This is a genomic window from Rhodococcus sp. AW25M09 (assembly GCF_000333955.1).
Lineage (GTDB): Bacteria > Actinomycetota > Actinomycetes > Mycobacteriales > Mycobacteriaceae > Rhodococcoides.
Map to the genome: position 1 here is coordinate 1 of NZ_CAPS01000009.1, position 57,671 is coordinate 57,671.

The following is a 57,671-nucleotide window of genomic DNA, read 5'->3' on the forward strand; positions in this document are numbered from 1 at the left end:
TCCCCGGCCGGGTGCCCGTGTAGATGCCCGGAATCCGAAAGCGTAGTGGCGATTCTTCGTATTCCTCGAGGGCATGTGCGGTCCACCCGACCATGCGTGCGAATGCGAACAGCATTTCCGGCGTATCCGGCCTGAGCCCGTAGGCACAGGTGAACGTGGCGAGAGCGAAATCCGAGTTGGGAAACGTATCGAATCGATCGCTCACCTCCTCGATGACGACATCTGCAGCCGCGATCACGGCGGTTTGCGCACCGTGAGCGGGGTCGCGGAGCACCCGAAGTAGTTCCTCGGCGCGGGGGTCTCGATCCGTGTACACGACGTGCCCAAAGCCGGGGACTCCCGTTCCTGACCTCAATTGTGTTGCAATAGCGGCTATCGGATCGTCGATCGCCGTCATCAAGAACCGATAGACGGGATCGGCAGCCGAACCGTGCAGGGGCCCGTCGATGCATCCGAGCCCCGCTGCGAGAACCGAATAGAGATTGGCCCGGGTACTCGCAGCCACCCGGACTCCGAGCGTCGACGCAGCAAGTCCGTGATCGGCCATCAACACCAGCGCAACCTGCAGTGGCGCGAGGCCGCGCGGGTCGGACTCTTCGGATTTTATTGCTGCCCAGATAGATTCGGCCACGGACTGTTGCGGGGCCACGCCAACGAGGGCCGCTGCCACTGTTGCCAGCAGGTGGCCCGCCTCGCGGACGACCGACGTGTACCCGGTGTCGAAACGCAGTGGGCGGTAGGTGGACGCGATGTCGACGGCGATACGTATCCGGTCCATCGACCGAGAATCCGGTGCCATGAGTCCTACGGCTTCTCGACACCGTTGCACCACAACGGGATCAGCGTCGAACTGCACGTCGTCGAGCAGTTCGCCGGTCCAGACGAAGTGCGCGACCGACTCGAACGGGTGCGAGCTCAGTTCGACCGCGTCACGGCCACGAAAGTAGAGATGCCCGTCGTCGAGCAACGTGATCTGGGTCCGAATACGTTCCACTGCACCGATGTCGGTGCGGCGGGCCGTGTCGCGGCCGGCGAGCGCTTCCACCTCGTCGACGTCGAACACGCTCCCGCGCACTCCGGACAATCGGCTGCTGGTCAACAATCCGCGGCTGACGTAGGCGTACACGGTCTCCGGTTTGACGCCCAGCCGCGCCGCGGCCTGGGAGGTGGTGAGCAGATTTCGTCCGTCGGAGGGTGCCATCTTCACACTTTCACATTGACTCGATCAACATTGACAACAATCAACATTAACGCGGATCGTGGGGGTTGACCAGCGCAAAGGAGATCAGTCATGACCGTTCTCGAAGCCCCGCGAGGGCTCCACAACGTCGTCGTCACCACCACGTCGATCGGCGACGTGCGGGGGGACGAGGGTTTCTATCATTACCGCCAGTACTCGGCGATCGACATCGCGCGCACTCTGACATTCGAGGACGCATGGTTCCTCATGGTCGAGGGTCGGTTGCCGGACGATTCCGAGCGAGTCGAGTTTCTGCGTGCGGTGGCACCACTGCGAAAGCTACCGGACGACGTCGCCGCGGCCGTGAAGACTGTGGCGCGATCAGGCCCCGAGCAGCCACTTCTCGCGTTACGGACGGTGTTGTCGGGGATGGCAGGTGCGATACCGCTCTACGAATCGTCGGAGTCGGACAAGCGCGCGACCGCACAGCGCCTGTGCGCGATGACTCCGACCATTTTGGCTGCGGTGCACAGGATTCGGTCCGGTAAGGAACCCATCGAGCCGCGCGAGGATCTGACGACGGCTCAGAATTGGTTGTTCATGATCACCGGAGATGTGCCCGCTACCGATCGTGCCCGAGCCGTCGATCGCTACCTGACCGCCACGATCGATCACGGATTCAACGCATCGACGTTCACTGCGCGAGTCGTGGCGTCCACAGGCTCGGATATCGCCTCGGCCGTGTGTGCTGCCATCGGCGCCTTTGCCGGACCACTCCACGGGGGCGCTCCCGATCGCGCCCTGGACGGACTGGACGAGATTGCCGATGTCGAGTCGGCCGATGCGTGGGCACGCTCGAAAATCACGGCCGGCGAACGCATCATGGGGTTCGGGCATCCGGTGTACAGGACCGATGATCCCCGGTCGGTGATGCTCCGCGAGACGGCGCAGGAGATGGGCGGTGAGTTGATCGACAAGGCCGTGCAGGTCGAGAAGGTCATCATCGCTGCGCTCGCAGATCTGAAGCCGGATCGGAAGCTGTACGCCAATGTCGAGTACTACGCAGGCGTCGTGATGGAACTGTGCGGAATCCCTCGCTCGATGTTCACCCCCACCTTCGCGTGCAGTCGAATGATCGGGTGGTGCGCCAACATCGTCGAGCAGTCCCACGACAACAAGATCATCCGCCCGATCGCCCGCTACGACGGTCCAGTGCCTTCGGCAGTGGCACGGTTGAGTTCCACCCAGGGCTCTTGAGCACGCCACTGCGGCGCAGCCGCAATTCGGTATGCAATCATGGATGTGCGCCTCGGCGCGCAGCGGCGGTGGGGCTCGCCGTAACCGAACCTCGGCCTTCGAGCCGACAACAGTCCCTGTCTCGGCAGTCGCATGTCCGCAGATAGGGAGCAGGTAAATGAACGATTTCGACGAGATGCACGGCGGTGCCGCCGACCGATCCGTGCCAGTTGACCCGGACAGCCCGACACCATCGCGTCCACTACATATCCAGCCCGCTGCGATCGCCGCGGTAGCACTCGGCGGTCTGGTGGGCACCGGCATTCGCTACGGGGCGGAGTCGGCGTTCCCAACCGGCTCCGGCTCGTTCCCGTTCACCACCCTCCTCATCAATCTCACCGGAGCCTTCGTCCTGGGGATGTTGTTGGAACGGCTCGTGCTGTCCGGTCCCGATGACGGCTGGCGACGTCGAATCCGGCTGTGCGTCGGCACCGGGGTACTCGGCTCGTACACCACCTACAGTTCGTTCGCCCTCGAGACCGTGGAGTTGCTGCGAGACCATCGAGTGGTGGCGGCCGGGGTGTACATGGCCGTCAGCGTGATCATCGGCACGATCGCTGCCGGAGCGGGCATCGTTCTCGCACAACGAATCGGGTCCCGGGCGGAGGAGCAGCGATGATCGCACTGTGGGTTGTTCTCGCCGGAAGTGCTGGGGCAGTGAGCAGATTCGTGCTCGACGGCGTCATCCGATCGCGACTGAAGACCGACTTTCCCTTCGCCACAGTGTTGATCAACGTGACAGGGTCGGCGATCCTCGGTGTGGTGGCGGGGTTGGTGGCGTTTCGTTCGGCACCGGAGCAGGTACAGGCGATCGTCGGCGTCGGATTCTGTGGCGGCTTCACCACTTTCAGTACCGCGAGCGTGGAGACAGTTCGACTGCTCGAACGACGCCTCTACAGACCCGCGGCATACAACGCCATCGGTACGGCACTAGCTACCACCGCAGTGGCCGGCGCGGCAATGGTTGCAGCGGCGTACATCTGAGGGCGATGTCGAGCACAGTGGCCCCGAGGGTCGTGCGGACACCGCGACCCTGCCGGAGCCACAGAATCATCGGGTTTCGAGAAGATCCTTCTTGGTGATCTTTCCGACGGAGTTCTTGGGCAGCGCGTCGTGGACGTCGATACGAGCAGGCCGTTTGTACTTGGCAAGATTCATTTCACAATGCGCAGCCAACAACTCGACCGAGATTGCTCGGCCGGTTCGTGCCACTACGTGCGCGACCGGAACCTCCCCGTAGATGGCGTGCGGTTCGCCGACGACCGCGGCCTCGAGAACGTCCGGGTGGGTTTGAAGGACATGCTCGATCTCGCTGGGCGCGATGTTCTCTCCACCTCGGATGATCATGTCTTTGAGCCGATCGACAAGTGTGAGATAGCCGTCGCCGTCGAGGTATCCGATGTCGCCGGTGTGCAGCCAACCATCGCGGATGGTGTTTTCGGTGATCTCGGGTAGGCCGAGATACCCGCGCATGACCGTTGCTCCGCGCACGAGCACTTCTCCCGTGTGCCCGGGGTTGTCGTTCGGCCCGTCCGGTGTATCGATAGCGATGGCGATACCTGGAAGCGCGATTCCCACGGTGCCGGGCTTCCGTGGTCCAGCTGGCGGATTGATGGTCGCTGCGACCGTGCATTCGGACAATCCATACCCTTCCACGACGGGGATGCCGAACGTCGACTCGACCGAGGCGATCAAGCCGGCCGGCATCGGGGCAGCGCCGCAAATAGCAAAACGCAGCGACGAAAGATCGTGCTCGGTGCGCCCTCGGTCCGCCAGAAGCGAGTACATGGTCGGTACTGCGGAAAAATAGGTGGGTTTGACGTGTTCGATGTTGCCCCAGAACGAATCCGGGGAGAATCGATCGGCAACGTGAACGTTGCCGCCTGCACGCAACGGAGCCACGGTGCCGACGACGAGTCCGTTGCAGTGGAACAGAGGCAATATCAACAGGCTGGTGTCCTGCTCGCTCAAGTCGCAGGCCGAAACGATTGCGGCACTCATGGAGTCGATGTTGCTGTGGGTCAGGACGCATCCTTTCGGGCGACCTGTCGTTCCTGAGGTGTAGACGATCAACGCGGGGTCCTCGGCGGTGACGGCCGCTGCTCGGGTATCCGACGCGGGCTGGGGAGTGTCACCTTCCGCGTCGACGTCGAAGTGTCCTATTCGGAGTTCGGAGGCAAGAGAGTGTGCACGCCGTTCGCCGACGATCACTCGCGCATCCGAGTCCGCGAGCTGGTAGCGAACCTCCTCGTCGGTCAGCGCCGGGTTGATCGGTGTCATCGTCGCCCCCGCCGCCCAGCTGGCGTACATGGCGACGATCACGTCGATTCGGTTCGGGAGCAGAACCGCCACCACGTCTCCGGGCTCGACCCCCAATCCGACGAGACGGCGGGCCGCACCGGCGACCGCGATACCGAATTCTTCGTTGGTCATTCGCCCATCGGAATCGGACAGGCATTGTCCATCCGGGTCGTGCTCGATGCGGGCGTACAGCGAATCCAGCACAGGCACGGAGGTGGCTAGAGGTGACAGCATGTGACGTAGGTTACCGGTACGGTTTCATTGAATCTTCGTTCCCGCAGCACAAAATGCTCGTTGCACCTTGTTTCCTCGAATCATGAAGGATCACCATGATCGCACCGACCGACCCCTCTCCCGACGCCTCGAACACGGTGCGCGCACATGTGGCCGCAGTTGCAGCCATGCTGAACGCCGACCTGTCTACGTTGGTCGGCGAGATGCGAGCATCACTGGCCAGCGAGATCGCGGAGTTGAACAGCGAACCGTCGCTGATCGACCTATTGGGTTCGAGCATCGAAGGAAATGTCGACACCATCCTGCATGCTCTGCAGTACAACATCGGCGAAGACGGCTTCGAGCCACCGGCAGCAGCCTTCGAATACGCGAGACGGCTGGCCCAGTGGGGTGTCTCGGTCAACGCTCTCGTGCGCGCCTATCGGCTGGGTCAACAATTTCTGATCGGTCGAGCGTTCGAAACGTCACTGGCAATCGACACATCGGACAGTATTCGGGTCCGCGCTCATGACCTGATCGTGGATTCGGTGTTCGACTACATCGACTGGATCTCCCAGCGCGTGGTCGTGGTCTACGAAACCGAGCGGGAATCGTGGCTTGCGGACCGCGAGAACGCCAGACTCGATGCAGTACTCGATCTCCTCGGCGGCACCGGTTCGGTCAAGTCCGTAGAGCGGGTGACCGGCTACCGTCTCCACGGTCGCCACCTGGCGGTGGTGGCGTGGACGGATGGAGCGACCATCCGTGACGACCGGCTCCGCCGCTTCACCACCTCTATTCGCAGCTTGGCCGGCGAACTGGGCAGCCCTGTGCCACCGCTGGTCGTCGGCCGTGACGGCGCGACCGCGTGGGGTTGGATCCAGATCACCGACGGCGACGCCGTGGCAGTGTTCGACCGACTCAATTCCCGTCCGAGGACGGCAGATGCACCTCTTCTCGCAGCCGGCACAGTTGCCACCGGCGCTGACGGTTTCGTCCATTCCCATCAGCAGGCGCAGCGCGCGCACCACGTCGCGGTGTTGGGTCGCCGCGGCAGGTCCATCGAACGATACGACGACCCCGGTCTGGCCGTGGTGGATCTGTGCGCGCACGATCCGTCGGCGCTGCAGGCCTGGGTCCTCGACGTTCTGGGGCCCGAGTTGGCCGCCGACACCGATCAATCCGAACGTCTGCGCACGACCTTGCGGGTCTATCTCGCCTGCGAACGCAGCCTGACCGCCGCAGCCTCCGTCATGACCATGCACAAGAACTCGATTCGATACCGCGTCGACAATGCCGAGAAGCTCTTGCCTACACCCATCTCCGGTAACCGGCTCGCGGTCGAGGTCGCGCTCACCGCCTGTCATTGGCTCGGTGCCCGCGTTCTGACTGATGACCAATTGGTTCCCCAGCACAAATTGTGACGCGAGCCTCAGTCTCGTGAGCCATTGGGGTGGCCGATGAGATGGCCGTAGCTTTCTGTGGTGCAGGACACACAGTTCGTCGATCGGCACCTACGCGGTGTGTATCACTCGACGAGTGGGGCTGGCTCCTGCTTCTCCTTCGTCCGCGCTTGCGCACAGAAAGCTCACACATGGGATTCAAGAACGGTCAGTTCCCACCTGTCGACCTCGAGACATTTCTCGATCGACCGCTGCTGGAACGAGTCAAGGCCTTGGCACTGCACTGGGTAGATCACGGATTCGGTTCACCGAAAGTGATTCCGACGACATACGTGGTCAAACTCGTCGTGCTCTATCTGGGAGTCGGCTTGACCTTGGTCACGTTGACCTCCGACGTGGGGTTGCCCTGGCAGGTCGGTCAGTGGTGGAACGAGATCATCGTTTATCAGAAGCTGGTCTTCTGGACGATGCTTCTCGAAACCATCGGTGTCGCGGGTTCATGGGGCCCTATCGCGGGCAAGTTCAAGCCGATGACCGGTGGCGTGCTGTTCTGGGCGAAACCTGCCACCGTCCGCATGCCGCCGTGGCCGGGCAAGGTGCCCTTCACTTCCGGAGATGCCCGCACGCCTCTCGATGTCGTGCTCTACCTTGTTCTGTTGATCAGCTTGGCGATCCCTGTGGTCGCTCCCGGCGCGGCGTCGAGTGCACTCGCCTCGCTACTCCCCGACTCGACGGGCACCCTGGTCGACCCGCGCTTGGCGATCGCGCCGATTCTGCTGACAATCGTGCTGGGTCTTCGCGACAAGACCATCTTCATTGCCGCGCGCGCCGAGCAGTACGGTCCCCCCATCGTCCTGTTCGCCTTGGTCGGAGCCCTCGGGAACAACGCGATCGTAGATCTCGTCGTCGGGCTCAAGCTGGTGATCTTTTCGGTGTGGGTCTGCGCCGGAGTGTCCAAGTTCGGAGCGCACTTCGCCAACGTCGTCCCGCCCATGGTCTCCAACAGCCCCTGCATTCCCACCCGATGGGCCCGCCGCAAGCACTACCGAGATTTCCCGGTCGACATCCGGCCGTCGGCAGCCGCCAAAACCATCGCGCACGTCTTGGGAACTACCGTCGAGATCGCGGTGCCGATCGTTCTGCTCTTCACCACCAACACCGCGATCGCCCTTGCCGGCGCACTGTTGATGGTCACATTCCACTTGTTCATCGTCTCGACGTTCCCGCTGGCCGTGCCGCTGGAGTGGAATCTGCTGTTCGCGTACGGGGCCGTCTTCCTGTTCGTCGGTTTCCCTGCAGGACAGGGCTTCTCGGTGTTCGACGCGTCGCCGTGGTTTGTTGCCGCAGCTCTGTTCTGCCTGTTCTTCTTCCCCGTCCTGGGCAATCTCCGACCCGACCTCGTGGCCTTCACCCCCTCGATGCGCCAGTATGCAGGCAACTGGGCGTCCGGGCTGTGGGCGTTCGCCCCTGGTACCGAGGACAAGCTCGATCAGATCGTGCGCCCGACTCGTAATCAGGTCCGCCAGCTCGAGGCCATGGGGTACCCGCCGGTGGTTGCAGAGATAACGATGCAGCAGACCGTCGCGTGGCGTTCGATGCACAGTCAGGGCCGCGGACTGCTGTCGCTGCTCATCGACAACATCCCGGACATCGATCGGTTCACCGTGCGTGAAGGCGAATTCGCCTGCAACTCCATCATCGGATTCAACTTCGGCGACGGGCATCTCCACGACGCTTCGCTCATCGAGGCGATCCAACGGCGCTGCAACTTCGCACCCGGAGAACTCGTGGTCGCCTGGGTCGAGTCCCAGCCCATCCACCGAAAGACTCAGTCCTACAAGCTCATCGATGCTGCACTCGGGGTGATAGAAACGGGCACCTGGAACGTGGACGATGCAGTCTCGACGCAGCCCTGGCTACCCGACGGCCCCATTCCCATGAATGTCACGTGGCGTCGTCGGTCCGGCTCCGCACCGTCCCGCCACTCCACCGATGCCCCAGCGGCACCGTCGGCTGCCCCTATGCCGAACACGATGCCGCGCCGAACGGCTGCGACCGCAGGGGATTCGACGCTGTGAGTCGAACGGCTACCGTCGTCGGCAGCGGGCCGAACGGGCTCGCTGCCGCCCTGGCCCTGGCAAGGGCCGGCCTGGAAGTCACTGTCCTCGAGGCCGCTGACGAGATCGGCGGCGGGACAAGAAGTCACCGTCCGTTCACCTCCGCCGATCTTCTGGTCGATCACTGCGCAGGCTTCCACCCGATGGCAGTGGGATCGCCTGCTCTGGGCGACCTGCAGAACTACGGCTTGAAATGGGTGTGGCCCGAGATCGATTGCGCTCATCCACTTGTCGATGATGCGGCGGGGTTGCTGCATCGTTCGGTCGAGAAAACGGCCACCGGGTTGGGTTCGGACGGACGGCGATGGAAAAGGGTGTTCGGGTATCCCTCCTCGAGGTACGGCAAACTCTCTACCGACCTGCTGGGCCCCGTCGTTCACGTTCCTCGTCATCCCTGGCTGTTGGCCCGCTTCGGCGCACCGACGGCACTGCCGGCGGCCACCCTGGCGCGCCTGTTCACCACGCCTCAGGCACGGGCATTGTGGATCGGTGCGGCGGCGCACGCAATGAGGCCACTGACCGAGGTGTTCTCCTCGGCCATCGGCGCTGGCATCCTCACCGCCGGCCATCACAACGGGTGGCCGGTGGCCGAGGGTGGAACGTCGGCGATCTCCCAGGCAATGCACCACGCACTCCTCGATCATGGGGCATCGGTGCAGACCGGGACCACCGTGACCTCCCGAGCGGATCTACCCACTGCCGACGTCACCCTGTTCGATACCAGCCCTACGGCGGTGACATCGATACTGGGCGAAGCCCTGCCGAGCGCGACTCGACGTTCGTACGGTCGGTTCCAGTACGGGCCGGCGGCATTCAAGGTAGACATCGCCGTCCGAGGCGGCGTCCCGTGGAGCGATCCTCGGGTTGCGAAGGCCGGGACGGTCCACGTCGGGGGAAGCGCCGACGAGATCGTCACCGCCGAAGCGGATGTGGCCGCAGGGCGGATGCCGGACCGTCCCTTCGTACTCGTCGGTCAGCAGTACGTGGCCGACCCTCAGCGTGCAGATGGCGATGTCGTCCCCGTCTACGCCTACGCGCACGTCCCTGCCGGCCTGGACATCGATATCACCGAAGCGGTGATCGAACGAATGGAACAATTCGCACCCGGTCTCCGATCACGAGTCATCGAAACCGTCACCACTACCCCGAACAGCTTCTCCGCCGGCAACGCCAACTTCGTCGACGGCGACATCCTGTGCGGCGCATCGTCGCCGACACAACTGCTGCTCGGCCCGAGGCCGGGGCGCGATCCCTACCGCACCGGCACCCCCGGGCACTACCTGTGCTCGGCGGCGGCACCCCCTGGCCCTGGAGCGCATGGCATGGCCGGTCTGAACGCCGCCCGCAGAGCCTTGCACGACCTGAACCGACACTGACCGAGCGATCACGTTCACCATCAACTCATTTCCACCCCGAACTCGAAGGATTACGACATGACCGAACTGGACGGCAAACGTTTCTTCATCACCGGATCCGCAGCCGGAATTGGCAGGGGCATAGCAGAACTCGCTATCAGCCGCGGTGCCCGCGTCGTTATCAGTGACATCGACGCCGACGCCGCCGAACGTACAGCCCACGACATCGGCGCAGCCGGAGTGGCCAACTGCGACGTCACCGACGAAGCCAGCGTGGTCGAAGCCATCGCCGCAGCCGAGGGCCTGCTCGGGGGAATCGACGTCCTGGTCAACAATGCCGGTATCGAGGTCGCAGCGCCCTTGGCGGAGCAGTCGACCGAGAGCTTCGACCGAATCTTCGCCGTCAACGTCCGCGGACCGTTCGTCGCGACGAAGGCCGCTGTTCCCGCCCTGAAGCGCAGTGGTGGCAACATCGTCAACATTGCATCGATCGCGGGTACTGGAGGCAGCCCGTTGTTGGGCTCGTACTGTGCCACCAAAGCTGCACTGATTCAGCTCACCCGCGTCGCCGCAGTCGAACTCAGGGCTTCGGGCATCCGCGTGAACGCAGTCTGCCCTGGGTTCGCCGACACCACGATGGTCGATCGCCTTCGACCCGAGTTCGAGGCAGCAACAGCGGTTCCGTTCGGTGATCTCGTTGCAGCACAACAAGGCAGACTCGGCACCGCGAAGGACATTGCAGAGGTCGCCTGCTTCCTCGCCTCCGACCGGGCAAGCTGGGTGACCGGAAGCCACTACGTCCTCGACGGTGGCCTGACCGCCTCGCTGATCTGATACCGCACCCTCGAACAGCAAGGAAACGCCTCTGGTGCTGAGGAAGTCGACGCAGTCGTTGCCTTCTCCGCCTTAGCGTAGTCATCGTGGTGTATGGGCAGCAGCCCCATATTCGGCGGCCGTCTCGTCGCGTCTTTGCTGTAGATCACAACTTCTGTCATCGATCGACACCACACGCGTATGCGTTCCACCCACATATACGACGGATTCTGTCGTGCGCTCACAAGGCCTTCATCTTGGCAAAGGGATAGCCACCGATGACCACGACGACGAATACATAGCCTGTCAGACAGAGCAATTCCCACGTCGTTCTGTCACGCTGAAATTCCAGAAATATCCAAATGAGAGGAGCCAGAAGCAAAATGGCAGCGGCGATGCCGCAGACCGCGAATGACTTGTTCGCCACAGCGCGTAGGTGCGGCGTGGTCTTCACTCGGTCCGATACTTCGCCGCCGTAGTAGTCGGAATGGAGCACCTTCCCTCGCAACCCCACTGCTGCCCCGTAGCTGAACGCGACGATGCCCACCATCAGTCCTAGAGCAAGTGCAGTGTTCACGGCTACAGGATTCCCTCGGCTGAACCGGGCAACCTGAACGACCGGTGCATCTGGATTCCTGCCTGCACGACGACGATCAGCGCGGGACGATCGAGTTCGATCGATGGTGTGTCCATGCCATCCAGGCTATCTACGATCAGTCTCCGAGACCACAATGCCGGGTGGCCCCTTGCCCACCCTCGTTACCGTTCGACCAGCACACGGTGATGTGATGTGCGCGGTATGCCGTACTGCGTGAATTGTACTGAGCTGCACTGTTACCGGGCGAATACCCGGAACGCTGCTCACCACGCAGGGAGAGGGCCGGAAGACCGCCGACCCACGGCACGTGCTCGCTTCGAACGAAAACTACCCACTACCCGGCATATTGCTTACTCCTCGATCAGGTCGAACTCCCAGTTGACTCGTTGGATTTCCAGGTCCACCAGACGGATTCGTTTGGCAATATCGTCTGCAGTGGAACGTAATTCGGAGACCGGTAGTGCCGCTACGTAGACCAACTCCGATCGCAGTTGCCGCGGCCCGTAGCGGCGGTCCTGATCACGTCCCGATGCCGCATCCGCGGCCGCAGAGATCGCCTTGTGGCGCATACGCAGCACGTCACGAGACGCGAGTGCGTCGGTGATGGTTCCATCTCGCACCGTGGCGGCACTGTTGGTCCGGTTTATCCGGCGAATGAGCACTTCGAGTCGATCGAGTCCGATGGTGTACTCCGACAGCAGAGCTGATGCATCCTCGGCCGGTGATTCACCGTCCTGATGACGTGCGTTCGCCAGAATCCGAACCTTCAGGTGTTCGGAGCGCTTGATCAATTCCCCTCGTTCGGCGAGGGCCTCTGCAAGTTTCATGATCTGCACCTCGGACCAGTGGACCCGAAGGTGGTCTGAATGCGGGCGCTCATGCGCCTTTCGACGTGTCGAATCTGTTCATGGATCTACAAGTACCACAGTTCTTCGAACTACGAAAGAGCCTGTGCGAGCCACTGATCGCCGCGCCACTACCGAAGATCAAGAAGTAGTCGCTTCAACAAGCCGGCGAGTTGGGCTCGTTCGTCCGGATTCAGAGACCCCAGCAGAGCCTCCTCGTTGGCCACGTGCGCGGGCAGTGCGGCATCCACTGCAGCAATCCCGGCCGGAGTCAGTTGCACGATGACCACCCGCCGATTGGTCGGATCGATTTCGCGTTCGATCAACCCCTTGTCGGTCAGACGGTTCAACCGGTGCGTGACGGCGCCCGAGGTCACCATCGCACTGTCCAGCAACTGACCCACCGTGAGACGATGCGGAGACCCAGCGCGTCGGAGCGTAGCAATGAGGTCGAATTCCCCTGGCTGCAAACCGAATTCAGCCAAAACGGCCTGTGTTCGTTTGTCCAGAACGGACGCCGCTCGGCTTATCCTGCCGATCACAGCCATCGGACTCACGTCCACATCGGGCCGCTCGGCGCGCCACTGCTGCACAATCCGGTCCACTGCGTCGACAATGTCGTCCGCCATCGGTCAACCACCCTTCAATACTTCAGCGCTTAATTGTTTGACATTCTCGCACGCCGGTCCTAGCGTTCAACGTTAGATAGTTCAACGTTAAGATATTGCCGAAACCCATCCTGGAGATGAGCCCACGATGCAGACACCTCACCAGCAGGCGCAACCAACCGATGCTCGACGCCTCATCCCGCCGCAGGTCACACCGTCGGCTCTCGCATTCACTGCCACTGCGGCACTAGCTCCCATCCTGTGGGGAACGACCTACCTGGTGACCACCGAACTCCTTCCGCCGGATCGGCCCATGACCGCCGGCGCTCTGCGAGCAGTTCCCGCCGGGCTACTTCTGCTGCTCATAGCACCGGGCATTCCGGCGAAGGGCTGGCGACTGAAGACCGCGACCCTCGGCGTGCTGAACATCGGATTGTTCTTCCCCATGCTGTTCGTGGCGGCCTACCGACTGCCCGGAGGCATCGCCGCCGTCGTCGGGTCTGTTCAGCCGCTCGTCATCATCGCGATATCGGCCGCCGTCGGTTGGGGACGAACCCGTCCTGTGCAGATCGGATGTGCGGGGGTCGCTGTCGCAGGGGTTGCCTTGACTGCAGCGGCGGGCACCGTCCGGCTCGACGGGATCGGACTCGCCGCGGCAGTAGTTGGGACGGTAAGCATGGCAACGGGTATCACCCTCACCAAACGGTGGGGCGTGGCTCCGAACACCAACCCGCTCAATTCCACTGCGTGGCAACTACTCGTCGGCGGGATTGTCATCGGCCCGTTGATTCCGATCGTCGACGACGGCCCGTGGGCCATCGATGGAAAGGCTGTTGTCGGCTACACCTGGCTGGCGGTAGTTGGCGGGGCTGTGGCCTACTCGCTCTGGTTTCGCGGTGCACGCCATCTTCCGTCCACCAACATCGCACTCCTCGGCGTGTTGAGCCCGCTGACGGCGGCCGTACTCGGATGGATCGTGCTGGGACAGGACATGACCGGACTGCAGTGCACGGGTTTCGGTATCGCTCTCATCGGGTCGATAGCCGGCCAGCTCGTCGCGACCGGCCGACGTGATCGGTCGGGAAACGGGAGATGACAAGAGTGCGTCGTCTTCCCTCTTCGATCTTTGTCGACTGCGGTACGCGAATCATGCTGATTGCGAACAACATTTCTTCTTTCGGGCAAAGACCAGGTAGGGCATCCGATTCGTGCTCTCGTTTCAGGGACGGCGGTATCCACGCGCAAGGGACCGAAGTACAAAACGACCGGTTCGTCCGTGTCGTACACCTGGACGCAACAACAACGATCTATCGTGACCCCTATGACCTCGTCCAGGTACATGCCGCCACGAACCGAACCTGGATCGCGTAGGCCTGTCGAGCAAGGGTCGATCGCCGGAGATTCGCACGCTCAGGTCGGCCCGCGCTCTTCTGCGCGGACGGCACAGAAGCGCCGACTCGGTCGACGTTGGCTGGCGGGATCGGTGTTCGCTGCGTGCATCGCCCTTGCAGCGCACGCGTTCTTCCTGGGATGGGCGGGCCCGTTCGGACTTTTCGGTAACGGTATCGATTCCATCGTCTACCGACACGGTGGCGAGGTAATCCTGCACGGTGAGCCGTTGTACGACTTCGCCCTGTTCGACATCGGATTGCCGTTCACCTATCCACCTTTCGCGGGGTTGATGTTCACTCCGCTTGCGCTTGTCACTGTGGCGAGCGCCGTGACACTGCTGCAAGTGATCAATGTGTTGTTGGTCTACGCGGCGGTGGTGCTGAGCTGGCGCGCTCTCGGACACCGCAGCGGTATGACGTATCTCGTCAGCGCGGGGATGGCGATCGCGTTCACCTGGCTCGAGCCGGTGCGCATGACCATCTGGCTCGGCCAGATCAACCTGCTGCTACTCGTCTTGGTCTTGTTCGATCTGAGCCGAGGCGAGGGCAGCCGCCTGCGCGGCGTCGGCGTGGGAATTGCCGCGGGACTGAAGCTGACCCCCGCATTCTTCGTCCTCTACCTGCTGGCCATCAAGCAGTGGCGTTCGGCGACCATCGCGTGCGCCGCGTTCGCAGTCACAGTCGCCGCCGGATTCCTGTTCATCCCCGGCGATTCCTGGAAATTCTGGACCACGACGATGGTCGACTCCGAACGGATCGGAGCGCTCGCATCACCGGCGAATCAGTCGATCCACGGCGCTCTGGCCCGCCTGTGGCCGGGCCACACGCCGCCGTTCCTGGTCTGGTTTCTCCTCGCCGCCGCCGTTGCCGTCCTTGCTCTATGGACGGCTGTGCGCGCTCACAAAGCAGGGAAGGCGTTGCTGGCCTTGGTAATCACCGGACTCGCGACACCGATGGTTTCTCCGTTCGCATGGGGCCACCACTGGGTGTGGTGCATACCGTTGACCATCGTCGCTCTCGATTATGCGAATGGACGCCGCACCTGGTGGAGCTGGCTGGCACCGCTCGCGGTGACCGCACCCATGATCGCCTGGTACTTCACCGACTACCGCGGCATCGAGGCGATCGGCATCTTCATGTTCGAGGGATCGCCAGCATTCGAGTTCGCGGTTCAATTCACCTATCCGGCGGTGTTTCTGGCAGTCCTCGCCGCAACACTCGTCTCCTCGTTTCGGCAATCGAGCCCGGCCACCGTCTGAGTTGCCGGTTAACGGCGACGACAGAATCGTGTGCAGTCGACCGCGCGCAGCGCGGCTGGCTGCACCGGATTTGGTCGACGGTGGCGATGATGTGGGCAACAACCTGCTCGATTCGCTCGGTCAGGTCCAACCAGGTGTACCGAAGGATCGGCCAGCTCTGCGACAGGGCATTCTGCCGAACCCGATCACGTTGAAATGCGTCGCGATCGTTGTGAAATACCCAGCCGTCGATCTCGATCGACACCATGTCCGCCAGCAACGCGATGTCGAGTTCGTACCCGCAACTATCGAAATCGCCGACATCCCGCTACTATCCTCGGTACATCAGACCGGATGGTCTCGAACGTGGAGGACTCGAAATGCCGTACTTCGGTGTGTTGGTGATGTTGCTGTGGGTGTTCTGCCTGATCGACGTGATCACCGCCGACGATGGTGGCGTGCGGTATCTCCCGAAAATTGTGTGGCTGCTGCTCGTGGTGTTTCTTCCCTTGGCGGGATCGCTCGCCTGGCTGTTCGCAGGACGCCCGATAGGCGGCGGGATCTGGGGAGGCCCTGGCGGCGGGTCCCACTACCAGCGAGCGGGCAACTCCGCGTTTCCGGAATACGAGACCCGTCCGGGCCGTCAAGCCGCGCAGAACTCTGAAGCAGACGCCGAGTTTCTGCGCCGCTGTCGGGCTCGGGCAGAGGAGCAACGCCTACTCGAACGCGAGCGACGCAAGCGCGATCTCGGGCTCTGACTCAGCGCTGCTGAATCGACGGCGAATCGATCGTTCCCCACCGGGAGGGCGGCAACACGATCAGGCGCGCCTTTCCGATCACATCGTCCACCGGAACCGTCCCACCCAGTTCGTCACTGGCATGAGCTCTGGAATCGGCTGAGCCGCTTCGGTTGTCGCCCATCACCCACAGATTGCCGGACGGAACGGTCACCGGCCCGAAGCAGCGACCGGATTGCGGCGCGGTCTGGCACGTGAGCGCGTCGTCGACAAACGGGAAGTCCATGACGACATACGGCTCTTCGAGTGGGCGACCGTCGACCTCGACGCGACCCTGCGAGTCGCAGCATTGCACGGTCTGCCCTGCGACAGCGACGATTCGTTTCACGAGATCGTTCTCGTCGGGCGCGACCAGCCCCGCCCATGAACCGGCATCCTGCAGCGCCTTCGCAATCGCGTTGGTCGACCTCGTCGAGCTGTAGCCGATGTTCCATGATGAGGTCGGTGCCCGGAACACCACGACATCACCGGGGTGCGGATCACCGAAGCGGAATGCCATCTTGTCCACTGCGATTCGATCACCGACAAGAAGCGTTGGTTCCATCGACCCGGACGGAATGTAGTACACCCGTCCGACGAAAGTCTGCAACAGAACACTGAGAACCAACGCCACAACGACGAGGACGGCGGTCTCTCGCAGCCAGGTCGGGATTCTGCGTCGAGGCGCGTTGTCGATGTCGTGGTTGTCGGCAATCACCATCCTGACAGCTTAGAGCCCGACTGTTGCGTATCGTACTGAGCATGCTGTTTCTGGGCGTCGTACTGGCTGCGGTGGGAGCGTTCATGATAACCATCGCAACCAGGCAACTGTCACGCGTGAACGAGGGCCACCATCTGCCGATGATCATCGGCCGTTTCGCAGTCCCTTCCCCCTCGAAGGTCACCGCTCTTCGGGTGGGCGCGCAAGCCGTCACTGCAGTCGCTGCGTGGATCGTCCTCGGGGCGACGTGGGATTACCTGGCACCCTGGCCGTCCCTCATCGGAACCGCGATGACTCTCGTTGCAGCAGTTGTGATTCCAGTCGTCGCCATAACCTCAGCGCACAATCGACGTCTAAGGACCCCAGCCGGATAGTTCGGCGACACTCGCGTCCCAATCCTGTCCTGCTCGCGAACGAGGAGAAATCTCAGATGAAGTGGTTCGTATCGGCCCGCAGTGCAGAGACCACCAGCAGCACAATTCGCACGGGCGAGGCGACGGGGTGGGACGAGGCCGTTGCGCAGGCGATACAGACCGGTCGCGAATTGACGCACGCGGACGACGGCTCGCAGCTCGGCCTCGCGAGAAACTATCGAATCGGCGACGGCGAGGGGGTGTCGACCGACAACGGTAGCCACACCGCGAGCGAGGACGACCTACGACGCCGCATTCAACTGCAAACCGAGTACGACGCCGGAACGGTGAACCCAGCTCCACCTCAGGCCGCATCCATGACTCCAGCGAGATCGGTTGTCGAACAATGGAACCGAGTTACCCAGTGGCTCGCGGACAACCTCTCGTCCGTCCCGATCGTCGGTGCCACCGACGAACAGATCACGGACGCAATGCGCGCAACCGGTGGCCTGTGGCCCGAGGAATTGACTTCGCTGTTCAGTCTGGTCAACGGCTTTCCCCGCGAAAGCTGGGTATCGATCTTTCCCGGGCACGAGTTGTTCGACCTCGACCGCGCTGTCAGCGAGCGTCAGCTCGAGCTCGACATCTGGAGTGAAATAGACGCCGAGATGGGTGCCGAACCTCAGACCGATTCGCCCGCTGGCGACTACCTCGGGACCTACTCGCCCTACTTCATTCCGTTCGCGGGAGCAGACGGGTACCTGCTGTTCGTCGACGCTCGCCCGGGGCCCCTGCATGGGTGCGTCCTAGAATTCGAGAAAGTCGACGCCGACGGCGCAGGCCCCAAGTGGCCATCGTTGAGCGCCATGTTGACGGACTTGGCCGACAGCTTCCAGACCGGCAGAGCCTTCGACGGTCGGACTCCTGCCGTCGTCGACGGCCAATTACGTTGGCAATAAGCAGTAATGGCGTGAGTATCGGTGCACACCGAGTTGCTGGGAAGGCGACCCCGACGAACCACCGATCGAATCACTCTGGGATCTCAGATCTGTAGGAGCCGTCGACCCTTCCGCGGATGCGTCGCAGTGCCTTCCACCCTGCGGGTGTCACTACTGTGCTGACGATTACTCCGAGCATGACGCCCTGCGACAGCGCCGACCATTGACCCGGACTGTCTCCGAACAGCGGCCACTTGTACACAACGCCCAGTACTACGAAGAAGATCACCCCACGCACTGCTTCACCACCTCGTCGTAATGGAGGAATTCGACCGATCGGTATATTGTCGCAGTACCGACTGCACCACAGAAGGATCGACGTGTCGAACCAGCGATCGTTTCGCAAGTACGTGACGGCCGTCCCGTTGAACAAGAAAGACGGCGCGACTCGCAGCGACTACCGCAACGCGATCGTGTTGGCTCCCACGGTCGGAATCGGTTTCTTCCTGGCTCAACTTGTTGTGCAGTCCGATTCGAAGCCGCTCGACATCGCTGTCGGATGCGTGGGTGGCGCAATCACCGGATTCCTGTACCTCTATCTCGCATACCGGGTCGACAGTCGGCCGACCTAGGCGCACCGAACTCGACGGCGCGCGCCGGCGCGAGGGCGTAAGCGAACATGTAGCTCACTGCACCGAGCACCCCCAGCACAATTAGTGAATCCGGAACGCCGGATGCCCCGGCCGACGCGGCCACCAACCAGGCGAACACGCCACCCACCAGCAACACCACCGACGCAGCAGAGCAGAGCGCGAATCGATGTCTCCACCTGTTTCGGCTGCGAGGTGGCCAGTGCACCGCGGTGCGTATTGCGTAGCTCCCACCCGCGACCGCAACAAGGCCCACTATCAGCCCACAGAGCCCGCCGATGATGACGGGGAGAGTCAGATTCCACCATCGGCCGTCGACGACGATCGGCAGCATCATCACCGCGGCCGTACAGCCACCGCAGACTGCGGCCACGCACAGCTCCTTGGCGATCCATTCCATGGACTGACTCAAACATACGACGGGTGCTCGATCGAATCGCCCGCACCCCGCCGCCGCAAACGCGCGCGCATTCGCTGAACGCTCCCGAAATCGCCACCCATTCGGGCCTATTCCCCGCGCACCTGACAAACGCGCGCGCATTCGCGAACTGCCGACCCCACTCACGCCCCCAACCTATCCGCCCGCACCCCGCCCGCACCCGCCCGCACCCCCGCCGCCGTAAACGCGCGCGCATTCGCCGAACGCTCCCGAAATCGCCACCCATTCAGCCCTATTCCCCGCGCACCTGACAAACGCGCGCGCATTCGCAAATTGCCGACCCCCCGAACACCACCCGGACGGATCAGGCTCGCTTCGACGAGTACATTCGCGCGTCGGCCATTTTCAGTAGCCTGTCGGGGTTGACGGTCGGTTCCCAACTCCATCCGACGCTCACGGTCACCGGGATCTCTGTGCCATCGATCTCGTAGGGGCCGGCGAGCAGGCCGACGACTCGGCCGGCCAGATGTTCGACGCCATCGAGTGAGCGGGCGCTGCGCAGTAGGACGACGAATTCGTCTCCGCCGATGCGGCAGGCGACGTCGTCGGCGCGGACGTTGTCCATGATGCGGCGGCCGATCGCCTGCAGAACCAGATCGCCCACCGAGTGCCCGAACCGATCGTTGATGGATTTGAACGCGTCGACGTCCACGAAGAGAACTCCAACCGAAGTACCCTCGGCCGTGTCTCGCAGTGACTGCAGCTCTGCCATCAGTCGTCGTCGATTGCCCAGTGAGGTGAGATCGTCGAGCAGCAGTTGGCGTTCGAGTGCTGCCTCGGCGGCTTTGCGCGCGGTGATGTCCTGGATCTGAGCAATCACCACGTCCCCCGCGGCGTCGTCGCGGACCACTGTGGCGTTGCGCTGCACCCAGATCGTCGCGCCGTCCTTGCGGATGTAGCGCTTCTCCGAGGCGACGCTCGTCAGTGTGCCCTCGGCCAGTCCTTTGAGGTGTTCGTCTGCGATGACGACGTCTTCGGGATGGGTGAGGTCTCGAAAAGTTCTCTGCTGCAATTCTTCCGCGGTGTAGCCGAGCAGCGTGCACAGAGCCTTGTTCACCTCGAGCAAACGGCCGTCCACCGTGAGGATCGCTTTGCCGATCGGGGCGTGCTCCATCGCGATCCGAAAGAGCCGGATCGCTCGGTCCCGCTGACGCTCGACTTCGACTCGTCCACTGACATCGACGACCATCACCGTGAATCCGACGACAGCGTCGTCGACGATATCGGGAACGTAGGTGGCCGCAGTGGTGCGCACGGCACCGTGGACGTCGATGAGGGTGCGATCGAACTGCTGCTCACCCCCGGCGAGAACACCGGATATGTGCGGCAGATTCAATTCGTACAGCGTCTCACCGAGGAGATCACTGAGGTGCATACCGACCATCTGCGCGGGCTCGATACCGAAATATTCGGCATAAACCTTGTTGGCGAATACGTTCCGGAGCGAGCTGTCCCAATATCCGATCATCGACGGTAATTGGTCGACGGCTCGCGAGACACCCTCGGTCGCGGGCATACACGGATCGGCCATTAACCACCCCTGGATGCTCGACGTGATCGACAGGAATCACGTTACCGCAGGTAGGGCGGTCTGGCAGCGGATCGGACAAAGCTGTACGTGCGCACTTGCGCACATATGTGTACGTTGAAGCCATGCTTTTCGCCAATCTCGCGTTCCGACGCCTCTTCACGGCTCAGGTTGTCGCGCTGGTGGGTACCGGACTGTTGACGGTTGCATTGGGGCTCCTCGCCTACGACATCGCCGGGAGTTCCGCTGGAGCCGTACTGGGTACCGCACTGGCGATCAAGATGATCGCGTATGTGTTTGTCGCTCCGATCGTTTCGTCTCTGACGAACTCACTACCCCGCAAGCTGGTTCTGGTCACTGCAGACACCGTCAGGGCGCTAACGGCCTTGGCGTTGCCCTTCGTCGATCAGGTGTGGCAGATCTACGTTTTGATCTTCGTTCTGCAGGCGGCGTCGGCAACCTTCACGCCCACCTTCCAGGCCGTCATCCCGTCGGTGGTGCCCGACGAAAAGCAGTACACCCGCGCCCTGACGCTCTCTCGCCTCGCCTACGACCTCGAATCTCTGGTGAGCCCGCTGATCGCCGCGGCGTTGTTGACGGTCATCGGATTCCACACGCTCTTCGTCGGCACCGCGGCAGGGTTCGTCGTCTCCGCAGTGATGGTGCTCGGCACCGCACTGCCGAAACATACTGCAGTGCACCGTGAACGGCCGACCACCGGCATCGTCACCTTCACCAAGAACCACGAGCTGCAAGGACTGCTCGCGCTGAACACCGTGGTCGCCGCAGCAACGGCACTGGTCATGGTCAACTCCGTGGTCTACGTTCGCGACCTGTTCGGCGGCGGGTCCAGCCAACTGGCCATCGCACTCGGCTTCTACGGCGCAGGCTCGATGGCGGCGGCACTGCTGATTCCCAGGGCCCTCGAACGCATCTCCGACCACACCCTCATGCTCGCCGGGGCCGCAGTAGCCGTCGCCGGCGCCGCGGCAGCAACTGCAGTGGCAACCCTGCACGGAGGATCGGCAGCCTGGTTCGCGCTGGCGACAACCTGGTTGCTACTGGGCATCGGCACCTCGATGATCAACACCCCGTCGGCCAGGATTCTGCGTCGTGAATCGAACGAGAGAACTCGGACGTCGATCTTCACCGCGCAGTTCTCACTGTCACACGCTGCGTTTCTGGTCACCTATCCGGTGGCCGGCTGGGTCGGCGCGCAATTCGGACAGTTCACTGCGGCGGCGGTGCTCACGGCCTTGGCTACACTTGCGGCATTGTCCGCAGCACGCCTGTGGAGTCGCTCCCGTGATCCGGTCGTCGCCTCCGCGTAGGGAGAAGACAGTAGATGCCACCGAAGAAGGAACCGCGCATCAGTCTCGATCATGCTGTCCAACCGGACTCCGACCGCTTGGCGACGGCCAGCGACACCTTTCGGATGCTGTCCGATCCCACCCGACTGCACATCCTCTGGCTACTCGACCGCGGCCCCGCAGACGTCAGCGCACTGACCACAGCCACCGGAACGTCGCGTACTGCCGTCAGCCAGCACCTGGCCAAGCTTCGATTCACCGGACTGGTCGAGACCCGTCGGGACGGCCGCAACGTCATCTACCGCCTGTCCGACGGTCACCTCGCTCGTCTCGTGCGTGAAGGCCTCAACTTCGCCGACCACAAGGTGACCGGCGAGCCCCCACACCAATAGCCCTGCACCACAACCAGAAAGCACCCGATGAAGCGCCTGGCCGCGATCACCGCCATCACTCTCGCCGCGACGGCACTGTCGATAGCCCCGGCGTCTGCACACGCATCGCTGCAGTCGAGCAATCCGGCCGAGAACGCGGTGCTCGACGCCGCTCCGGACGAGGTGACCCTGACGTTCAGTCAGGACCTGCAGTCCACGTTCGCGACGGTCACCGTCGTCGGATCCGATCGAAGCCAATGGGGAGCATCGGAACCCGTCGTGGACGGCAACACTGTGACCGTCGATCTCGACGGCCTCGGTGACGCGGGCGAGTACACCATCGGCTACCGAGTGGTCTCCGGCGACGGGCATCCCATCACCGGTGCCATCCCGTTCCAACTCACCCAGGCGTCCCCGGTGCCGGTAGCACCGCCGGCCACCGACCTGTCCTTCACCAACGAGGCCGCACCGGCCGCGGCCGAGGACACCGACAGCGGCTTTCCGCTATGGGTCATCGCGGTGGTCGTCGTCGCGGTTGGGGCGTCGGGCGTGCTGTTCGCGCTGCGCAAACGTACGCACTGACGGTCCTCTCGGGCGCGGACGTGAGAACATGCAGCCATGAGCGACGGTGGGTCACACCCCAAGTCCGATGGCCGCAAGCGGCGTTGGGAACAGCACAACACCGATCGCCGACGTCATATCATCGAGGCCGCCATGACGGTGCTGGCCCGCGATATCGCCCCCGGTGAGCGGCTCACCACCGCTCAGATCTCGGCGGAAGCAGATGTGCATCGCACCGGGCTCTACCGTCATTTCAAGGATCGCACCGATCTCGATACGGCCATCCAGCGAGCCATCTGCGAGCAGCTGTCCGCGGCCCTGGTCACCTCGTTCGCGTTGACCGGCACTCCTCGCGATGTGGTGCATCGGGTGGTGAGCACCTATGTGCGCTGGGTTGCCGAGCATCCCGCCTGGACGCGTTTCGTCGAGCAGGATGTCAGCGCCGAATCACCGACGCCGCTCGAACAGACCAACGCTCTGCTGGCCGAGCAGCTGGAAGTGAGCGTCGCGGCATTCCTTGCGCTCGTGCACGCGGATCTGTCGACAGATGATTGGTCGTTGGTGCGGCCGTGGGTGGCGGGCCTGGTCTCCGGATGCATGGGCGCAGTGCGCAGTTGGAGTGCACAGGCCGAATCACGCACCGGCCTGGACCATTTCGCGACGTTCCTGGCCGACACCATCTGGCTTCAGGTCAAGGGCCTAGGGGCTTCCCGAGGCATCGCCATCCCCCAGATTCCGCTCGAAACCGTCCCTCTCGACACGGTTCCGAGCGAGACAGCGACTCAGCCGAACGACGGCTCACTGCGGTAGCGCGACGGCCGTCCGTCGATACCGAGTGCGCGCCAGACGCGTCGGGACACGCGGTTCATCAGGCCCAGTTCGTCGGCGAGCATCCGCACGTCACCGAATGTGTCGCGCAATGTCTTTCGTGACGAGTCACTGTTCCACCAGACGGCGTCGACGACGTCGTCGGGAATGGCGAGTTCGCGTCGCATCCGCTTGCTCGGCTTCATGATCATGTCGCACAGCAGTCGCATGATGACCGGCGTCAGAACCGAGATCGCACTCTTCTGGACCGGTCCGAGCCGCGGGGCCTTGTGCTTCAAGTACTGATGCGCGAAGCCGATGTGGCGCGCTTCCTCGGCGATGTGAATCTGCATCACCCGCATCACCAAGGGGTGCCCCACAGCTCCGCTGCGCAGAATCCCCTTCTGCATGTGGTCGATCGGTTCCTCCCCGGCCAGGACGCCGACAAAGAATCCGAACGGTGCCGATCGGCTGGCGAACAGCGCGAGCACCGGCACGATCTTGCGGAACCACGCAGGTCCGCCGGGCACGTCGATGCCGATGCGGTTGACCAGTTCCTGGAACATCTGGGTGTGGTGGCACTCTTCGGTCGCCTCGTGCGTCGAGTACCGGAATTCCGGTGAATCGTTCGGCAACGTGAGGGCGTAGTGCATCAGCCCGCTGATCAGGATCTGCTCGAACTGCAGTCCGACCTTCACCATGCTGGCCTGGCGATACATTCCGACGTGGATCTGCCGGTCCAGCGGCAGCGACTTGTACCAGTCGGTGTGGCCGAGCGGATCCTCGTCGGGCAGAACCCAGCGGGGATCGTCGGGAACTATCGCGTATTCGGGTTCGTCCCACGGAATGTCGAGGAAGGCGTCGAAGTGCTGATGCACCGATGCCGTCGACAGAGAGTGCAGGTTGTCTCGATAGAGCGTTCGTGCGTCGTCGACTGCAGTCATGGTGGTCCTTCCGCCTGCGTCCCAACAATCTTTACGCTACACAGCGTCACACATAAAACGAGTTAGTGCAACGGTCCGTCGCAGACACATGGAGAATTCTCTTCGAATCGACCAGGGCACAAAAAAGACTATCCAGACCAGTGCTACTGGTTTAACCTGTGGCGATGAGGACGATCACCAGCACGGAAGCCAAGACGCGGCTCAATGCGATTTTGGCCGAGGTGGAGCAGACCGGCATTTCGGTCACCATCACCAACCATGGTCGACCGGTGGCTGTGTTGACACCCGCGCAGCCGAGACCGCGAGTCTTCGGCCACCTGCGCGGCCTCGTTGTCCCGGAATCGTTCGACGAACCCCTGCCCGCATCGGAACTGGCGGCATGGGGGTCGCCGGCGTGACCTCGTTTCTCCTCGATACCAATGCACTGCTGTGGCTCGTCACCGATTCGGACAGGATGTCAGACGACGTGCGGAACACCCTCGCCGATCAGGGCAACGAGTTGACGGTCTCGGCAGCCTCGGCGTGGGAGATCGCCATCAAGACCCGAATCGGCCGACTCGACGGCGGGCCTCTCCTGTCGACGTGGGCCGAGACATTGTCAGCGATGAACGCGACCGATCTTGCGATCGACTCTGCGGATGCGTCGGCGGCCGGGCGACTCGACTGGCATCACAACGATCCGTTCGACCGAATGGTCGTGGCTCAAGCCCTCCGTCGCCATCTCACGATCGTCACGAGCGACCGCATCGTCCTGGACGGGGCATTGACCCCGACGCTCGACACTTGCGCCTGAGATTTCGGCGAGGTCAGCCCCACAGATGCCGTTGCCCGACAGCCGCTGCCATCGGTCCCAGATCGAATGTCGTCGAATCGGTCATCAGGTACGGCACGCGGATCTGGATCGCGTACTCGCGGTGCTCGAGCAGAACCTCGAGATGTGTGTCCGACGCCTCCTCGACCGTCCCGTCGGAGACGATGGCGTAAGACCGTATTTCGCCGGATCCGGATCGCAACCGGTCGACGAGTTTCTCGCACAGCACCGCGTTCGACGAGTCATCCCCATCAGGGATCGACGCCAGCACCCGCTGCCCGCCCGAGATGGCGTTGACGACGGCCACGGGGTCGAGTCCCCATTTCTCGGTGATGCGTTCGGCAGCGATCTCGATACACACGTCGAGTAGGTCGTCGAAATCCCGCTGGCACTCGGCGCTCGTCACTTCTCGCCACTTGGTCATCATCGAAAACCCCCATCGTCGACCGGCTACCCACCACTTCGACGGTTCGCGAGAGCAAACGGTTCCCGAAAGTCGTACATTCGTGCCACTTTTCTCGACGGCAATCAACGTCGACGCTTCGATGTGGCCCGTTCACCCCCGGGCGACGGCTATAGGGGGATCTGGTTCACCAGCAGTCGCGGTGGAGTCGACTCGGTGACCGTCGGTTCGTCGAGTCGATGCAGTACATAGCCGCCGAGGGTGACCGCGCATGCCGCGAGGAGAGCGCCTGCACAGACATCGGTCAACCAGTGGACACCGAGATACATTCGCGTGCAGGCAACGACAACGGTGACCGCGACGGCGATCCCGAGCAGCAGTGTTCGCACGGCCTTCGACCGCCGCGCACCGGCCATGAGGGCGAGCATCATCAGCAGGGCAGCGGTCCCCGTCACGTGCCCCGAGGGGAACGAGGCATCGGTCTCGACCATCAGCTGGATCGATTGCGGCGGCCGCTCGCGACCGACGATCAGTTTCAGGATCGCGCACAGCATCGATGCCGAGCCGACAGTCACCAGCATCACCAGTGCCGGGCCGTACCGTTTTGTTCGCCACACCTGAATGACGGCAACCACCAGGCCCAATGCGGCAGTCTCCGCCGGGCCACCTGCAGTGGTCACGGCCGTTGCCCACTCACTCAGCGCGTGCGATCGATGATCGACGAACCACTGGGCCACAGCCGCGTCGGCCCCGGTCAGCCACCCGTTGCTGTGCACCGCGAGGGCCAGAACCAGAACAGCGAAGGCGTAGCCCAGGGCGGAGAAGATCGTCGCGCCGGCTCGGTCACCGCGAATCCGCAGCACCGCCCCGAGCACGACGACGGCAGCTGCGATCGCCAGTCCTGCGGCTTCGACGTCGGCGGTGGCGACTTCGGTGAACATTTCGGTGGCCGTGGCATGCACGGCGGACATCGATGAGGAGGCAAGCACGGAAGTCAGTGTGCTGGGTAGCTCCTGAAGAACCGCTGAGAGCGAACCTTCGCTGCCGGGACGCAGCTGTCGCTGAGCCTGACCCGACCTCGACTAGACTCCCGATGCAGGAAGGGGAGAAAGCGGGTCGTCGCGTCGTGGAGGAACACCGATACAGGCGCATGTTCGCCTCCAGCCCCGTCGCGCAGGCTCTCTCCGACGCCGACGGATTGTTCGTCGACGTCAATGCCGCCTACTGCGAACTCGTCGGCTTGGCCTCCTCGGAGCTGATAGGTCGATCCGCGACGGTGCACACTCACCCGGACGATCTCGTACTCCACAGCAGCGTCGAGGATCTGATGGCCGTCGGGATGTCCGCAGACAAGCCTGTGAAGGTCGAGGTGCGGTTCGTACGACCGAACGACGAGATTCGCTGGGTTCTACTGACTCTCGTCCCCTTCACCGGCCCGTCCGATGCCGAGTGGACGCTCGCCGCCGTTCTGGATATCACCGAACGAAAGGAGGTCGAGGACGGCATCCTGAATGCGTCCAGAACAGATCAACTGACCGGGGCACTCAACCGTCGCGGCTGGTCGGACTACGCGGTGTCTGTCGTCGACAACGGTTCGGTCGACACAGTCGTCGCGGTTCTCGATCTGGACCATTTCAAACAGTACAACGACAGCTACGGCCACGCAGCCGGCGATGCGCTGCTCCGCGACTTCGCGTCGACAGCCCGCAGGTGCATCGGCCCCGACGGGCTTCTGGCACGATGGGGCGGAGAGGAATTCGTGATCACTCTGCGCAACTGCGATCGACGCGGCGCTCTCCTGTCGCTCGAAACTCTTGCCGCTGCCACCGCGTCTTCGGGTGTGACGTTCTCTGCGGGATATACACATCAGCGACCGAACGAAGGTCTTCGCCACACACTCGACCGAGCCGACGCACTGATGTTTCAGGCGAAGCGCGCCGGCCGAAACCGAATGGTCACCGACGAACCTCGCTGACACGCGGCAGGCGTCGAGTTGCTAGTTCGTGTACTCGTCCTGATCCGACAGGTTGAGGTGACATCCTGTTTGCGCGAACAGCGCAGCGGCCTCTCGTGATCCGAATCCGAATTGCACCTTGTCTGCACCGATCAATTGGACGTCGTGGTGACCGGGCTCGTCGACACGTACCCGCAATTGCGTCGCACCGACCCGAGCGCTCACATCTTTCACCACCGAAAGGGCCTGCGGCCATGCGCCGTCGGGGATCGGGCCGTCGAACACCACGTTGCGCAAGGCCAGTGCAGACGCGCTGCCCGGGTCGCCGGGAACGGCCTCGCAGGGGATTCTCAGCGGCTCTCTGTTCCACCGCCAGCTGAGTCCGGGCACGACGCCGACGACCCCATCCGCCATCTCGATCACCAACGGCTCGAGCCGCGCCGCCTCTTCCTCCGCGGTGCCCTTCGCATACAGCGCATCCTTGATCGCTGCCACGTCCTGATCGTTCACCGTCGGCTCCTCTACATCGGCACCGCATCCTGCAACTACGCCGACAATCGCGAGAGCTGCTGCGGCCACGCGAATTATTGTGCGATTCACTGCATTACCAAGTCTGGTCTACCGATTCCGATGACCGCGAGGTTGTATCCCGACGTTCTCAGCATGCCGTTGTCTCCTGATCTGGTGTATTCGGAATGGCCGGACGACCCGTCGCGGAGGACTCCTTCCGCGCTGATACCTGCCTCGGAGGAGAGCTGTTGGAAGTTGTTGTTGTACGGCCCGGCTTCGAAGAGCGCGAACGGTCCGAAGTGACCGGCGGTCGTCACCATGTCTCCGTCGGCGTCTATCGCCCACACGTGCTCGTACGGCATCCCCATCGACGACGGGGCGACAGCGTTCAACCCGGGTGAGCCGTAGAACACCGCGTCGTCGACCACCTCGGATCCGCCCTGCTGCAACGCTTCCGAGGTGGTCAAGGAGCCATAGGAGTGCCCGAACGCGCTGATGTGCGGATCGGCAACCGTGGACGCCGCGTCGAGGCCCCGGTAGTACGAGGAGAGCGTTCCGCCTGCCTCTGTCGCTCTGTCGTCGGACAGGACGTCGCCGATTCCATCGACTGCGTCGAGCAGTCCCGGACGATTCGAGCTCTGGGGTGGTTCGTAACCGATCCAGGCGACATTGGCCACGGTGTCGTCGACGTTTCCTTCCAAGTCCAACTGGTTTCTCATCTCCCCGTTCAATACCGCGGCCTCACTCACCATCGACGTCAACGATCCGTGCACGGTGGTGTCGAAGCCGGGAGTGGTGACGGTCACGTGGTCGGCCGTGTCGGGATTCCCGATGGCCACGGCCGCGAGAGCTCGTTCGTGGTCGCTGACGTCGTACACCGTCAGCAGTGCCTCCGGGTGGTCTCTCAGCGCCTGATCGATGGCGTCGAGACTCGCGAGCTTGTTCCGAACCAGCGTCAGCCCGGCGTCGTCGTTGGATGCCCATCCCCCGAAGGTGTTGGAGTCCAGCTCGGCCCGCAGCTGCGCCTCGAGTGCCTGCAGGTGCTCGCGGTCGCCGGGGATCCGGCTGATGTTGGCCTCGCTCCGTGCGACGGAGGGAATGCCGTCGAGGTTGCCGATGACGGTAGGATGCTCGGCGATCATTTCGGCGCGCTGAGCCTCGGGCAGCGCGTCCCAATAGGCATCGATCTGCTGCGGGCTCGCGCCCTCGGGCGGGTACGGCGCAGACAACTCCCCCAGCCTGGATCCTGCGTCCAGGCTCGAGGTCAGATCGGTTGCCCCATCCGCCTGCAGCGTTCCGGCCGCGATACTGGAAAATACCTGCGCCCCATCGGAATCGACGTCGAAAGCCTGCATGATGAGGGCATGTGCGCCATCGTGCAGTTCCCGCTTCACAGCCTCGCGGGCGGCGAGGGCCACCGGGTCGGTCGGCAACACCGCGAACGACGCATCGACGACCGATCCGTCCGAAGCGATCAGCATCAGGTCGGCAGAGGCCCTCGCTCGTAATCCAGCGAGCTGCGCTTTGAGGTGGGTGACGGCATCGATTGTCTGCTGGGTGAGTGTTCTGATGGCCCCGAGTTCGACGGCTTCGCGGTTCACTTCGTCCTGCGTCATCCCGTATGCGCCGCGAGCGGTGGCAGCGGCCTCACCGTCCCAGCCGGGCAGCCTGGCCAGGGACGCCAGATCTGCCTGAACGGTGGTCAGAGCATCCACTCGTGCGGTCAGTGAGGATTCGGTCGCGTCGAGCGCGCCGATGTCCCAGTTGTCTATCGCGGTCAGATCCATGGCTCCCCCCGGCACCTCGCCCGTCCCCACCGGCCCCGGTCATTAGATCATTCGGGTCGCGGCAGAGGTGGGTCTACAGCCGCAAACCCGAGTCCGACGCGGCAGCCACTACCGCGCTCTGCGTCGCGTCATCGGTCTGCTCGTAGCCGTGCGCTGCGCTGGCCAGGCCCGATGCGAGGTTCTCGCATGCATCCGCGAGGGTACGGCGGCGAACCGAGAGCTCATCGACGAAGTCCTCGAAAGCCGGCCGCGCACTCGGACCCCAGCCCTGCCCGCAACCCGCCAGCACATCCTCGGTCGCCCTGAGCCGCTGATCGGCGTCATCGGCAGCAGAGCGTGTGTTCGACGCGGCCGCCCACAGCACCGCAGGATCGACAGTTACCCCCTCCCCCATCATGTGCGGTCCCGCACCACTCCCCCTGGCGAATGCCCACTGTACAGAGGCAGCCGGCCGATGGTCGGAACGATGAAAGAGGGACGATGGGTGACACATTCGGGCATGATGTAGCGATGACTACCAGCGTCTTGGCTGCTTCGGAGTCGGGTGTGTCCGCAATTGCGTTGTGGACCTTGATCATCGTGGTGCTCGCGGCGATCGGTGCCGCGTGGGCGGCGCTGAGTGTGCGTCGTGTCGGCGCGAACGAGGATGTCATGTCCCGGGAGATGGCGGCACTGCACACGGCCGTCGACCGTCAGGTGCGTCAGTCGAGTGACAACGACTCGTGGAATCGCGACGAGGTGACCGCGCGATACCAGGAATTGCTCTTCGCCCTCTCGAATGTCGATCGGGTTGTGTCCGAAGAGATTTCGGCTGCCGTGGTGTCGACACCGGTGGGCGATCTCGGCGCTGCGACCCGATCACTGAACAAGGCCTACGACCAGCTGAATCTGGCGCTCACCGCGGCGCTGGTGGTTGCCCGCAGACGCGTCCATCCATTGGCGTTGGAATTGTCGACGGGTATCGATCGCCGGGTGCTGACGCCGCTGGCACCCGAATCCGGGATCCCCGCTCCCGCACACGAACGGCTGCAGAGCGAGCATGCGTACATCAAGAAGATGCATTCGTTGTTGCTGCAGGCGATGCGTGCCGATCTGGGTCTGCTCGATCCCAGTGTCGAGGCGACACTGATCTTCACCACGAAAGAAGTGGAATCGGGACTGCTGGCCGATCGGTCGACGGCGGCCGGGCGCAGTGGCGTGCAGCTGATCGACCTCCTCGAAGACTTCGGTGTGACACCGTTGCTCGGCGCGGACGACGACTACGTGATGTCCGACGACCTGCTGATCCAGTGCGAAGTGCTCTACGCCGCGGTGAGCACCACTTTCCAGGCGGTGATGCGCCACATCGGCGACGAGATCCATCTCGCGGTTCGCCCCGATCTCACCGACGAACGACTCGGCGAAATCTACGAGATCGCCGTCCGACTGGTCGAAGCCGGATTACGCGGAAACATCCACCGCAGAGACGGACTCGACGGCAGCAGCCTGTTCCTCGTCGAGCCGACGCATCGAGCCGGAATGGATCGGGTGTAGCGCCGAGCTAGACCGGCCGAAAGCCCGCCCCCGGCGCTCCCGATGCGCTCAGCAATCGCAGCGATTCGGGTGCGGACGCATATGCGGTGGGACTGATCAGTGGCTCGCCGGAGGCGTGACTGGCGATGCCGACGAGCGTGGTTCCGATCACCAGTGGCCCACCGGAGTCGCCCCAGACGGTGATGGCGTCGGACATCAGGTCGCTGCCACGAGCGTCGACGATGCTCCCACAGGTCAACCCACTGCCGAGGCCGGTTTTGCAGACCTGCTGGCCCACCGATCCGGTGCCGACGTCCGTCACGGTGACGCCGCCCAAGCTGGAGACGGGCGTGACGGCGGCGGGATCGAGAACGATGACGCCGTAATCCGGCCCCCAATGCTCGACGGCCGTGGTGCCGACCGGCGCGGTCGGCGATCCCACGAGAGTGACGGGGAGGCCGGGCCGGAGGATGCAGTGACCTGCGGTGAGGGCAACGAGCCGGCCGGCATTGTCGTATCCGACGGCAGCGATGGAGCACACCGTCAGGTCGTCGAGGCCTCCGGTGGTGACGAAACCACTACCGGGTCCGACGACCGGTAGTGGTGCGGCAGCAGCGGTTCCGGGGGCCATCGCGCTGACCGCCAGCACCGCGGCAGCGAACAGTCCACTGACACAACCGAGTCGAGCCTTCTTCATGGTGGGCATTCCTTGTCGACGAACGTTCGGGGCGGGACGCACATCGGCGGCCCGATCCTGGCCCTGTGAACGTACTTCAGGAACGCATCACGAGCGAACCGTGCGACATCGAATCAGCACCGCAACTCCCATCCCGATCGAAGCCAGGATCAACGGTGCAGCTATGGCCATGTTTGCGCCGATGGCGATGAACAGGACGAGAAGCGCCAGAGCCGCGAGAAAGTACACAGCGGCGAAACGTGGCGTCCAGAGAACTGTGCTCATGGATCCTCCTCAGCAGAAGCTATCTCACTCGGACAATGGACGAGACAGTCCCCGACCACGACCGTGGTCATGGAGCCCGGACCACGCACCCTTTCGTTAGCCAGAGTACTTAGTTGAACCCTCCAGTCAAGCGTCGGTCGCAACATCACTTCGCAGGTATGTCTCCGGCTTCGAGCGTGAACTGCACGACGTCGATGCGTGAATTCTTGAATCGTTCCGACGACCCGGTGAGGTACTGAACGTACTTGTCGTACGTAGCCTCCGAGGACACGGCAATCGCCGCCTCCCGCGAAGCAATCAGTTTCTCGGCCCACGTGTCGAGGGTCCTCGCGTAGTGCAGCCTCAGGGGATGCTCCCGAAGTAACTCGAAGCCTGCCTCGGCCGCCTTCGCTTTCACGGTCTTGACCAGCGTCAACTGCCCGCCGGGGAAGATGTCGCGCAGAATGAAACGGGAGAAGTGCGCATCCTCACGGGTGAGTCCACCCCCGCCGGAGGCCGGATCGGGCGGCGTGATCACGATGGTGTGCAACAACATTCGCCCGCCTGGCCGCAACACCGAGCGGCACTTGGCGAAGAAGGCAGAGTATCGCTGACGCCGAAAGTGCTCGAAGGCGCCGATGCTGACGATGCGGTCGACGGGCTCGTCGAATTCCTCCCACCCCTGCAACCGGATGTCGACGACGCGCTCGCTCGGCAGCTCGGCTACCAGCGCTCGGGCCTTGTCGTGCTGATTTCGGCTCAAGGTCAGACCGATGACGTTGACGTCGTACTTCTCGACGGCCCGCTTCGCGAGAGCGCCCCATCCACAACCGATGTCGAGCAGCGTCATCCCCGGCTCGAGGTCCAGCTTGCCCAGGGCCAGGTCGATCTTGGCGGTCTGCGCCTCCTCGAGCGTCATGTCCTCGCGCTCGAAGTAGGCGCAGCTGTACGTCATGCTCGGATCGAGGAACAGCGCGAAGAAATCGTCCGACAGGTCGTAGTGTGCCCGGACGTCATCGACGAACGGCTCCAGTTGTTCGCTCATCACGCGACGCCCTTCCCCACAGAATCGGTACCGATCACTCGGCCTAGTGCCCGGGCACCGCGCTCGCCCAGCATGTCTTCGTGTTCCACATCGACCCGGTGAACCGAGATCCGGCCGTCGACGAAGTCCGTCCATTGCTGCGCACCGTGCGAGCCGCGGGCGGCAAAATAGTGCACCGGCCCCTCGAACACCGCCGGTTCGTACGACGCCACCCAGCCGGGGGACGATACGACCGGCCGGAACATCCGGCGCAGATGATCCTCGGTGAGAAAAGCCAATTCGCTTCTCGTACTGCGCAATCGATCCACGATTGCCTCGAACGAGCCGCCTTCGACCCCGAGTTGACGGGCGAGATCTTCGATCTCGAACTCCGCGACACCCTCCGGTGCCGTGAGCTGTGCATCGACGAGTGCGAGCAGTGCCACGTCCTCGCCGTCCGACTGCAGTTGCGCCGCAACAGCATGCGCGATCACGCCGCCGAGCGACCACCCGAGCAGGTGATAGGGCCCGTGGGGCTGCACAGTGCGAATCTCCTGCACGTACCTGGCGGCGAATTCCTCGATCGACGACGGTGCGGCGTCGACGTTCGAGATACCCGGATCCTGTAATCCGTACAACGGGCGGTCTGTCTCGCCCAGTCAACGACAGGTAACTCCACGCGATTCCGATGGCCGGATGCACACAGAACAGCGGGGCACCGACGCCGTCGGCCCGGACTGGGAGCACCACCTCGAACGCAGCATCAGAGAGGGCACCGACGCTTTCTCCTGCGTCGAGTTGCGCTGCCAGGGCGGCGATCGTCGGGTGCATCAGCAACAGGCTGATCGGAAGCCGGCGATCCAGCCGGTCCCCGAGTGCATCCATCACCTGCACCACCGAGAGAGAGTGCCCGCCGAGGTCGAAGAAGTTGTCGTCGATCCCGATGTGTTCGGCGGCAATGTCCAGAACGTCGGTGAACTGCGCGTGCACCAGGTGTTCGCTCGGTGAACGCGGGGGACGCCGTTCACTCGACAGAACCGACGGGGTCGGCAGCATTCGTACATCGACTTTGCCGGACAACGTCATCGGAAGCGCGTCGACGACGGTGACGGTGGTCGGCACCATGAATGCCGGCACCGTTCCCGCCAAGAAGTCACGCACTGCCCGCGGTTCGACCGAGCCCACCACGTACGCAGCCAACGAGTGCGCGTGGCCGATCACGCTGGCCTGGCGCACCTCCGGGTGACGCAGCAGAGCCGCCTCGACCTCGGCCAGCTCGACGCGATGGCCGCGAATCTTGACCTGTGAATCCACTCGGGCCAGATATTCGAGTTCGCGTGCACCGGAACGAATCACCCAGCGCACCAGGTCGCCGGTTCGGTACAAACGGCCGTCGCCGAACGGATTGGCAACGAAACTGCTTGCCGTCATGCCGGTTCGACCGACGTATCCCTCGGCAAGACCTGCCCCGCCCAGGTAGAGCTCCCCCACGACGTTGTTTCCCACCGGGCGCAGACGCGTATCGAGCACCACTGCGTCGTAGCCCCGAATCGGTCCGCCGATGGTCACCGGGCCCGCCGCACCGGTCAGGCCCCAGTCACGCTGGTCCGTCGTGCAGGTACTCATGACGGTCCCCTCGGTGGGACCGAAGGCGTTGAACACCGAGCGACGACGCGACCATCGTTGCAGCAGAGCGGAATTGACGGCCTCGCCCGCCATGACGATCACCCGAAGCGATGGAGTTGCTGCCGAATCGGTGACCTGCAGGACGGTCGGCGTGAGGCACGCGTGGGTGACTCCGTACCGATCTATCAGCGCTTCGAGCTCCCGACCGCCGTGCACGTCGGACGGCACGATCACCGAGCCGGCCCCGGCTCCCACCGCCATCAGCATCTCGAAAATCGACGCATCGAAACTCGGTGATGCGAATTGAAGAACCCTGGAGTCCGGCTCCACGCCGAACAGCTCTCGCTGACTCTGCACGAGATTTGCGATGCCGCGGTGCGTCACCCGAACGCCTTTCGGTGCCCCGCTGGATCCAGAGGTGTAGATGACGTAGGCCACGCTGCTCAGCGGTGGTCGACGCGCCTCGACGTGGTCGAGCTCCTCACCGGTGATCGTCAGCCAGTCGCTACCGGCCGAACCGAAGTCCACGGACGAGATTCCTGTGACCGGGGCAGCGTCGTCGAGAATCTCCTGTATCCGTGCAGCAGGCTGCGACGGGTCGATCGACAGGAACCCGGCACCGGCCTTGGCCACGGCCCACACTGCGGTGACATATCCGACCGATCGTGGCAGCGCGACCGCTACCAGATCTCCCAGCCGGATGCCCGACCGTACGAGCCTGTCTGCCAATGCATTCGACTGCCGATCCAGGTCTCGGTAGGTCAGCGCCCTCGAGCCGTCGATCACGGCGACGTTCTCGGGCCAGGTATTCGCCGCCTGCTCGAACACCGTGGCCAGTGGGTACTGCTCGGGCGCGCTCTCCTGGCGAGAGACCCCGACCGATGGGCCCTGTCGGAAGTCCGCGCTGCCGAGGCGAATGTCCGGTGTGGTCGACACCAGATTCAGCACCGCGGTCAGACGCTCCGCGAATCCGGCGATCACGGCGTGCGAGAACCTGGTGGCGGAGTATCCGAGCTGTCCGGTGAGCCCGGCCTCGGACTCGTCGACCAGGACCTCGAGGTCGAATTGGGTGTCGGTGATGTCCACGCGCCGCGGGACGATCGGCTGGGACTCCAGTTCGATGCTGGGAGTTGCCGTGTCTCCGAAAGCCAGCAGCACTTGGAAGAGCGGGTGTGTGTCGACGGCGCGGGTAGGTTGCACTGCGTCCACCACCGACTCGAACGGCACGTCCGAGTTCGCGAACGCATCGAGGTCCCGGTCGCGTACCTCGGTCACGAAGTCCTCGAACGTCGTCGACGGATCGACGTCCGTCCTGAGCACGACGGTACCGACGAACATGCCGACGAGGTGGTCGAGCGCCGGGTCGGCTCGTCCCGACACCGGCGTCCCGATGGCGATGTCCTGGGTGCCACTGGCCTCGGCGAGTACGGCGGCCAGCGCTGCATGGACGACGACGAACACGGTCGCACCCAGCCGATGCGCGAGCGACCGGAGTCGAGCCAGATCTTCCGGGCTCACCGAGAACTCCACCGGCGTCGCCTCGTGTGACGCGTCCGGGGTTCCGGTCGGCAGGTCGAGAAATTCGGGTAGGCCGGCGAGGGTGCGACGCCAGAGCTCGAGCTGATCGGACGCCACCGCGTCCAGGACATCGTGCTGCCACAGCCGATAGTCCGAGTAATCGACTGCGAGCGTATCGAATTCGGGGGCCGAACCGGACGTCCTGGCCAGCAGAGCGATCTCGAGGTCTCGGGCCAAGGGGCTAAGCGACAGCCCGTCGATCGCGATGTGATGGGCGACGACGGTGAGCACCCGCTCGCCGCCTCGTTCGGTGCACACCAATCGCAACGGCGCTTCGACGGTCAAATCGAAGCCGTGCAGTGTCGATGCATCGACGCTCGCGTGCGCGTCGTCCAACGTCGACAGCACGATCTGCGGATCGAGAACAACCGTGACGGGACCGTCGCCGGTCGAGGGGTACACCGTGCGCAGCGGTGTGTGCCGCTCGAGTACATCCGCGATCGCAGCACGCAGGACGCCCGGATCGAGGTCGGCCGGAAGCGGCACCTCGAAGGCGATGTTGTACGCGGCCGATGCCGGATCGTATCGATTCTGCAGCCAGATTCGTCGTTCGGCCGGTGCCAGGCCGGAGTACGAGCGCGCGTCGCCGCGGTGCACCAGGGCAGGCAACGGTATGTAGTTCTCGGACAGTGATTCGATCGCCGATGCGAGCTGTGTCGCGGTGGGCGACTCGAAGATCGTGCGCACCGGAACTCGGGTGCCGAGCGCCGCACCGATCCGGGTGGCGGCCCGCGTCGCGGCGAGCGAGTCTCCGCCGAGGACGAAGAAATTGGCGTCGACGGCCGGATTCTCGATGCCCAACGTGTCGGCGAAAATCCCGAGGATGACGTCCTGCGCCAACGTGCGAACGGCACCCCCGTCGCCGACGGTGGGGTCCTGAGCATCCAACGCCCCGAGGTCCACCTTGCCGTTGTCGGTCAACGGAATCCGGTCGATCTGCGCGATGGCGGCCGGCATCATCGCGAGCGGAAGGTGCTTCAGCAGCCACTGCGCGGCCTCCTGCTCGTCGATACCCACCACCCAGGCGAGCAGTCTGTTCTCACGTACCGCCGCTGCTGCGCCGCGCACATCGGGGTGTGCGAGGAGAGCAGACTCGATGTCTCCCAGCTCGATTCGTACACCACGGACCTGAACCTGAGAGTCGCGGCGGCCCCGGTACTCCAGCAGACCCGAGACACCCCGGCGCACCAGATCACCGGTTCGGTAGAGCCGGGTGCCGCCCTGGCCTGCCACGAACCGCTCGGCCGTCGCCGCCGTACCGAATCGGTACCCGCGCGCCAACCCGACCCCGCCGAGATACAGCTCCCCGATGCCCCCGGGTAGCACCGGGTGCAACCGGTCGTCGAGCACGAATGCACCCACGTGATCGAGCGGTCGACCGATCGTGACCGGCTCACCGGCGCGGAGCGATTCGGCCAACGTGGCCACCACCGTCGCCTCGCTGGGGCCGTAGGCGTTGAGCATCGACCGTTCGGGTGCCCACGCGTCCACGACGTCCGAGCCCAGCACGTCTCCCCCGACGGCGACAGTCTCGATACCCGCCGTCGGCGGCACCGTCGCAAGCAAAGCAGGTGTGGACAGGTAGTGAGTCACGCGATGCTCGGTGAGAAATGCCGACATCTCGTCTCCGCCGAGCAGGTCGGGCGGCGCGATCACCATCGTCGCGCGGGCCCCGAACGCCAGCACGAGTTCGAGAATCGCGGCATCGAAGTTGACCGAGTATCCCTGCAGCACTCGAGAATTCGACGATACGCCGTATGGTCCCACCACCTGCCGCGCTAGCGCGTACACACCTTGGTGCGTCACCACCACGGGCTTGGGTGTTCCCGTGGAGCCCGAGGTGTGAATCACGTAAGCCGGGTGTGCAGGGTGCAGCGTTCCCAAGCGCTCCTGGTCGGTCACGGGCTGGTCGCTCAGTGGCTCCGCCTGATTCTCGTAGAGCCAGTTCACTCCTGGTTCGAGTCCACCGAAACCTATCTCGATGTGCGCCAACATCTGCTCTCGACGAATCGCCGGATAGCGCGGATCCACGGGCACGAACGCGCCGCCGGCCTTCACCACGGCCCACAGGGCAACGATGTACTCGGCCGATCGCTCGAGCGAGAGTGCAACAAGAGTTTCCGGTCCGACGCCGTGTGCGATCAACAGTCGAGCAATCCGGTTCGAGCGAGAATCGAGCTCGGCGTAGGTCAGTGATTGCAGACCGTCGATGGCGACAGAATCCGAGAGAGCACTCGTAGGAAATACGTCGAGCAGCGTCCCCTCGGGCTGCGGCAACGGCAGAGCCGGATCGTCGGCAAGAGCGAGGTCACCGATGACGAAATTGGGGTCCGCCACGGCTGCGTTCAGTATGTTCAGAATCGCCGACGCGAACTGTTCGACGGTGGCCTGCTGGTACAGGTCCAGCGCGTACTCGATCTGCCCGGCCAACGAGGCCGAATCCTCGTGCCCATCCTCGAGCACGAGGTTGAGGTCGAATTCTGAGGTACGGGTGGGGATCTCCAGCACCGCCACCGGCAGATCCTCCACCGATCGGTGCGGCGCGTTGGCGAAGGCCAGCATCACCAAGAACAGCGGATGCCGGTCGAGGAATCGGTCGGTGACCAGGGTGTCGACGATGCGCTCGAACGGAACGTCTGAGTGCGAGAACGCATCGAGGTCTGCGGTCCGCACTGCGCCGAGCAAGTCCGCGAAACTGGCGGCGGGGTCCACGGTGACTGCGAGAGGGAGGGTTCCGACGAACATTCCGACCATTTCGTCGAGCGCTTCGTGACCTCGCCCCGCAGATGGGGACCCGATGACCACCCGGTTGGAGGTGCCGAATCGACTCAGAGCGGCAGCGACCGCAGCATGGACCACCATGAACGTGGTCGAGTTGGTCGATCGGGCCAGCTCACGAATCCCCGCGTGCAGCTGTGCCCCGATCTCGAACGGAACCGCACCGGTGATCATCGATTGCACTGCGGGCCTGGGAAAATCGGTCGCTAGCTCGGCCAAAGCGGTATCGCTGCCGTCCAGGACCGAATCACCCAGGACCGAGGTCCAGAACTCGAGCTGCTCGTCGGCGACGGTGTCCACGTAGGCCCGATTCCATACCGCGTACTGGCTGTACTGTGCGCGCAGTCGTGGCCACGTCGGCGCGTGGCCTGCGCTGCGCGATGCGTGCGCGAAAGCGAAGTCGCGGACCAGCGGGTCGATCGACCAGCCGTCCATCGAAATGTGGTGCACGACGACTACGACAACGGTGTCACCGGATTCTTCCACGCTCAGAAGTGTTGCGCGGATGGGTACTTCGTCCGCCACATCGAATCCCTGCGCCGCAGCCGCCACTACCGCAGAGTCCAGATCGCGCTCCGACACGGCCTGTGCGGGTACGTCGACGAGGACGGTATCGGTGGGCCGCACCACCTGGCGCGGACCATCGCCGTCGTCCGGGTAGTACGTGCGCAACGATTCGTGGCGATCGGCCACGTCGCGAAGCGCCGTCAGGACCAATGCGGTGTCCTCGCCGCCGCTGACACGGATGGCAATCGGCATGTTGTATGCCGGCGATGCCGGATCGAACCGATTGACGAACCACATCCGCTGCTGCGCGTAGGACAGCGGGATACGTTCGGGCAGAACGGTATCGAGCAGATCCAGGGATACCTCCTGCGTCGCGGACACATCGATGGCCGCCGCGACTGCGCGGACCGTGGGGTCGGCGAACAGCGCGGTCAGTGAGATCGACGAACCGAGGCGTGCGAGAACTCGAGTCGCACTGAGCGAGTCACCGCCGAGCTCGAAGAAGGAGTGCTCGCGGCCGACCTTGTCGACATCGAGGACATCGGCGAACGCTGCGGCCACCGTGCGTTCAGTATCGGTCTGGGGTGCAACGTATTCGGTGTGCGTCGGCGCGGTGGGGGCGGGAAATGCCCGGCGGTCGACCTTGCCGCCGGGCGTCATCGGCAGTGCATCGAGCACCACGATCTGGCTGGGAACCATCCACGCGGGCAAACGGTTCCGAAGGTGGCTCTCGAGACCCTCCGAGGCTCCGGTGACGTACAGGACCAGTCGGTTCTCGCGGATCACCGCCGCAGCGGCAGTCACTCCGGCGAAAGTCGTTGCCGCGAATTCGATCTCGCCGAGTTCGAGACGTCGCCCGTTCAGTTGGATCTGCTGGTCGCTGCGGCCGAGGTACTCGAGCGACGAACCGTCGACGGCCCACCGGACGATGTCGCCCGTGCGGTACAGCCGCGCACCGTCCATGCCCGGGTCTGCGACAAACCGCAGCGATGTCGAGCCAGCCTGCCCGTCGTATCCACGGGCGATGCCGTCACCACCGAGGTACAGCTCGCCGACGCCTCCGTGCGGAGTGGGCCGCAGCTGGGCGTCGAGCACCAATGCGCGGACGCCCGGCAGCGGCGCGCCGATGGTGACGCGGCCATCGGCCGTCATCGGGGCCGACACCGTCGCAAGTACCGTCGCCTCGGTCGGTCCGTAGGCATTGAGCATTGTCCGCTCGGCAGAGGCGAAGCGATCGCGCAACGCAGGAGAGCACTCTTCTCCGCCGACGTCGAAGACCTCGATGGAGCCGAGGTCTTCCGGGTCGAGTGTCGCCAGCACTGTGGGCGAGGTGATCAGATGCGTGATCTTCTCGTCGTCCAGCAGTTGGGCGAGGGCAGGCCCGGCGTACACGTCGGCCGGGGCGAGGACGAGGGTGCCGCCCGCAGCGAACGCGGCGAGAATCTCTTGGATGGACGCGTCGAAGACCGGCGAGGCCGCGTGCAGCACGCGTGAGTCGGCGGTGACGGCGTACCGCTCGACGACGTTGGCGGCCAGTTGCGCGAGTCCACGATGGGTGACGCTGACGGCCTTGGGTTTTCCGGTCGACCCCGAGGTGTGGATGACGTAGGCCTCGTTGTCGAGGTGCACCGCCGGCTGAGTGAACGGTAGCGCCTCCGCGTCGAGCAGGTCCTCGATGGCGAACCAGCGGATGGCGCTCGGAAGGTGTTGCAGCACAGGTCGAGTGGTGATACCGAACTCGACGCGTGCATCAGCGAGCATGGCGGCCAACCGCTCGGCAGGCTCAGTGGGGTCGAGGGGGACGAACGATGCGCCGGTGGTCGAGACCGACCATACGGCCAATACGGATTCGTAGGAGCGTGCCAGCGCAACGGCCACGCGCGTCTCCACATCTACGCCATGCACGATCAACTGCGCCGCAACATGTTCCGCAGCCGCGGTGAACTCAGCGCTGGATCGATCGATTCCCCCTGCCCGCACCACTGCGCCACTCGTCAGCATCGAGGGCAGCAGGGCAGGTGCCGCGGTGGCCGCTGGATGCGCCTGCAGCAGTTGGGCCTTCTCCTCTTCGCCCAGCACATCCAGCTCCGACACTGTGAGTCCCTCGGGCGCACTCACCAGCGCACGCAGCAGGACGAGGAATCGGCGGTGGTGGGCGGCCAGCTCGTCGATGGTGTAGAGGGCCGGGTCCCCGAGGAAGTCGACGCGGGTACTCGTGCCGGCGACACCGGGGTAGACGTTGACCATCATGTCGTCGATGGGGCCGCTGGAGAGCACGCGGTATTCGCCGATGACGTCGCCGAGCCGAATTGTGCTGTTGTACATCATGATGTTGACCGTGGGACCGAACACACCGCGTCCCGCTGCGGCACTGCCGGTGCCGTCGCCGGTGGACCGCTGCATGTCCTCGACGCGGAACCGCTGATGACGAAGTGCGCCGGTGAGTTCCACCTGGATCCGTCGGAGTAGTTCTTCGACGGTGACCCCTGGTTCGACACCGATACGCAGCGGCACGACGTTGGACATCATGCCGGACGATTCGCGCAGTTTGGTGGTTGCTCGGCCCGATACCGGCAAGCTGAGCATGACGTCTTCGGTGTCGGTCATGCGCGCGAGATAGAGCGCGAACGTGGCGAGCACGACGGGGACATCGGAGGAGTTGTACCGATGTGCCACTGCGGCAACGGCTTCGGTGAGGTCTGCATCCAGAACAGCACCGACACTGACCGTCACTCCACTGGGGGCGGCAGGTTCGTGCGGGCTACCGGCCAGCCTGGGGGCCTCGAGGTGGCCGTCGAGTCGACCGAGCCAGTACTGACGATCGGTCTCGTAGCGGGAGGAACTGGGGTACGCGGCCTCGTAGTCGTAGATCTCGCGCACTCCGATGGCGCGGGTCTTCGGGATCTCGGTGCCCTGGATCAAGGCGGTGTACACCGTGGCGGTGCGCTCCTGCACCGAAATTGCGCCCAGGCCGTCCATTACGATGTGGTGAGCCCGGCTGTACCAGTAGTAATGGCATTTGCCCACCTGGATGATCTCGGACGCGATCAGTTGGTCGCGAACCAGATCCACGGGTTGCCGGTATTGCTCGTCCATGTAGCGCTGGGCATTCTCGATGGGATGCTCGCGATCGGTGAAGTCGCGGTAGATCATTGCGTACGGCACCCGGAGGTCCGACCACTGGTACGGGTGACCGTCCTCCACACCGATTCGCACGGCCGGCGATTCGAGACGCCGGCAGGCGATGTCCGTCGCACGAATCAACACGGAGGGGTCGATATCGCCGCGGATCTCGACGTATTGAGCGATGGTGAAGGGCACGTCCGGTGCCAGTTGCTGAGCGAGGTAGATATTCATCTGAGCAGCCGACAGGGGGAAGCGGCCGTCCTCGAACCGCTCACCCGACTCTGGCGACACTCCCCGACCTCCTCAACGCACGCGCCCTGACTACTTCGATTGGCCGGCGCGCCGCTCATAGCGTTGATGTTTCATCGCCCGTTACAAACTAGTCGACACGGTGTGAATGCTCTACCTGGATCGAACGGCAGGTACGCCAGATCTGCTACTCCCCTTTAGGCTGTGCACTCGAATACATTTCCTCGACCGAGAGGCCACCGACGATGGCAACCAGTTCCACCGATACCCGCGGTCGGAAATCGGGCAGAAAGCGGCCGATTCTCATCGCGGTGGGGGCATTTCTGGTCATTGTCATCGCTTTTGTGGTGTGGCTTGGTTACGAGTCCTATTCCGCGCAGTCGAGTCTGACCGCTACGCGCGACTCGGCCACACAGGCCAAGGACGCATTGCTCGACGGCGACTCGGCCGGAGCCGAGGCAGCAGCGGCGCTCGCCTCCGAATCCGCGAACGATGTGGTCTCGGCGACGACGTCAATCCCGTTTTCCATAGCCAAAGCCGTTCCTTACCTCGGCAGTCCCCTGAAATCGGTAGCGCAGATCAGCGATGTGGTGCAGGGATTGGCCGACGACGTGCTTGCCCCCGCGTCGGCAGCGGGTGCCAGTCTGAATCCGAGCAGCCTCGTCGAGGGCGGCGGCAAGGTGGACACTGCGGCTCTGCGGGACGCGCAACCGGTACTGCAGCAGACGTCCGCAGCGGCCGACGAGCTCAGTGAGCGTGCCCAGCAGGTGGACGAGCCCGCCTTCCTCGGCGTGGTGGACGAGGCCCGCACGTCGCTGATCGATCAGACTCACGAACTCGCGAATCTGCTCACCAACACCCGTATCGCCAGTGAACTGCTGCCGTCGATGCTCGGCGACAACGGCCCGCGCAGTTACTTTCTCGCGTTCCAGACCAATGCCGAGGCCCGCGGCACCGGCGGATTGCTCGGCGGCTACGGAATCATCCGCGCGGAGAACGGAACCGCCAGGGTCGATACGCTCGGCAGCAACAACGAACTCGCATTCGCCCAGCAACCGATCGATCTCGGTGCGGAGTACAACGCGCTGTGGGGTCCGCGCAACACCACCACCGACTTCCGAAACTCGAACGCCAGCCCGCACTTTCCGTATGCGGGCCAGATCTGGTCGTCGATGTGGACCGAGCAGACGGGTGAGGTGCTCAACGGCACCATCGCTACCGATCCGATCGCCCTGAGCTACATCCTCGGAGCCACCGGCCCGGTGACACTTGCCGACGGCGAGCAGATCACCGCCGACAACGTCGTCGAAATCACTCTCAGCACAGCGTATTCCAGGTTCGGTGACGATCAAGCTGCCCGTAAGGCGTACCTGCAACAGATCTCATCCGCCGTGGTCGCAAAGATGGTCAACGGCACCGCCCCCAGTAGCTCATTGCTCGACGCGGTCGGCCGGGCCGGCAGCGAGGGGCGCATCTCGATCTGGAGCGCCGATCCTGCGGAGCAGGCCGTTCTCGCCGGAACCAAGGTGGGCCATACGCTGCCCGACAGCCCCGCTCCGTACGCCAACGTGGTGGTCAACAACGCCGGCGGCAACAAGCTCGATTACTACCTGGCGCGCGACATTTCGTACACCGCTACGTCGTGCACCGATGGCACCCGGACATCGACGGTGACGGCCACTCTCACCAATACCGTGAACCCGGACGGGTTGACGCAGTACGTGGCGAGCACCTTCCAACCCAACGTGCCGTACGGCACCAACGAGGCGATCGTCTACCTCTACGGAACGCAGGGTGCGACCATCACCGCGATGAAAGTCGATGGTGTGACGGCATTCTCGATCCAGAGTGGTACCGAGCTCGGGCGCCCGGTGAAGGCTGCCTACGTGACGATCCCGCCCGGCGAATCTCAGACGGTCACGTGGGAGCTGCAGGAACCGTCGAGCGCGGGTGCCGCGACGGTGCCGGTCCAGCCCTTGGTGAATCCGGCAGCCGTCACCATCGACGTACCCCAGTGCTGACGGGTTAGATAGGTCGGAAGCCCGACCCCGGCCCACCGGCGGCATCGAGCAGATCGAGCGATGCCGCCGCGGAGGCGTACACAGTCGGACCCAACACGGGTACCGAGTCCGCGTGACTCGCGATTCCGACGAGTGTGGTTCCGCTGACGAGCGCGCCGCCCGAGTCTGCCCAGACGGTCGGTGTGTCCGTGGTGATATCGCCGCCGGCGCGCACCTCGAGCACTGTCCCGCAAGTGATTCCGGACGCAGCACCACCCTTGCAGACGCGCTGTCCCGGGGTGGCCCTACCGATATCCGTCACGGTCACACCGCCGGCGGACGACACCGGAACGACCTTCGCGGCGTCCAACACGATGACGCCGAAATCCGGACCCCAATGCCCGGAGGCGGTGGTTCCGACAGGCCCGACCTGTGGGTTACCGATGAGGGTGACCGGCAGACCAGGTGCCAGCACACAGTGTCCGGCCGTGAGACCGACGAGCCGGCCCGCGGCGTCGTACCCGACTGCTGCGAAAGAACACGCGGTGAGATCGTCGAGTCCCCCGGTTGTCACGTATCCGGTGCCGGGCCCCACCACTGCAATTGGTGCGGCGGTCGCCGGGGCTGCGAAAAAGAACACGTTGGCAGCGGCCACCACGCCGAGCATCGGCAGAACTCTCACTCTTCGTCACGCCTGACTGTCGGTGCCGCGCCCCGCCGTCTCGGGCTTGCCGCCGGGACGGCAGATGCCGAGCCGCCATGGCCATTCCGCGCTGACGACGTCGAGTTGTCAGCAAGGAGTGTGGGGGAAGTGGTCGGCGCGGCGGGGTTCAGCGTCTGACGCCCGAGCGTCTTGTCCGTCTCGTAGTAGTACGAGTAGCCCTCTGCGCCCTTGCGTCCACTGGGCATCATGGTGAGTACCGCGCCGAGGACGCGTGCCCCGATCTTCTCCAGGTTCTCCACCGCGCGACCGACCTCGGCTTCGCTGGTGTGACCGTAGCGGGCGACAATCAACGCGCCATCGCTGTGCGCCGTCAATACTGCCGAGTCGGTGACCGGCAACAACGGCGCTCCGTCGATGATGACGAAGTCGAACATCCCGTGCAGATCCGCAATCACTTGACGTGCTGTTTCGGAGCCCAGAAGTTCCGACGGATTCGGCGGGATGGGACCCGACGCCAGTGCCTGCAATCCCTCGAACTTGGTGGGTTGCAACACATCCTTGAGTCCGGCCTGGCCTGCGAGGACGGTCGAGAATCCGACCGCACCGATGAGACCGAGGTACTTGGACACCCGGGGGCGTCGCAAATCACCTTCGACCAGGGCGACCTGGTGCCCGGCCTCGGCCAACGCGAGGGCGAGGTTGACCGCCACCGTGGTCTTGCCCTCGGTGGGTACGGCGCTGGTGACGACGATGACACGGGGCGGGTGATCGACCTCAAGGAACTGCAGGTTGGTACGCAGTTCTCGGAATGCCTCCGCGCTCGAAGAATGCCCGCCGCCGAAGGGCACGACTGTATTGTCTGTGAACGCCTTGTCGAATGGGATCGACCCGACGAGCGCAGCCCCGGACGCAGCCTCGAGCCGCGCTCGGGTCTTGATGGTGTTGTCCATCCTGTCGCGCAGCACGGCCAGTGCAATACCGAGCAACAGGCCCACTGCTGCGCCGAGAGCGATGTTGCGCACCGTCTTCGGACCGATCGGTGCCGCAGCCTCCTTCGCTTCTTCCACCAGCCGGACTCCGGCGATCGGTGCACCACCGTCCTCCGGTGTCTCGAGTTCGCGGACTAGCGTCGTGAGCTGTACCGCCAGCGAGTTCGCGATGTCGCGGGCCAGGCCGGGCGAACTGTCCACAACACACATGTCAAGCAGGACGGTGTCCGGCGTCGAGGTAGCGGTCACCTCTGCGGCCAGCTCCGCAGGGGTCATCGCCAAGCCGAGTTCCGCGATGGTGCGCGCAGCAAGTGTTTCACCGGTGACCAGTTCCGAGTACGAGGCCACCCGCTGCTGCGAGAACAGGTTGCCCTGGTAGCTCTCGCTCACCGACGTCCCACCCGAGGTGGATACGAAGACTCGACTGCAAGACTGGTAGGTGGGGGTGGTCAGTAGAGAGACCGCGAGCGCACCCAGAACGGCGACGGCAACGGTGACGACGATGACCAGCCATCGCGTCCTCAGGATCCGGAGGTAGTCCTGGATTTCCACGTGGGGCTCCCTAATCTGTGTACAACGCTTTGATGATGGTTCCATGTATCGGATGTTCGGGCACGGTTACGGCATCGGATCCGACTTTCCTGTCAGCGTGAACTGCACGACGTCGATGCGCGAATCCTCGAATCTTGACGAGCTCCCGGTGAGGTACTCGACGTACTTCTCGTAGGTCGCCTGGGAAGACAGCGCTATGGCCTGCTCGCGCGAGGCGACGAGCCTGCCCGCCCACTCGTCGAGCGTCCGTGCGTAATGCGGGCCGAGCGCCTGCTCGCGGCGTAATTCGAATCCGGCCTCGGCCGCCTTCGACTTCACCATCTTCGCCAGCGTCAGCTGCCCGCCTGGAAAGATGTCGCGGACGATAAAGCGCAGGAAGTGTGCGTCCTCCCGGGTCAGACCTGCTGCGCCAGAGCCAGGTTGAGGCGGCGATACGACGATGGTGTGCAACAGCATTCGCCCATCGGGCCGCAACAGCGAGCGGCACTTCGCAAAGAAGGCGGAGTGCCGCTGACGCCGAAAATGCTCGAATGCTCCGATGCTGACGATTCGGTCGACCGGCTCGTCGAATTTCTCCCACCCTTGCAACCGGATGTCTGCGACCCGTGTGCTCGACAGTTCGGCCACGACCTTGCGGCCCTGGTCGTACTGGTTTCGGCTCAGCGTCAGACCGATGACGTTGACGTCGTACTCCTCGACGGCCCGTTTCGCCAAGGCTCCCCACCCGCAGCCGATATCGAGCAGGGTCATCCCCGGTTGCAGATCCAGCTTGCCGAGGGCCAGATCGATCTTGGCCATCTGCGCTTGTTCGAGCGTCATATCTTCATGCTCGAAGTAGGCGCAGCTGTAGGTCATGCTCGGATCGAGAAACAACCCGAAGAACTCGTCCGACAGGTCATAGTGCGCCCGAACATCATCGACGTACGGTTCCAACTGCTTGCTCATCACGTCACTCCCTTCGCCGCTGAGTTTTCGACGCCGAGACGAGGCCGAGTATTCGGCCCAGTGCACGGGCACCGACTTCGCCCAACATGTCTTCGTGTTCCACATCGACTCGGTGCAGCGAGATCCCGCCGTCGACGAAGTCCGTCCAGTGCTGCGCCCCACGCGAACCGCGAGCGGCCACATAGTGAATCTCGCCCTTGAACACCGGCGGGGTGTAGGACGCCACCCAGCTCGGAGCGTCGACAACGGGTTGATACATGCGGCGCAGATGATCGACCGTGAGAAATCCGAGTTCGCTTCTGCTCCGACGTAATTGATCCACGACTTCCTCGAACGACGCGCCATTCACACCGAGCTGACGAGCAAGATCGCCGACCCCGAATTCTGCGTTGTCGAGCTCTGCGGCGCCCTCGGGTGCGGACAGTTGCGCGTCGACAAGTGCGAGCAACGCTACCTCCTCACCGTCTGCCTGCAGGAGCGCGGCGACGGCATGCGCAATCACTCCGCCGAGCGACCACCCCAGCACGTGATAGGGCCCGTGCGCTTGAACAGTTTGGATCTCACGCACGTATCGCGCGGCGAACTCCTCGATCGACGATGGCGCGGCATCACCGTTCGCAATACCCGGAACCTGCAGCCCGTACAGCGGGCGGTCGGTCTCGCTCAGCAATGACAGATAGCTCCATGCAATGCCGATAGCCGGGTGCACACAGAACACCGGCGCGCCGACGCCATTGGCACGCAACGGCAGCAGTACATCGAACTCGCTGCCGGATGTATCAGTACCGGCCTCGAGGTGCGCTGCCAACGCAGCGACTGTTGGATGCAGCAGCAGCGCACTCACTGGAACCCGGCGATCCAGTTGGCCTCCGAGTGCGTCCATCACCTGCACCACCGACAGGGAGTGACCACCGAGATCGAAGAAGTTGTCGTCGATGCCGATGTGATCGGCAGGTACGTGCAGCACATGGGAAAATGCGCCGTGGACCAGTAGTTCGTGCGGCGACGACGGAGCGAGCCGTTCACTCGACATCACCGAGGGCGTCGGCAGCTTGGTCGCATCGACTTTGCCGGACAACGTCATCGGCAGTGCGTCGACCATCGTCACCGTTCGCGGCACCATGAACGCGGGCACTGTAGTACCGAGGAAGTCGCGTGCCACCCGCGGATCGACGCTTCCCACCACGTACGCGGCCAACGAATCCGCATGGCCGATCACGCTGGCCTGCTGCACATCCGGGTGACGCAGCAATGCCGCCTCGACTTCGGACAGCTCGACGCGATGTCCGCGGATCTTGACCTGTGAGTCCACTCGGCCCAGATATTCGAGTTCCCGCAGGCCGTCACGGACCACCCAGCGCACGAGATCGCCGGTCCGGTACAGCCGGCCCTCGCCGAAGGGATCTGCGACAAAGCGGCTTGCAGTCAAACCGGGTTGTCCCAGATAGCCCTCGGCCAGTCCGTCACCGCCCAGATACAGCTCCCCCACCACGTTGTCGACAACCGGTCGTAGTCGCGCGTCCAGAACCGCGGCGTCGAAACCGCGTATCGGTCCGCCGATAGTCACCGGGCCCATCGCATCCGCGTGCTGATTCCAGTCATGCAGGTCGGTTGTGCAGGTACTCATGATGGTGCCCTCGGTGGGTCCGTATGCGTTGAACACCGACCGCGCACGCGACCACCGTTGCAGCAGAGCTGAATTGACAGCTTCACCTGCCATGACGACCACCTGCAGGGATGGGGTTGACTCTGGGTCGGTCACTTGCAGGACGGTCGGAGTGAGGCACGCGTGGGTCACCTGGTGACGATCGATGAGAGCTTCGAGTTCTCGCCCCGCGTACACCTCGGCGGGCACGATCACCGCGCGGGCTCCGGCTCCGAAGGCCAGCAGCAGCTCGAATATCGACGCATCGAAACTCGGTGATGCGAACTGGAGGACGCGAGAATCGGGCGTCACCTCGAACAGATCCCGTTGGCTCTGGACCAGATCCGCGATGCCGCGATGCGTCACGCGCACACCCTTGGGTACCCCGGTGGAGCCGGAGGTGTAGACGACGTAGGCCAGATCATCGAGCCGCGCATGCCGCATCTCGAAGTGGTCGAGTGACGCATCGGTGACCGTCAACCAGTCGCTACCAGCCCAGTCGTTATCAGCAGAGCCGAGGCCGCCTGACGTGATGCCGGTGATCGGTGCCGCACGGTCGAGAATCTCGCGGATGCGCGCTGAGGGTTGCGACGGATCGATCGGCAGGAAACCTGCGCCGGTCTTGGCCACAGCCCAGACGGCAGTGATGAACCCGGCAGATCGGGGCACAGCCACCGCAACCAGATGTTCGGGCCGAACGCCGCCGTGAACGAGCCTGTTTGCCAATGCGTTCGACTGCTGGTCCAATTCGCGGTACGTCAGTACGTGAGAACCATCGACCACTGCGATGTTCTCCGGCCACTGCCGCGCGGCCTGCTCGAACACCGTCGCCACTGTGTAACGTACTGCTGCACTGTCCCGGTGGGCAACGACGGCGGGATCGACCTGAGCGAACTGGGCGCTGCCCAGTCGGATATCCGGTTGCGCTGCAACCAGTGTCAGCACCAAGGCCAGCCGATCTGCGAGTCCGACGGCAACTCCCCGGGAGAACCGCGCTGCCGAGTAACCGAGGTTTCCGGTCAAGCCGGCCTCGGATTCTTCGACGACGAACTCCAGATCGAATTGGGTCGATGCGATGTCGATGCGGCGCGGGATGGTCGCGCCCTCGCCGAGTTCGATTGTCGGCGTTGCTATATTGCCTACAGCGAGCAGTACCTGGAACAGTGGATGGGTATCCACGGCGCGAGCAGGTTGCACGGCGTCGACTACCCACTCGAACGGCACGTCCGAGTGGGCGAACGCATCGAGATCGCGGTCGCGTACCTCGGTGACGAACTCCTCGAACGTGTTCGACGGCACCACCTCCGTCCTGAGCACTACGGTCCCGACGAACATCCCGACCAGGTCGTCGAGCGCTGGATCGGAGCGGCCGGAGACCGGCGTGCCGATGGCGATGTCCTGCGTGCCACTTGCTTCGGCGAGCACGGCTGCCAGTGCGGCATGGACGAGAACGAAGACGGTCGCCCCGAGCCGGTGTGCGAGAGCCCGGAGGTCGGCGTGTGTGCCTGAGTCGACAGAGAACGGCACCGGACTCGCCTCGACTGTGTTCTTGACCGTGGCATCGGGGTTTCCGGTCGGCAAATCCAGGAAGTCCGGCAATCCGTTGAGGGTGCGGCGCCAGAAATCGAGTTGTTCGGCCGCGACCGCGTCCAGCACATCCTGCTGCCATCGGCGGTAGTCAGCGTAATCGACTGCGAGCGTGGTGAATCGAGGCGCGGCTCCAGAAATCCTGGCCGTGAGTGCTATGTCGACGTCGCGTGCCAACGGACCGATCGACAGCCCGTCGAGTGCGATGTGATGTGCGACGACGGTCAACACTCGCTGGTCGTCCCTCGTCTGCACTGTCAGCCGTATCGGTGGCTCGAGGGTCAAGTCGAATCCCTCGTTCGCCGATGTGATGGCGTGCTGCTCCCCCAACATCGAGACCACTGTCTGCGTTTCCACGACCATCGTCACCGGACCGTCGACAGTGGCCGGAAATACCGAGCGCAACGGCGTATGGCGCTCCAGAACATCCGCTATGGCAGCGCGCAGTACGTCGAGCTCGAGGTCCGCCGGGAGCGGCACCTCGAAAGCGATGTTGTATGCAGCCGACGCCGGGTCGAAGCGATTCTGCAACCAGATTCGACGCTCGGAGGGTGCCAGACCGGTGTAGGAGTTCGCGTCCTGCCGATGCTCCAGTGTGGGGAGCGGCGTGTAGTCGTCGGACATCGCCTCGATTGCCGAGGCCAGCAGTTGTGCGGTGGGAGCCTCGAACATGGCCCGCAGCGGGACGCGGGTGCCCAATGCGCTACCGATGCGAGTGGCTGCTCGCGTCGCGGCGAGCGAGTCACCACCGAGGACGAAGAAGTTTGCATCGACCGCAGGCTCGTCGATGCCCAGTGTGTCGGCGAAGATCCCGAGGATGACCTCTTGCGCCAACGTGCGTGCAGCCGCGGAGTCGGTGTCGATGAGAGACGGCGAGGTCAGCGCCGCGACGTCCACTTTGCCGTTGGTGGTCAACGGAATTCGATCAATACGGGTGATGGCGGCCGGCACCATCGTCAGGGGGAGGCGACCCAACAGCCACAGCGCGGCGTCCTGCTCGCCCACCCCCACCACCCAGGCGAGGATCCTGTTCTCGCGCACCGCCGCCACTGCGCCGCTCACGTCGGGGTGCAACAGAAGAGCAGACTCGATGTCTCCCAGCTCGATACGCACTCCGCGGATTTGCACCTGTGCGTCGCGGCGACCCCGATAGTCCAGCAGACCCGAGACCCCTGTCCGCACGAGGTCGCCCGTTCGGTACAACCGCGCCCCACCTGGGCCGGCAACGAATCGGTCAGCGGTCGCTGCCGGGCGTTCCCGGTACCCGCGCGCCACACCGACGCCGCCGAGATACAACTCGCCTATACCGCCGGCCGGCACCGGCTGCAGCCGGTCATCGAGAACGACAGCCGCGACGTGGTCCAACGGACGCCCGATCGTGACAGGCTGGCCGCTGTGGAGTGAGTCGGTCAGCGTCGCCACCACTGTGGCTTCGGAGGGACCGTATGCATTGAGCATCAGTCGATTCGGCGACCACTCGTCGACCACTGCCGCACCCAGCACGTCCCCTCCTACTGCAACGGTCTCGATACCGGACGTCACAGGTACCGTCGCGAGCACCGCGGGCGTAGACAGGTAGTGCGTCACTCGATGCGTGGTCAGGAACGTCGCCATCTCGACGCCGTCGATCACATTCGGTGGAGCGATGACCATCGTCGCCCGGGCACCGAAAGCGAGTATCAGCTCGAGGACGGCGGCATCGAAGTTGACGGAGTAGCCGTGCAGCACTCGCGAATTCGCAGTCACCCCATATCGGGTAACCGTCTGCCGTGCAAGTGCATGAACTCCCCCGTGTGTGACCACGACAGGCTTGGGCACTCCGGTGGAACCCGAGGTATGGATGACGTACGCCGGGTGCGCGGGTGCCAGCGTTGCAATGCGGTCCTCGTCGGTCAGAGGCAGATCACTGTATGCATCGGCCTGCCATTCCTCCAACCAGACAACATGCGCCTCGGATCCTCCGAACCCGACGCTGATGTCGCGGAGCATCTGCTCGCGTCGGACTGCAGGGTACTGCGGATCGACGGGCACGAAGGCACCACCGGACTTCGCGACTGCCCATTGCGCAACGATGTACTCGGACGAGCGGCCGAGGGACAGGGCAACCAGAGTCTCTGGACCGACACCATGTGAGATCAAGAGCCGCGCAATACGATTCGAGCGGCGATCGAGTTGCATGTACGTCAGTCGTTCGTCGCCGTCGATGGCAACTGCATCGTCGAGGACTCCCGCACCATCCGGCAACACATCGAGCAGCGTTCCGCTCCGCATCGCAGTCGGCACCATCGGCGCGGCCGCAAGCGGCAGATCGCCGACGACGAAGGTCGAGTCCGCGACTGCCGCGCGCAGAATCGTCAGGACCACTGATGCGAACTGTTCGACGGTTGTCCCCCGGTACAGATCGAGCGCGTACTCGATTTGACCAGCGATACCCTGCGATTCGGCATGGCCGGTGACAGTTTCGGTGAGCACCAGGTTGAGGTCGAACTCAGAGGTATGGGTGGGAACCTGCAGCACCGAGAGGGGCAGATCCTCGACCGACCTGTGCGGCGCGTTGTCGAAGGCCAACATCACCTGAAAGACTGGATGTCGGTCGAGGGATCGGTCCGTCGCCACGGCATCCACGATGTGCTGGAACGGGAGCTCGGAGTGGGCGAAGGCGTCCAAGTCAGTAGCGCGGACGGCGTCGAGCAGATCCCCGAAACTTCCGGACGGCTCCACCGTGACTGCAAGAGGAACGGTTCCGACAAACATGCCGACCATCTCGTCGAGTGCTTCGTGACCTCGGCCAGCAGAGGGGGATCCGATCACTGTTCGGTTGGACCCACCGAAACGACTCAACGCGGCAGCCACAGCAGCGTGGACGACCATGAACGTAGTCGAATTGGCGGTGCGGGCCATCTTTCGGATGGCTGCGTGCAACCGAGGTTCGATCTCGAACGGAATTTCCGCTGTGCGCATCGATTGCGACGCGGGGCGGGGGAAATCGGCCGGTACGGCCGCCAACGCGGAGTCGGTGTCGTGCAGCACCGAGATCCAGTACCGCAGCTGCCCGTCCGCAACGGAGTCCACGGTTGCGCGATTCCATACTGCGTACTGACTGTATTGAGCGGGCAGCCGTGGCCACGTGGGCGCATGGCCCGCGCTGCGAGATGTGTAGGCGGTAGCGAAGTCGCGTACAAGTGGATCGATCGACCACCCGTCCACGGAAATATGGTGCACTACCAGGACCACAACCGTCTCGCCCGTGTCATCGATAGTGAGAACTGTTGCTCGAATGGGAACTTCGGCCGCGACGTCGAATCCGGCGGAGGCCAGTGCTGCGATGGCGGGCACGAGCCCCTGCTCGGAAACGGTACGAACGGGAACGTCGGTCAGGACGTCTGCGGTAGGCCGAATCACCTGCCGCGGCCCGTCACCATCGTCGGGGAAATACGTCCGCAGCGACTCGTGGCGTTCCAGGACGTCACGCAATGCTGTGAGCACCAGGGACGAATCGCTACTCCTTGCTAGTCGCACGGCCACCGGCATGTTGTAGGCCGGCGAGCCGGTATCGAACTGGTTGAGAAACCACATGCGTTGTTGCGCAAAAGCCAGCGGAATTCGCGGTGGCACAGGCGTATCGAGAAGTTCGAGCGATACCTCGTCCACGATGGACGAGTCGATGACCGCTGCCACTGCTCGAACCGTGGGGTTGGTGAACAGCTCGACCAGGGAGATTCCGGGGCCGAGCCTGGCGATCACGCGGGTTGCGCTCAGCGAGTCACCGCCGAGCTCGAAGAAGGAGTGGTCGCGCCCCACTTCTTCGGCATCCAGGACCTCGGCGAATACCTCCGCAACAGCACGCTCCGTGTCGGTACGCGGAGCAACGTATTCGGCAACAAGGGTTGCGGAGGGGGTCGGAAGCGCACGGCGGTCGACTTTGCCGCCCGCCGTCATGGGCAGGGTGTCGAGCACCACGATGTGATGGGGCACCATCCATGCCGGCAGGTTTGCCCGGAGGTGGGCGCTCAAACCCTCGATGCGTCCGGTTACGTACAGGGCCAGTCGATCATCTCGTGCAACGGTGACTGCGCCAAGCACTCCAGGGAGACACGCTGCTACGGAGTCGATCTCACCGAGCTCGAGCCGTCTCCCGTGTAGCTGAACCTGTTGATCTCTGCGACCGAGGTACTCGAGGGAAGATCCGTCGACGGCCCATCGGACGATGTCGCCGGTTCGGTAGAGGCGCGCTCCAGGTACACCTGAGTCTGCAATGAACCGAGTCGATGTCGCACCGGGTTGGCCGTCGTATCCGCGGGCTAGTTGATCGCCGCCGAGATACAGTTCGCCGATACCACCGTGCGGTGCAGACCGCAGGTACGTGTCGAGCACCAGTGCGCGTACCCCCGGTAGCGGCGCACCGATGGTGACTCGTTCGTCGGGCACCATCGGCGCAGACAGAGTTGCCAACACCGTTGCCTCGGTCGGTCCGTAGGCGTTGAGCATCACCCGTTCCGTGGACGCGAATCTGTCACGTAACGGCGGTGGGCATTCTTCTCCGCCTACGTCGAAAACTTCGATGCCCTGCAGATCAGTCGGGTCGAGGGTCGCGAGAACGGTCGGCGAGGTGACCAGGTGGGTGATCTTCTCGATGTCTAGGAAACGAGCCAGAGCCGGGCCCGCGTAGACGTCGGCTGGGGCGATCACGAGCGTTGTGCCTGCCGCAAACGCCGCAAGAACTTCTTGGATCGATGCGTCGAATACCGGTGAGGCAAGGTGCAACACACGAGAGCTGCTTGTCACGGAGTACCGCTGAACGACGTTGGCCGCCAGCTGCGCGAGTCCGCGATGAGTAATGCTCACCGCCTTGGGCGTGCCGGTCGATCCCGAGGTATGGATGAGGTACGCCTCGTTGTCGAGATGTACTTCGGGCCGAGTGAAAGGGACGGGTGCGGAATCGAGGAGATCCTCGATCGCGACCCAGTCGACGGCACCTGGTAGTCGGTGCCGCAGTGCGCGCGTGGTCAGACCTAATGTCACCCCTGCATCGGTGAGAACCGCGGTCAGTCGCTCGGCGGGCTCGTGGGGATCGAATGGGAGGAACGATGCGCCGGCGGTCGAGATCGACCAGGCCGCAAGAACGGATTCGTACGACCGTTCCATTGCAATCGCGAAGCGGGACTCTGGACGGGCACCGTAAGTGCTGAGTTGCGCGGCGACATGTTCCGCGGCCGCAACGAAGCGCTCCCCGGAGCGGTCGACCCCACCGAAGCGGACCACTGCGCCCCTACACATCAGCGAGGGCAGCAATGCCGGCGCAACGGTGGCCGAGTGATGCGCGATGGGTCGGGCTGCCTGCCCTTTTGCCTCGAGCACCTCGAGGTCGGACACGGTGAGCCCATCCGACGCGTGAACCAGGGCGCGCAGCAGATGCAAGAAGCCCCGGTGGTGAGTTGCGAGTTCCTCGGCCGTGTAGTTGGCCGGGTTGCCGAGGAAATCAACGCGTGTGCTGGCTCCAGCCACTCCCGGGTATACGTTGACCATCATGTCGTCGATCGGGCCGCTGGAGAGTACTCGGTACTCGCCGATGACATCGCCGAGCCGGATTGTGCTGTTATACATCATGATGTTGACCGTCGGCCCAAATACTCCGCGTCCGGCCCCACCACTATTTGTGTTCACGCCGATAGCGCGCTGCATGTCCTCGACCCGAAAACGCTGGTGACGTAGCGCACCGGTGAGTTCC

At 63.8% G+C, this 57,671-nt stretch carries 44 protein-coding genes and 1 pseudogene (1 of these 45 running past the window's edge); 22 read left to right on the top strand and 23 right to left on the bottom strand.

From position 1 onward, the window contains the following. The coding region (locus tag RHODMAR_RS01165; protein WP_008710382.1) for a citrate/2-methylcitrate synthase at positions 1 to 1,201 on the bottom strand (1,201 nt) is incomplete at its 3' end. Between the two features lie 90 nt (positions 1,202 to 1,291). Here RHODMAR_RS01165 and RHODMAR_RS01170 point away from each other — a divergent pair. The 3 genes from RHODMAR_RS01170 (at position 1,292) to crcB (ending at position 3,460) form a co-directional block, all read left to right on the top strand. Then, complete coding sequence (locus tag RHODMAR_RS01170; RefSeq protein WP_008710384.1) at positions 1,292 to 2,437, top strand: citrate/2-methylcitrate synthase; 1,146 nt, start codon at positions 1,292 to 1,294, stop codon at positions 2,435 to 2,437. A gap of 157 nt (positions 2,438 to 2,594) precedes the next feature. Next, positions 2,595 to 3,095 (top strand): fluoride efflux transporter FluC, encoded by a 501-nt coding sequence (locus RHODMAR_RS01175; RefSeq protein ID WP_008710386.1) that lies wholly within the window; start codon positions 2,595 to 2,597, stop codon positions 3,093 to 3,095. Continuing rightward, positions 3,092 to 3,460: a fluoride efflux transporter CrcB gene (crcB, locus tag RHODMAR_RS01180; RefSeq protein WP_008710389.1), complete on the top strand. Its 369-nt coding sequence runs from the start codon at positions 3,092 to 3,094 to the stop codon at positions 3,458 to 3,460. Before RHODMAR_RS01175 ends, crcB begins: the two co-directional genes overlap by 4 nt. Positions 3,461 to 3,526: 66 nt before the next feature. On the opposite strand, the gene RHODMAR_RS01185 is transcribed toward crcB, so the two are convergent. Next, positions 3,527 to 5,011: a class I adenylate-forming enzyme family protein gene (locus RHODMAR_RS01185; RefSeq protein ID WP_008710392.1), complete on the bottom strand. Its 1,485-nt coding sequence runs from the start codon at positions 5,009 to 5,011 to the stop codon at positions 3,527 to 3,529. A gap of 95 nt (positions 5,012 to 5,106) precedes the next feature. Here RHODMAR_RS01185 and RHODMAR_RS01190 point away from each other — a divergent pair, with 95 nt between their 5' ends. From RHODMAR_RS01190 to RHODMAR_RS01205, 4 genes are all read left to right on the top strand, one after another. After that, positions 5,107 to 6,414 (top strand): PucR family transcriptional regulator, encoded by a 1,308-nt coding sequence (locus tag RHODMAR_RS01190; protein WP_008710393.1) that lies wholly within the window; start codon positions 5,107 to 5,109, stop codon positions 6,412 to 6,414. Positions 6,415 to 6,584: 170 nt separating this feature from the next. Beyond that, positions 6,585 to 8,471, top strand: a complete 1,887-nt coding sequence (locus RHODMAR_RS01195; RefSeq protein WP_008710395.1) for a DUF3556 domain-containing protein — start codon at positions 6,585 to 6,587, stop codon at positions 8,469 to 8,471. Continuing rightward, entirely contained in the window at positions 8,468 to 9,886 is a 1,419-nt protein-coding gene (locus RHODMAR_RS01200) for a phytoene desaturase family protein (RefSeq protein WP_008710398.1), read from the top strand. The genes RHODMAR_RS01195 and RHODMAR_RS01200 overlap by 4 nt, the downstream gene beginning before the upstream one ends. Before the next feature lie 57 nt (positions 9,887 to 9,943). Continuing rightward, positions 9,944 to 10,699, top strand: a complete 756-nt coding sequence (locus RHODMAR_RS01205; protein WP_008710400.1) for an SDR family NAD(P)-dependent oxidoreductase — start codon at positions 9,944 to 9,946, stop codon at positions 10,697 to 10,699. Between the two features lie 220 nt (positions 10,700 to 10,919). Here the strand turns inward: RHODMAR_RS01205 and RHODMAR_RS01210 are convergent, their stop codons facing one another. From RHODMAR_RS01210 to RHODMAR_RS01220, 3 genes are all read right to left on the bottom strand, one after another. Continuing rightward, positions 10,920 to 11,255: a hypothetical protein gene (locus tag RHODMAR_RS01210; RefSeq protein ID WP_008710402.1), complete on the bottom strand. Its 336-nt coding sequence runs from the start codon at positions 11,253 to 11,255 to the stop codon at positions 10,920 to 10,922. A gap of 371 nt (positions 11,256 to 11,626) precedes the next feature. Then, positions 11,627 to 12,103: a DIP1984 family protein gene (locus RHODMAR_RS01215; protein ID WP_042937536.1), complete on the bottom strand. Its 477-nt coding sequence runs from the start codon at positions 12,101 to 12,103 to the stop codon at positions 11,627 to 11,629. 149 nt (positions 12,104 to 12,252) lie between these two features. Further along, the gene (locus RHODMAR_RS01220) at positions 12,253 to 12,750 is read right to left on the bottom strand and encodes a MarR family winged helix-turn-helix transcriptional regulator (protein ID WP_008710409.1); all 498 of its coding nucleotides are present in this window, start codon (positions 12,748 to 12,750) and stop codon (positions 12,253 to 12,255) included. A gap of 127 nt (positions 12,751 to 12,877) precedes the next feature. Here RHODMAR_RS01220 and RHODMAR_RS01225 point away from each other — a divergent pair, with 127 nt between their 5' ends. The 3 genes from RHODMAR_RS01225 to RHODMAR_RS01235 all read left to right on the top strand — a co-directional run bounded on the left by RHODMAR_RS01225 (position 12,878) and on the right by RHODMAR_RS01235 (position 16,116). Beyond that, positions 12,878 to 13,825, top strand: coding sequence for an EamA family transporter (locus RHODMAR_RS01225; protein ID WP_008710411.1), 948 nt, complete (start codon positions 12,878 to 12,880; stop codon positions 13,823 to 13,825). Positions 13,826 to 14,050: 225 nt separating this feature from the next. Further along, the gene (locus RHODMAR_RS01230; RefSeq protein ID WP_157225933.1) at positions 14,051 to 15,379 is read left to right on the top strand and encodes a glycosyltransferase 87 family protein; all 1,329 of its coding nucleotides are present in this window, start codon (positions 14,051 to 14,053) and stop codon (positions 15,377 to 15,379) included. A gap of 359 nt (positions 15,380 to 15,738) precedes the next feature. Continuing rightward, on the top strand, positions 15,739 to 16,116 hold the full coding sequence (locus tag RHODMAR_RS01235) for a PLD nuclease N-terminal domain-containing protein (RefSeq protein ID WP_008710416.1): 378 nt from the start codon (positions 15,739 to 15,741) through the stop codon (positions 16,114 to 16,116). Position 16,117: 1 nt separating this feature from the next. On the opposite strand, the gene lepB is transcribed toward RHODMAR_RS01235, so the two are convergent. Beyond that, on the bottom strand, positions 16,118 to 16,855 hold the full coding sequence (lepB, locus tag RHODMAR_RS01240; protein WP_008710420.1) for a signal peptidase I: 738 nt from the start codon (positions 16,853 to 16,855) through the stop codon (positions 16,118 to 16,120). A 41-nt stretch (positions 16,856 to 16,896) separates the two neighbouring features. On the opposite strand from lepB, the gene RHODMAR_RS01245 reads away from it, so the two are divergent. From RHODMAR_RS01245 to RHODMAR_RS01260, 3 genes are all read left to right on the top strand, one after another. Continuing rightward, positions 16,897 to 17,229 carry a hypothetical protein gene (locus RHODMAR_RS01245; protein WP_042937495.1) on the top strand — a complete coding sequence of 111 codons (333 nt, stop codon included), beginning with the start codon at positions 16,897 to 16,899 and terminating at the stop codon, positions 17,227 to 17,229. 56 nt (positions 17,230 to 17,285) lie between these two features. Continuing rightward, positions 17,286 to 18,167, top strand: a complete 882-nt coding sequence (locus RHODMAR_RS01250; RefSeq protein WP_008710424.1) for an SMI1/KNR4 family protein — start codon at positions 17,286 to 17,288, stop codon at positions 18,165 to 18,167. 359 nt (positions 18,168 to 18,526) lie between these two features. Continuing rightward, complete coding sequence (locus tag RHODMAR_RS01260) at positions 18,527 to 18,778, top strand: hypothetical protein (RefSeq protein WP_042937499.1); 252 nt, start codon at positions 18,527 to 18,529, stop codon at positions 18,776 to 18,778. On the opposite strand, the gene RHODMAR_RS28060 is transcribed toward RHODMAR_RS01260, so the two are convergent. Further along, the gene (locus RHODMAR_RS28060) at positions 18,723 to 19,196 is read right to left on the bottom strand and encodes a hypothetical protein (RefSeq protein WP_008710426.1); all 474 of its coding nucleotides are present in this window, start codon (positions 19,194 to 19,196) and stop codon (positions 18,723 to 18,725) included. The two genes, RHODMAR_RS01260 and RHODMAR_RS28060, sit on opposite strands and share 56 nt — an antisense overlap. A 343-nt stretch (positions 19,197 to 19,539) precedes the next feature. Further along, positions 19,540 to 20,751, bottom strand: coding sequence for a GGDEF domain-containing protein (locus RHODMAR_RS01270; protein WP_198289373.1), 1,212 nt, complete (start codon positions 20,749 to 20,751; stop codon positions 19,540 to 19,542). Between the two features lie 137 nt (positions 20,752 to 20,888). Between RHODMAR_RS01270 and RHODMAR_RS01275 the strand changes: the two genes are divergently transcribed. From RHODMAR_RS01275 to RHODMAR_RS26810, 4 genes are read left to right on the top strand one after another with little or no spacing between them, the layout of a single operon-like run. Beyond that, positions 20,889 to 22,094, top strand: a complete 1,206-nt coding sequence (locus RHODMAR_RS01275) for an MFS transporter (RefSeq protein WP_008710431.1) — start codon at positions 20,889 to 20,891, stop codon at positions 22,092 to 22,094. Between the two features lie 14 nt (positions 22,095 to 22,108). Further along, a complete protein-coding gene (locus RHODMAR_RS01280) occupies positions 22,109 to 22,465 on the top strand; it encodes an ArsR/SmtB family transcription factor (RefSeq protein ID WP_008710433.1) in 357 nt (118 codons plus the stop codon). Between the two features lie 27 nt (positions 22,466 to 22,492). Beyond that, positions 22,493 to 23,026: a copper resistance CopC family protein gene (locus RHODMAR_RS01285; protein WP_008710435.1), complete on the top strand. Its 534-nt coding sequence runs from the start codon at positions 22,493 to 22,495 to the stop codon at positions 23,024 to 23,026. Positions 23,027 to 23,062: 36 nt separating this feature from the next. Then, positions 23,063 to 23,815: a TetR/AcrR family transcriptional regulator gene (locus RHODMAR_RS26810; protein ID WP_008710437.1), complete on the top strand. Its 753-nt coding sequence runs from the start codon at positions 23,063 to 23,065 to the stop codon at positions 23,813 to 23,815. Here RHODMAR_RS26810 and RHODMAR_RS01295 read toward each other — a convergent pair. Beyond that, on the bottom strand, positions 23,788 to 24,756 hold the full coding sequence (locus RHODMAR_RS01295; protein ID WP_008710439.1) for an AurF N-oxygenase family protein: 969 nt from the start codon (positions 24,754 to 24,756) through the stop codon (positions 23,788 to 23,790). The two genes, RHODMAR_RS26810 and RHODMAR_RS01295, sit on opposite strands and share 28 nt — an antisense overlap. Positions 24,757 to 24,920: 164 nt before the next feature. Between RHODMAR_RS01295 and RHODMAR_RS01300 the strand changes: the two genes are divergently transcribed. After that, positions 24,921 to 25,154 (top strand): type II toxin-antitoxin system Phd/YefM family antitoxin, encoded by a 234-nt coding sequence (locus tag RHODMAR_RS01300; RefSeq protein WP_008710441.1) that lies wholly within the window; start codon positions 24,921 to 24,923, stop codon positions 25,152 to 25,154. Continuing rightward, positions 25,151 to 25,549: a type II toxin-antitoxin system VapC family toxin gene (locus RHODMAR_RS01305; protein ID WP_157225934.1), complete on the top strand. Its 399-nt coding sequence runs from the start codon at positions 25,151 to 25,153 to the stop codon at positions 25,547 to 25,549. Before RHODMAR_RS01300 ends, RHODMAR_RS01305 begins: the two co-directional genes overlap by 4 nt. A gap of 13 nt (positions 25,550 to 25,562) precedes the next feature. Here the strand turns inward: RHODMAR_RS01305 and RHODMAR_RS01310 are convergent, their stop codons facing one another. Together RHODMAR_RS01310 and RHODMAR_RS01315 are read right to left on the bottom strand one after the other, a co-directional pair. Beyond that, positions 25,563 to 25,994 (bottom strand): hypothetical protein, encoded by a 432-nt coding sequence (locus tag RHODMAR_RS01310; RefSeq protein WP_008710446.1) that lies wholly within the window; start codon positions 25,992 to 25,994, stop codon positions 25,563 to 25,565. Positions 25,995 to 26,140: 146 nt separating this feature from the next. Next, positions 26,141 to 26,959 carry a phosphatase PAP2 family protein gene (locus tag RHODMAR_RS01315; protein ID WP_157225935.1) on the bottom strand — a complete coding sequence of 273 codons (819 nt, stop codon included), beginning with the start codon at positions 26,957 to 26,959 and terminating at the stop codon, positions 26,141 to 26,143. Between the two features lie 104 nt (positions 26,960 to 27,063). On the opposite strand from RHODMAR_RS01315, the gene RHODMAR_RS01320 reads away from it, so the two are divergent. Next, on the top strand, positions 27,064 to 27,945 hold the full coding sequence (locus tag RHODMAR_RS01320; RefSeq protein ID WP_008710450.1) for a GGDEF domain-containing protein: 882 nt from the start codon (positions 27,064 to 27,066) through the stop codon (positions 27,943 to 27,945). A 21-nt stretch (positions 27,946 to 27,966) separates the two neighbouring features. Here the strand turns inward: RHODMAR_RS01320 and RHODMAR_RS01325 are convergent, their stop codons facing one another. From RHODMAR_RS01325 to RHODMAR_RS01335, 3 genes are all read right to left on the bottom strand, one after another. Further along, positions 27,967 to 28,503, bottom strand: a complete 537-nt coding sequence (locus tag RHODMAR_RS01325) for an LppA family lipoprotein (RefSeq protein ID WP_157225936.1) — start codon at positions 28,501 to 28,503, stop codon at positions 27,967 to 27,969. Between the two features lie 17 nt (positions 28,504 to 28,520). Next, a complete protein-coding gene (locus RHODMAR_RS01330; protein WP_042937505.1) occupies positions 28,521 to 30,221 on the bottom strand; it encodes an alpha/beta hydrolase in 1,701 nt (566 codons plus the stop codon). 73 nt (positions 30,222 to 30,294) lie between these two features. Then, positions 30,295 to 30,618, bottom strand: coding sequence for a WXG100 family type VII secretion target (locus tag RHODMAR_RS01335; protein WP_157225937.1), 324 nt, complete (start codon positions 30,616 to 30,618; stop codon positions 30,295 to 30,297). A 113-nt stretch (positions 30,619 to 30,731) separates the two neighbouring features. On the opposite strand from RHODMAR_RS01335, the gene RHODMAR_RS01340 reads away from it, so the two are divergent. After that, entirely contained in the window at positions 30,732 to 31,754 is a 1,023-nt protein-coding gene (locus tag RHODMAR_RS01340; protein WP_081605865.1) for a hypothetical protein, read from the top strand. Between the two features lie 7 nt (positions 31,755 to 31,761). On the opposite strand, the gene RHODMAR_RS01345 is transcribed toward RHODMAR_RS01340, so the two are convergent. The 5 genes and pseudogenes from RHODMAR_RS01345 to RHODMAR_RS01355 all read right to left on the bottom strand — a co-directional run. After that, complete coding sequence (locus RHODMAR_RS01345; RefSeq protein ID WP_008710459.1) at positions 31,762 to 32,430, bottom strand: hypothetical protein; 669 nt, start codon at positions 32,428 to 32,430, stop codon at positions 31,762 to 31,764. 87 nt (positions 32,431 to 32,517) lie between these two features. Then, the gene (locus RHODMAR_RS28065) at positions 32,518 to 32,694 is read right to left on the bottom strand and encodes a hypothetical protein (protein ID WP_157225938.1); all 177 of its coding nucleotides are present in this window, start codon (positions 32,692 to 32,694) and stop codon (positions 32,518 to 32,520) included. A gap of 145 nt (positions 32,695 to 32,839) precedes the next feature. Continuing rightward, complete coding sequence (locus tag RHODMAR_RS28070; protein ID WP_042937507.1) at positions 32,840 to 33,718, bottom strand: cyclopropane mycolic acid synthase family methyltransferase; 879 nt, start codon at positions 33,716 to 33,718, stop codon at positions 32,840 to 32,842. Beyond that, complete coding sequence (locus RHODMAR_RS28850; RefSeq protein ID WP_232433543.1) at positions 33,718 to 34,335, bottom strand: thioesterase domain-containing protein; 618 nt, start codon at positions 34,333 to 34,335, stop codon at positions 33,718 to 33,720. The genes RHODMAR_RS28070 and RHODMAR_RS28850 overlap by 1 nt, the downstream gene beginning before the upstream one ends. 220 nt (positions 34,336 to 34,555) lie before the next feature. Next, positions 34,556 to 43,543 (bottom strand): annotated as a pseudogene (locus RHODMAR_RS01355) (amino acid adenylation domain-containing protein); the annotation flags it as partial. Positions 43,544 to 43,806: 263 nt separating this feature from the next. Between RHODMAR_RS01355 and RHODMAR_RS01360 the strand changes: the two are divergent. Further along, positions 43,807 to 45,582: a DUF4012 domain-containing protein gene (locus RHODMAR_RS01360; RefSeq protein WP_008710464.1), complete on the top strand. Its 1,776-nt coding sequence runs from the start codon at positions 43,807 to 43,809 to the stop codon at positions 45,580 to 45,582. Between the two features lie 4 nt (positions 45,583 to 45,586). Here the strand turns inward: RHODMAR_RS01360 and RHODMAR_RS01365 are convergent, their stop codons facing one another. The 4 genes from RHODMAR_RS01365 to RHODMAR_RS01380 form a co-directional block, all read right to left on the bottom strand. Then, entirely contained in the window at positions 45,587 to 46,243 is a 657-nt protein-coding gene (locus tag RHODMAR_RS01365) for a S1 family peptidase (RefSeq protein WP_232433539.1), read from the bottom strand. Then, on the bottom strand, positions 46,240 to 47,766 hold the full coding sequence (locus tag RHODMAR_RS01370; protein WP_008710468.1) for a polysaccharide biosynthesis tyrosine autokinase: 1,527 nt from the start codon (positions 47,764 to 47,766) through the stop codon (positions 46,240 to 46,242). The genes RHODMAR_RS01365 and RHODMAR_RS01370 overlap by 4 nt, the downstream gene beginning before the upstream one ends. A 66-nt stretch (positions 47,767 to 47,832) precedes the next feature. After that, entirely contained in the window at positions 47,833 to 48,711 is an 879-nt protein-coding gene (locus RHODMAR_RS01375) for a cyclopropane mycolic acid synthase family methyltransferase (protein WP_008710470.1), read from the bottom strand. Between the two features lie 4 nt (positions 48,712 to 48,715). After that, positions 48,716 to 57,671: the 3' portion of a non-ribosomal peptide synthetase gene (locus tag RHODMAR_RS01380; RefSeq protein ID WP_008710472.1), read on the bottom strand. The gene runs 968 nt beyond the window's last position; only the last 8,956 of its 9,924 coding nucleotides appear in the window; the start codon falls outside the window, past its right edge; its stop codon occupies positions 48,716 to 48,718.

What these genes read in the sequence shown, in the direction of transcription:
- RHODMAR_RS01170 (WP_008710384.1), top strand. Translation starts at nt 1,292, where the DNA reads ATGACCGTTCTCGAAGCCCCGCGAGGGCTCCACAACGTCGTCGTCACC.
- RHODMAR_RS01175 (WP_008710386.1), top strand. Translation starts at nt 2,595, where the DNA reads ATGAACGATTTCGACGAGATGCACGGCGGTGCCGCCGACCGATCCGTG.
- crcB (WP_008710389.1), top strand. Translation starts at nt 3,092, where the DNA reads ATGATCGCACTGTGGGTTGTTCTCGCCGGAAGTGCTGGGGCAGTGAGC.
- RHODMAR_RS01185 (WP_008710392.1), bottom strand. Translation starts at nt 5,011, where the DNA reads ATGCTGTCACCTCTAGCCACCTCCGTGCCTGTGCTGGATTCGCTGTAC.
- RHODMAR_RS01190 (WP_008710393.1), top strand. Translation starts at nt 5,107, where the DNA reads ATGATCGCACCGACCGACCCCTCTCCCGACGCCTCGAACACGGTGCGC.
- RHODMAR_RS01195 (WP_008710395.1), top strand. Translation starts at nt 6,585, where the DNA reads ATGGGATTCAAGAACGGTCAGTTCCCACCTGTCGACCTCGAGACATTT.
- RHODMAR_RS01205 (WP_008710400.1), top strand. Translation starts at nt 9,944, where the DNA reads ATGACCGAACTGGACGGCAAACGTTTCTTCATCACCGGATCCGCAGCC.
- RHODMAR_RS01215 (WP_042937536.1), bottom strand. Translation starts at nt 12,103, where the DNA reads ATGAAACTTGCAGAGGCCCTCGCCGAACGAGGGGAATTGATCAAGCGC.
- RHODMAR_RS01220 (WP_008710409.1), bottom strand. Translation starts at nt 12,750, where the DNA reads ATGGCGGACGACATTGTCGACGCAGTGGACCGGATTGTGCAGCAGTGG.
- RHODMAR_RS01225 (WP_008710411.1), top strand. Translation starts at nt 12,878, where the DNA reads ATGCAGACACCTCACCAGCAGGCGCAACCAACCGATGCTCGACGCCTC.
- RHODMAR_RS01230 (WP_157225933.1), top strand. Translation starts at nt 14,051, where the DNA reads ATGACCTCGTCCAGGTACATGCCGCCACGAACCGAACCTGGATCGCGT.
- RHODMAR_RS01235 (WP_008710416.1), top strand. Translation starts at nt 15,739, where the DNA reads ATGCCGTACTTCGGTGTGTTGGTGATGTTGCTGTGGGTGTTCTGCCTG.
- lepB (WP_008710420.1), bottom strand. Translation starts at nt 16,855, where the DNA reads ATGGTGATTGCCGACAACCACGACATCGACAACGCGCCTCGACGCAGA.
- RHODMAR_RS01245 (WP_042937495.1), top strand. Translation starts at nt 16,897, where the DNA reads ATGCTGTTTCTGGGCGTCGTACTGGCTGCGGTGGGAGCGTTCATGATA.
- RHODMAR_RS01250 (WP_008710424.1), top strand. Translation starts at nt 17,286, where the DNA reads ATGAAGTGGTTCGTATCGGCCCGCAGTGCAGAGACCACCAGCAGCACA.
- RHODMAR_RS28060 (WP_008710426.1), bottom strand. Translation starts at nt 19,196, where the DNA reads ATGGAATGGATCGCCAAGGAGCTGTGCGTGGCCGCAGTCTGCGGTGGC.
- RHODMAR_RS01270 (WP_198289373.1), bottom strand. Translation starts at nt 20,751, where the DNA reads ATGCCCGCGACCGAGGGTGTCTCGCGAGCCGTCGACCAATTACCGTCG.
- RHODMAR_RS01275 (WP_008710431.1), top strand. Translation starts at nt 20,889, where the DNA reads ATGCTTTTCGCCAATCTCGCGTTCCGACGCCTCTTCACGGCTCAGGTT.
- RHODMAR_RS01280 (WP_008710433.1), top strand. Translation starts at nt 22,109, where the DNA reads ATGCCACCGAAGAAGGAACCGCGCATCAGTCTCGATCATGCTGTCCAA.
- RHODMAR_RS01285 (WP_008710435.1), top strand. Translation starts at nt 22,493, where the DNA reads ATGAAGCGCCTGGCCGCGATCACCGCCATCACTCTCGCCGCGACGGCA.
- RHODMAR_RS26810 (WP_008710437.1), top strand. Translation starts at nt 23,063, where the DNA reads ATGAGCGACGGTGGGTCACACCCCAAGTCCGATGGCCGCAAGCGGCGT.
- RHODMAR_RS01295 (WP_008710439.1), bottom strand. Translation starts at nt 24,756, where the DNA reads ATGACTGCAGTCGACGACGCACGAACGCTCTATCGAGACAACCTGCAC.
- RHODMAR_RS01300 (WP_008710441.1), top strand. Translation starts at nt 24,921, where the DNA reads ATGAGGACGATCACCAGCACGGAAGCCAAGACGCGGCTCAATGCGATT.
- RHODMAR_RS01310 (WP_008710446.1), bottom strand. Translation starts at nt 25,994, where the DNA reads ATGATGACCAAGTGGCGAGAAGTGACGAGCGCCGAGTGCCAGCGGGAT.
- RHODMAR_RS01320 (WP_008710450.1), top strand. Translation starts at nt 27,064, where the DNA reads ATGCAGGAAGGGGAGAAAGCGGGTCGTCGCGTCGTGGAGGAACACCGA.
- RHODMAR_RS01330 (WP_042937505.1), bottom strand. Translation starts at nt 30,221, where the DNA reads ATGGATCTGACCGCGATAGACAACTGGGACATCGGCGCGCTCGACGCG.
- RHODMAR_RS01335 (WP_157225937.1), bottom strand. Translation starts at nt 30,618, where the DNA reads ATGATGGGGGAGGGGGTAACTGTCGATCCTGCGGTGCTGTGGGCGGCC.
- RHODMAR_RS01340 (WP_081605865.1), top strand. Translation starts at nt 30,732, where the DNA reads ATGACTACCAGCGTCTTGGCTGCTTCGGAGTCGGGTGTGTCCGCAATT.
- RHODMAR_RS01345 (WP_008710459.1), bottom strand. Translation starts at nt 32,430, where the DNA reads ATGAAGAAGGCTCGACTCGGTTGTGTCAGTGGACTGTTCGCTGCCGCG.
- RHODMAR_RS28065 (WP_157225938.1), bottom strand. Translation starts at nt 32,694, where the DNA reads ATGAGCACAGTTCTCTGGACGCCACGTTTCGCCGCTGTGTACTTTCTC.
- RHODMAR_RS28070 (WP_042937507.1), bottom strand. Translation starts at nt 33,718, where the DNA reads ATGAGCGAACAACTGGAGCCGTTCGTCGATGACGTCCGGGCACACTAC.
- RHODMAR_RS01360 (WP_008710464.1), top strand. Translation starts at nt 43,807, where the DNA reads ATGGCAACCAGTTCCACCGATACCCGCGGTCGGAAATCGGGCAGAAAG.
- RHODMAR_RS01375 (WP_008710470.1), bottom strand. Translation starts at nt 48,711, where the DNA reads ATGAGCAAGCAGTTGGAACCGTACGTCGATGATGTTCGGGCGCACTAT.